Origin of the sequence: Peptoniphilus duerdenii ATCC BAA-1640 (assembly GCF_000146345.1) — a bacterium.
In the GTDB taxonomy this organism is placed as follows: Bacteria; Bacillota; Clostridia; order Tissierellales; family Peptoniphilaceae; genus Peptoniphilus_B; species Peptoniphilus_B duerdenii.
On the sequence record NZ_GL397071.1, the window covers coordinates 414,149 to 471,819 of the forward strand.

The 57,671-nt window shown below is 34.2% G+C and carries 56 protein-coding genes and 2 pseudogenes (1 of these 58 cut by a window edge); 38 read left to right on the plus strand and 20 right to left on the minus strand.

The window, feature by feature from the left end; translation table 11 throughout:
* Positions 1 to 678: 678 nt before the first annotated feature.
* The gene (locus HMPREF9225_RS01850; RefSeq protein ID WP_008901235.1) at positions 679 to 1,665 is read right to left on the minus strand and encodes an MsnO8 family LLM class oxidoreductase; all 987 of its coding nucleotides are present in this window, start codon (positions 1,663 to 1,665) and stop codon (positions 679 to 681) included.
* 199 nt (positions 1,666 to 1,864) lie between these two features.
* Between HMPREF9225_RS01850 and HMPREF9225_RS01855 the strand changes: the two genes are divergently transcribed.
* Genes HMPREF9225_RS01855 through HMPREF9225_RS01875 form a run of 5 tightly spaced genes read left to right on the plus strand, consistent with a single transcriptional unit; the run spans position 1,865 to position 7,353 of the window.
* Entirely contained in the window at positions 1,865 to 2,926 is a 1,062-nt protein-coding gene (locus HMPREF9225_RS01855; RefSeq protein WP_008901236.1) for an ABC transporter substrate-binding protein, read from the plus strand.
* Positions 2,927 to 2,951: 25 nt separating this feature from the next.
* Positions 2,952 to 4,568: an ABC transporter permease gene (locus HMPREF9225_RS01860; RefSeq protein WP_008901237.1), complete on the plus strand. Its 1,617-nt coding sequence runs from the start codon at positions 2,952 to 2,954 to the stop codon at positions 4,566 to 4,568.
* Positions 4,558 to 5,475 (plus strand): ABC transporter ATP-binding protein, encoded by a 918-nt coding sequence (locus HMPREF9225_RS01865; protein WP_008901238.1) that lies wholly within the window; start codon positions 4,558 to 4,560, stop codon positions 5,473 to 5,475. Before HMPREF9225_RS01860 ends, HMPREF9225_RS01865 begins: the two co-directional genes overlap by 11 nt.
* A complete protein-coding gene (locus HMPREF9225_RS01870) occupies positions 5,472 to 6,701 on the plus strand; it encodes a glycosyltransferase family 4 protein (protein WP_008901239.1) in 1,230 nt (409 codons plus the stop codon). The genes HMPREF9225_RS01865 and HMPREF9225_RS01870 overlap by 4 nt, the downstream gene beginning before the upstream one ends.
* Positions 6,682 to 7,353: a CpXC domain-containing protein gene (locus HMPREF9225_RS01875; RefSeq protein WP_008901240.1), complete on the plus strand. Its 672-nt coding sequence runs from the start codon at positions 6,682 to 6,684 to the stop codon at positions 7,351 to 7,353. The genes HMPREF9225_RS01870 and HMPREF9225_RS01875 overlap by 20 nt, the downstream gene beginning before the upstream one ends.
* Positions 7,354 to 7,462: 109 nt before the next feature.
* Here HMPREF9225_RS01875 and HMPREF9225_RS01880 read toward each other — a convergent pair whose 3' ends face one another.
* Genes HMPREF9225_RS01880 through HMPREF9225_RS01895 form a run of 4 tightly spaced genes read right to left on the minus strand, consistent with a single transcriptional unit; the run spans position 7,463 to position 10,221 of the window.
* A complete protein-coding gene (locus HMPREF9225_RS01880) occupies positions 7,463 to 8,776 on the minus strand; it encodes a D-alanyl-D-alanine carboxypeptidase family protein (protein ID WP_008901241.1) in 1,314 nt (437 codons plus the stop codon).
* On the minus strand, positions 8,773 to 9,081 hold the full coding sequence (locus HMPREF9225_RS01885; protein ID WP_023060258.1) for an MTH1187 family thiamine-binding protein: 309 nt from the start codon (positions 9,079 to 9,081) through the stop codon (positions 8,773 to 8,775). Before HMPREF9225_RS01885 ends, HMPREF9225_RS01880 begins: the two co-directional genes overlap by 4 nt.
* Positions 9,082 to 9,083: 2 nt before the next feature.
* Positions 9,084 to 9,668 carry a YoaK family protein gene (locus HMPREF9225_RS09730; RefSeq protein WP_008901243.1) on the minus strand — a complete coding sequence of 195 codons (585 nt, stop codon included), beginning with the start codon at positions 9,666 to 9,668 and terminating at the stop codon, positions 9,084 to 9,086.
* The gene (locus HMPREF9225_RS01895) at positions 9,661 to 10,221 is read right to left on the minus strand and encodes a glycoside hydrolase family 73 protein (protein ID WP_008901244.1); all 561 of its coding nucleotides are present in this window, start codon (positions 10,219 to 10,221) and stop codon (positions 9,661 to 9,663) included. The genes HMPREF9225_RS09730 and HMPREF9225_RS01895 overlap by 8 nt, the downstream gene beginning before the upstream one ends.
* Before the next feature lie 117 nt (positions 10,222 to 10,338).
* On the opposite strand from HMPREF9225_RS01895, the gene HMPREF9225_RS01900 reads away from it, so the two are divergent.
* Together HMPREF9225_RS01900 and tadA are read left to right on the plus strand one after the other, a co-directional pair.
* Positions 10,339 to 11,262 carry a restriction endonuclease gene (locus HMPREF9225_RS01900; protein WP_008901245.1) on the plus strand — a complete coding sequence of 308 codons (924 nt, stop codon included), beginning with the start codon at positions 10,339 to 10,341 and terminating at the stop codon, positions 11,260 to 11,262.
* A complete protein-coding gene (gene tadA / locus HMPREF9225_RS01905) occupies positions 11,249 to 11,725 on the plus strand; it encodes a tRNA adenosine(34) deaminase TadA (RefSeq protein ID WP_245526532.1) in 477 nt (158 codons plus the stop codon). The genes HMPREF9225_RS01900 and tadA overlap by 14 nt, the downstream gene beginning before the upstream one ends.
* A gap of 17 nt (positions 11,726 to 11,742) precedes the next feature.
* Here tadA and HMPREF9225_RS01910 read toward each other — a convergent pair whose 3' ends face one another.
* Positions 11,743 to 12,588, minus strand: coding sequence for a hypothetical protein (locus tag HMPREF9225_RS01910; protein ID WP_008901247.1), 846 nt, complete (start codon positions 12,586 to 12,588; stop codon positions 11,743 to 11,745).
* Between the two features lie 168 nt (positions 12,589 to 12,756).
* On the opposite strand from HMPREF9225_RS01910, the gene HMPREF9225_RS01915 reads away from it, so the two are divergent.
* The 6 genes from HMPREF9225_RS01915 to HMPREF9225_RS01940 all read left to right on the plus strand — a co-directional run bounded on the left by HMPREF9225_RS01915 (position 12,757) and on the right by HMPREF9225_RS01940 (position 18,586).
* Positions 12,757 to 13,920 (plus strand): NAD(P)-dependent malic enzyme, encoded by a 1,164-nt coding sequence (locus HMPREF9225_RS01915; RefSeq protein WP_040551264.1) that lies wholly within the window; start codon positions 12,757 to 12,759, stop codon positions 13,918 to 13,920.
* Positions 13,917 to 15,281: a class II fumarate hydratase gene (gene fumC / locus HMPREF9225_RS01920; protein WP_008901249.1), complete on the plus strand. Its 1,365-nt coding sequence runs from the start codon at positions 13,917 to 13,919 to the stop codon at positions 15,279 to 15,281. The genes HMPREF9225_RS01915 and fumC overlap by 4 nt, the downstream gene beginning before the upstream one ends.
* Positions 15,282 to 15,380: 99 nt before the next feature.
* The gene (locus HMPREF9225_RS01925; protein WP_008901250.1) at positions 15,381 to 15,818 is read left to right on the plus strand and encodes a universal stress protein; all 438 of its coding nucleotides are present in this window, start codon (positions 15,381 to 15,383) and stop codon (positions 15,816 to 15,818) included.
* Between the two features lie 100 nt (positions 15,819 to 15,918).
* Positions 15,919 to 16,860, plus strand: a complete 942-nt coding sequence (locus tag HMPREF9225_RS09735; protein WP_008901251.1) for a copper amine oxidase N-terminal domain-containing protein — start codon at positions 15,919 to 15,921, stop codon at positions 16,858 to 16,860.
* Positions 16,861 to 17,088: 228 nt separating this feature from the next.
* A complete protein-coding gene (locus tag HMPREF9225_RS01935) occupies positions 17,089 to 18,021 on the plus strand; it encodes a DUF3137 domain-containing protein (RefSeq protein WP_008901252.1) in 933 nt (310 codons plus the stop codon).
* Positions 18,022 to 18,031: 10 nt separating this feature from the next.
* Positions 18,032 to 18,586 carry a LemA family protein gene (locus tag HMPREF9225_RS01940; RefSeq protein ID WP_008901253.1) on the plus strand — a complete coding sequence of 185 codons (555 nt, stop codon included), beginning with the start codon at positions 18,032 to 18,034 and terminating at the stop codon, positions 18,584 to 18,586.
* 106 nt (positions 18,587 to 18,692) lie between these two features.
* Here HMPREF9225_RS01940 and HMPREF9225_RS01945 read toward each other — a convergent pair whose 3' ends face one another.
* Entirely contained in the window at positions 18,693 to 19,583 is an 891-nt protein-coding gene (locus HMPREF9225_RS01945) for a DMT family transporter (protein WP_008901254.1), read from the minus strand.
* A 233-nt stretch (positions 19,584 to 19,816) separates the two neighbouring features.
* Between HMPREF9225_RS01945 and HMPREF9225_RS01950 the strand changes: the two genes are divergently transcribed.
* The 8 genes from HMPREF9225_RS01950 (at position 19,817) to HMPREF9225_RS01985 (ending at position 28,190) form a co-directional block, all read left to right on the plus strand.
* On the plus strand, positions 19,817 to 20,818 hold the full coding sequence (locus tag HMPREF9225_RS01950) for a sugar-binding transcriptional regulator (RefSeq protein ID WP_008901255.1): 1,002 nt from the start codon (positions 19,817 to 19,819) through the stop codon (positions 20,816 to 20,818).
* A complete protein-coding gene (gap, locus tag HMPREF9225_RS01955; protein WP_008901256.1) occupies positions 20,819 to 21,835 on the plus strand; it encodes a type I glyceraldehyde-3-phosphate dehydrogenase in 1,017 nt (338 codons plus the stop codon).
* Positions 21,832 to 23,025 carry a phosphoglycerate kinase gene (locus tag HMPREF9225_RS01960; protein WP_040551265.1) on the plus strand — a complete coding sequence of 398 codons (1,194 nt, stop codon included), beginning with the start codon at positions 21,832 to 21,834 and terminating at the stop codon, positions 23,023 to 23,025. The genes gap and HMPREF9225_RS01960 overlap by 4 nt, the downstream gene beginning before the upstream one ends.
* On the plus strand, positions 23,022 to 23,759 hold the full coding sequence (gene tpiA / locus HMPREF9225_RS01965) for a triose-phosphate isomerase (protein WP_008901258.1): 738 nt from the start codon (positions 23,022 to 23,024) through the stop codon (positions 23,757 to 23,759). Before HMPREF9225_RS01960 ends, tpiA begins: the two co-directional genes overlap by 4 nt.
* The gene (gene eno, locus HMPREF9225_RS01970; RefSeq protein ID WP_008901259.1) at positions 23,756 to 25,042 is read left to right on the plus strand and encodes a phosphopyruvate hydratase; all 1,287 of its coding nucleotides are present in this window, start codon (positions 23,756 to 23,758) and stop codon (positions 25,040 to 25,042) included. Before tpiA ends, eno begins: the two co-directional genes overlap by 4 nt.
* The gene (locus tag HMPREF9225_RS01975; protein ID WP_008901260.1) at positions 25,039 to 25,443 is read left to right on the plus strand and encodes a SixA phosphatase family protein; all 405 of its coding nucleotides are present in this window, start codon (positions 25,039 to 25,041) and stop codon (positions 25,441 to 25,443) included. Before eno ends, HMPREF9225_RS01975 begins: the two co-directional genes overlap by 4 nt.
* A 175-nt stretch (positions 25,444 to 25,618) precedes the next feature.
* A complete protein-coding gene (locus HMPREF9225_RS01980) occupies positions 25,619 to 26,503 on the plus strand; it encodes an AAA family ATPase (RefSeq protein WP_050748301.1) in 885 nt (294 codons plus the stop codon).
* Positions 26,496 to 28,190, plus strand: coding sequence for a vWA domain-containing protein (locus HMPREF9225_RS01985; protein WP_008901262.1), 1,695 nt, complete (start codon positions 26,496 to 26,498; stop codon positions 28,188 to 28,190). The genes HMPREF9225_RS01980 and HMPREF9225_RS01985 overlap by 8 nt, the downstream gene beginning before the upstream one ends.
* Positions 28,191 to 28,636: 446 nt before the next feature.
* Here the strand turns inward: HMPREF9225_RS01985 and HMPREF9225_RS01990 are convergent, their stop codons facing one another.
* From HMPREF9225_RS01990 to HMPREF9225_RS10435, 4 genes are all read right to left on the minus strand, one after another.
* The gene (locus HMPREF9225_RS01990; protein ID WP_008901263.1) at positions 28,637 to 31,978 is read right to left on the minus strand and encodes a DEAD/DEAH box helicase; all 3,342 of its coding nucleotides are present in this window, start codon (positions 31,976 to 31,978) and stop codon (positions 28,637 to 28,639) included.
* Positions 31,975 to 32,607: a hypothetical protein gene (locus HMPREF9225_RS10425; protein ID WP_008901264.1), complete on the minus strand. Its 633-nt coding sequence runs from the start codon at positions 32,605 to 32,607 to the stop codon at positions 31,975 to 31,977. The genes HMPREF9225_RS01990 and HMPREF9225_RS10425 overlap by 4 nt, the downstream gene beginning before the upstream one ends.
* A 170-nt stretch (positions 32,608 to 32,777) precedes the next feature.
* Positions 32,778 to 32,996 (minus strand): Eco57I restriction-modification methylase domain-containing protein, encoded by a 219-nt coding sequence (locus HMPREF9225_RS10430; protein ID WP_008901265.1) that lies wholly within the window; start codon positions 32,994 to 32,996, stop codon positions 32,778 to 32,780.
* The gene (locus tag HMPREF9225_RS10435) at positions 32,993 to 33,913 is read right to left on the minus strand and encodes a hypothetical protein (protein ID WP_008901266.1); all 921 of its coding nucleotides are present in this window, start codon (positions 33,911 to 33,913) and stop codon (positions 32,993 to 32,995) included. Before HMPREF9225_RS10435 ends, HMPREF9225_RS10430 begins: the two co-directional genes overlap by 4 nt.
* A 300-nt stretch (positions 33,914 to 34,213) precedes the next feature.
* Here HMPREF9225_RS10435 and HMPREF9225_RS02005 point away from each other — a divergent pair, with 300 nt between their 5' ends.
* Genes HMPREF9225_RS02005 through HMPREF9225_RS02015 form a run of 3 tightly spaced genes read left to right on the plus strand, consistent with a single transcriptional unit; the run spans position 34,214 to position 37,016 of the window.
* Positions 34,214 to 35,032 (plus strand): tRNA 2-thiocytidine biosynthesis TtcA family protein, encoded by an 819-nt coding sequence (locus tag HMPREF9225_RS02005; protein ID WP_023060323.1) that lies wholly within the window; start codon positions 34,214 to 34,216, stop codon positions 35,030 to 35,032.
* Positions 35,022 to 35,786 (plus strand): exodeoxyribonuclease III, encoded by a 765-nt coding sequence (locus tag HMPREF9225_RS02010; protein WP_008901268.1) that lies wholly within the window; start codon positions 35,022 to 35,024, stop codon positions 35,784 to 35,786. Before HMPREF9225_RS02005 ends, HMPREF9225_RS02010 begins: the two co-directional genes overlap by 11 nt.
* A gap of 9 nt (positions 35,787 to 35,795) precedes the next feature.
* A complete protein-coding gene (locus HMPREF9225_RS02015; RefSeq protein WP_008901269.1) occupies positions 35,796 to 37,016 on the plus strand; it encodes an FprA family A-type flavoprotein in 1,221 nt (406 codons plus the stop codon).
* A gap of 83 nt (positions 37,017 to 37,099) precedes the next feature.
* Here the strand turns inward: HMPREF9225_RS02015 and HMPREF9225_RS02020 are convergent, their stop codons facing one another.
* Entirely contained in the window at positions 37,100 to 37,924 is an 825-nt protein-coding gene (locus HMPREF9225_RS02020) for a polysaccharide deacetylase family protein (RefSeq protein ID WP_040551266.1), read from the minus strand.
* Positions 37,925 to 38,016: 92 nt separating this feature from the next.
* Between HMPREF9225_RS02020 and rlmD the strand changes: the two genes are divergently transcribed.
* From rlmD to HMPREF9225_RS02070, 8 genes and pseudogenes are all read left to right on the plus strand, one after another.
* Entirely contained in the window at positions 38,017 to 39,615 is a 1,599-nt protein-coding gene (gene rlmD, locus HMPREF9225_RS02025) for a 23S rRNA (uracil(1939)-C(5))-methyltransferase RlmD (protein ID WP_008901271.1), read from the plus strand.
* A gap of 357 nt (positions 39,616 to 39,972) precedes the next feature.
* Positions 39,973 to 40,922 (plus strand): annotated as a pseudogene (locus HMPREF9225_RS10440) (IS3 family transposase); the annotation flags it as partial.
* A gap of 398 nt (positions 40,923 to 41,320) precedes the next feature.
* Entirely contained in the window at positions 41,321 to 41,800 is a 480-nt protein-coding gene (locus HMPREF9225_RS02045) for a Csac_0668 family 2Fe-2S cluster-binding (seleno)protein (protein WP_000700631.1), read from the plus strand.
* 470 nt (positions 41,801 to 42,270) lie between these two features.
* The gene (locus HMPREF9225_RS10610; protein WP_180754023.1) at positions 42,271 to 42,330 is read left to right on the plus strand and encodes an erythromycin resistance leader peptide; all 60 of its coding nucleotides are present in this window, start codon (positions 42,271 to 42,273) and stop codon (positions 42,328 to 42,330) included.
* A 57-nt stretch (positions 42,331 to 42,387) separates the two neighbouring features.
* Complete coding sequence (gene erm(A) / locus HMPREF9225_RS02050; RefSeq protein ID WP_000810833.1) at positions 42,388 to 43,119, plus strand: 23S rRNA (adenine(2058)-N(6))-methyltransferase Erm(A); 732 nt, start codon at positions 42,388 to 42,390, stop codon at positions 43,117 to 43,119.
* Positions 43,120 to 43,543: 424 nt separating this feature from the next.
* Positions 43,544 to 44,233: a hypothetical protein gene (locus tag HMPREF9225_RS02055; RefSeq protein ID WP_000039974.1), complete on the plus strand. Its 690-nt coding sequence runs from the start codon at positions 43,544 to 43,546 to the stop codon at positions 44,231 to 44,233.
* A 15-nt stretch (positions 44,234 to 44,248) separates the two neighbouring features.
* Positions 44,249 to 44,632: a hypothetical protein gene (locus tag HMPREF9225_RS02060; protein ID WP_001027813.1), complete on the plus strand. Its 384-nt coding sequence runs from the start codon at positions 44,249 to 44,251 to the stop codon at positions 44,630 to 44,632.
* 649 nt (positions 44,633 to 45,281) lie between these two features.
* Positions 45,282 to 45,611 carry a hypothetical protein gene (locus HMPREF9225_RS02070; RefSeq protein WP_000359188.1) on the plus strand — a complete coding sequence of 110 codons (330 nt, stop codon included), beginning with the start codon at positions 45,282 to 45,284 and terminating at the stop codon, positions 45,609 to 45,611.
* 73 nt (positions 45,612 to 45,684) lie between these two features.
* Here HMPREF9225_RS02070 and HMPREF9225_RS10445 read toward each other — a convergent pair.
* Both HMPREF9225_RS10445 and HMPREF9225_RS02075 read right to left on the minus strand, forming a co-directional pair.
* A pseudogene (locus tag HMPREF9225_RS10445) lies at positions 45,685 to 45,921 on the minus strand (hypothetical protein); the annotation flags it as partial.
* Between the two features lie 162 nt (positions 45,922 to 46,083).
* On the minus strand, positions 46,084 to 47,064 hold the full coding sequence (locus tag HMPREF9225_RS02075) for a site-specific integrase (protein WP_000009490.1): 981 nt from the start codon (positions 47,062 to 47,064) through the stop codon (positions 46,084 to 46,086).
* A gap of 595 nt (positions 47,065 to 47,659) precedes the next feature.
* Here HMPREF9225_RS02075 and HMPREF9225_RS02080 point away from each other — a divergent pair.
* Positions 47,660 to 48,814: a hypothetical protein gene (locus tag HMPREF9225_RS02080; protein WP_000687657.1), complete on the plus strand. Its 1,155-nt coding sequence runs from the start codon at positions 47,660 to 47,662 to the stop codon at positions 48,812 to 48,814.
* Positions 48,815 to 49,036: 222 nt separating this feature from the next.
* On the plus strand, positions 49,037 to 49,393 hold the full coding sequence (locus tag HMPREF9225_RS02085; protein WP_000599722.1) for a hypothetical protein: 357 nt from the start codon (positions 49,037 to 49,039) through the stop codon (positions 49,391 to 49,393).
* A 68-nt stretch (positions 49,394 to 49,461) separates the two neighbouring features.
* On the opposite strand, the gene HMPREF9225_RS02090 is transcribed toward HMPREF9225_RS02085, so the two are convergent.
* Positions 49,462 to 50,058, minus strand: a complete 597-nt coding sequence (locus tag HMPREF9225_RS02090) for a hypothetical protein (protein ID WP_000711069.1) — start codon at positions 50,056 to 50,058, stop codon at positions 49,462 to 49,464.
* A 140-nt stretch (positions 50,059 to 50,198) separates the two neighbouring features.
* Between HMPREF9225_RS02090 and HMPREF9225_RS02095 the strand changes: the two genes are divergently transcribed.
* The 4 genes from HMPREF9225_RS02095 to HMPREF9225_RS02110 all read left to right on the plus strand — a co-directional run bounded on the left by HMPREF9225_RS02095 (position 50,199) and on the right by HMPREF9225_RS02110 (position 53,648).
* A complete protein-coding gene (locus HMPREF9225_RS02095; RefSeq protein WP_000282420.1) occupies positions 50,199 to 50,372 on the plus strand; it encodes a hypothetical protein in 174 nt (57 codons plus the stop codon).
* 87 nt (positions 50,373 to 50,459) lie between these two features.
* The gene (locus HMPREF9225_RS02100) at positions 50,460 to 52,133 is read left to right on the plus strand and encodes a recombinase family protein (RefSeq protein ID WP_008901274.1); all 1,674 of its coding nucleotides are present in this window, start codon (positions 50,460 to 50,462) and stop codon (positions 52,131 to 52,133) included.
* A 245-nt stretch (positions 52,134 to 52,378) separates the two neighbouring features.
* Positions 52,379 to 52,582, plus strand: coding sequence for a helix-turn-helix domain-containing protein (locus HMPREF9225_RS02105; RefSeq protein WP_008901275.1), 204 nt, complete (start codon positions 52,379 to 52,381; stop codon positions 52,580 to 52,582).
* Positions 52,583 to 52,625: 43 nt separating this feature from the next.
* A complete protein-coding gene (locus HMPREF9225_RS02110; protein ID WP_008901276.1) occupies positions 52,626 to 53,648 on the plus strand; it encodes a DNA methyltransferase in 1,023 nt (340 codons plus the stop codon).
* 8 nt (positions 53,649 to 53,656) lie between these two features.
* Here the strand turns inward: HMPREF9225_RS02110 and HMPREF9225_RS02115 are convergent, their stop codons facing one another.
* The 5 genes in view from HMPREF9225_RS02115 to HMPREF9225_RS02135 are tightly spaced (at most 21 nt apart) and all read right to left on the minus strand, a layout consistent with a single transcriptional unit that may run on beyond the window.
* On the minus strand, positions 53,657 to 54,583 hold the full coding sequence (locus HMPREF9225_RS02115; RefSeq protein ID WP_008901277.1) for a hypothetical protein: 927 nt from the start codon (positions 54,581 to 54,583) through the stop codon (positions 53,657 to 53,659).
* Positions 54,584 to 54,604: 21 nt separating this feature from the next.
* Positions 54,605 to 54,814 carry a helix-turn-helix domain-containing protein gene (locus HMPREF9225_RS10450; protein WP_040551267.1) on the minus strand — a complete coding sequence of 70 codons (210 nt, stop codon included), beginning with the start codon at positions 54,812 to 54,814 and terminating at the stop codon, positions 54,605 to 54,607.
* A 10-nt stretch (positions 54,815 to 54,824) separates the two neighbouring features.
* Positions 54,825 to 56,642, minus strand: coding sequence for an AAA family ATPase (locus HMPREF9225_RS02125; protein WP_008901279.1), 1,818 nt, complete (start codon positions 56,640 to 56,642; stop codon positions 54,825 to 54,827).
* A 6-nt stretch (positions 56,643 to 56,648) separates the two neighbouring features.
* Positions 56,649 to 57,092 (minus strand): ABC-three component system middle component 2, encoded by a 444-nt coding sequence (locus HMPREF9225_RS02130; RefSeq protein WP_008901280.1) that lies wholly within the window; start codon positions 57,090 to 57,092, stop codon positions 56,649 to 56,651.
* A gap of 3 nt (positions 57,093 to 57,095) precedes the next feature.
* Positions 57,096 to 57,671, minus strand: partial view of an ABC-three component system protein gene (locus HMPREF9225_RS02135; RefSeq protein ID WP_008901281.1) — the 3' portion only. It continues 384 nt past the right edge of the window; the window shows 576 of its 960 coding nt (coding positions 385–960); its start codon lies off the right edge, out of view; the stop codon is at positions 57,096 to 57,098.

Below are 57,671 nucleotides of genomic sequence, written 5' to 3' on the forward strand. Positions count from 1 at the left end.
CATAGGTTGGCAGTAGCAAAGTTTAAAGATTATATTCTCAGGAATTTAAATGGTGTTAAATCCGTACGTGGACTTTTAATTTTGTATAGAATAAAGAAAAATCAGGCGAAGCTGTACGACAAATTTAATTACTATTTATCACCGTAGCGGAACCTTCCAGGTTCCACAGCCGAAGGATCTGACCTCTATTTAACCTAGCCTTTGCAACTATTTTTTACAAAAATCTCCCAACTGCAGTCACCCTGAGCGAACGAAGTGAGTCGAACGGGTATAACATCCGAGGGTCAAATCTTGGCAAGTAAAAATCATCAATGTTTGACCTCACCATGGTTATACCCATTCGACTCCAGAGCCTTCGGCTCTTTCGCTCAGGGTGACTGTATTCCTTAGGTTTTTTTAAGAGATTCATCAAAGACCTAGCCGAAATCTCCTGTTTCGTAGCAGGTCTTGTGCATAGTTCCAAAGAAGACAAGCGAAGTGAAGGCTGATTTGTTGAACTTGACTGCCGACTACGACGGCAAAGCCGTCCTCTCTCAGGTTGACTGTCTTCCTTTGGGTTTTTCATGTAGGTATCCTCCAAAGACATAGACTATGCAAATAAGTCATAACAAAAAAATCTCTAATATATAATCTAAGTGCAAAAAAATGCACGCTCTTGCGTGCATAAATTATTTAATATTATCCGTTTAAAACTATGTCTTCAAAGTATTTGTAATTATCTATAAGGACATCTGTTTCTGGTATATAGGATGCGCCGATTAGTTCGTCTGGCTTGTACTCTTCCTTGATGTGCTTCCAAGTTTTGGCGGCTTCATCAATGTCGCCTTCAATGGTTAGACCTTTTGATGTTCTAAGGATAAATTTTTCCATAGAGGTTAGTTCAGGCTCGTTGTCAGGATCTAGTTTCATAAATTCCTTGCGTTCTTTTCTAATAAATTGTAGGGATATATTTTCTGCGTGTTTCTTCAAGACTTCCGCTTCTTCCTTGGTCTTTGTAATGTTAACGGAAGTTCCAAGCATTACATATGGTTTATCCAGATACTTGGAAGGTTTGAATTCATTTCTATAAATGCCAAGGGCATATCCGATGGTATTCGGTGCGAAGTGTCCGGCAAAAGAATATGGAAGACCGAGTTCTGCTGCTATGTGAGCGGATGTTTCAGATGAGCCGAGTATGGTTAGTGGAATTTTTGATCCAGCTCCTGGGAATGGTGCGACATCTAATTCCCATGCCTCATCAGACATGTACATTTGCATTTCTTTAATTGCATTTTTAAAATCTTCTTTTCTATAAATATTTCTATAAATTAATTTTGCCGTTTGCATATCTGTGCCTGGTGCACGTCCGATACCTATGTCAACCCTGCCAGGATGGAGAATATTAAGGGTCGCATACCTTTCAACTACTTGAAATGGCGTGTGGTTTGGGAGCATTACTCCGCCAGCCCCAACTGTTATTCTCTTTGTATTATTTAAAATGTGGCCAATCATTAAATCTGTGGCAGCGCCCAAAACTGCGGGACTGTTGTGGTGTTCGGCAATCCAGTACCTTGAAAAATCATGATCGTCGGCAAATTGTGCCAAAGAAACTGCTCTACCCACGGCATCCATTTGACTTTCGTCTTTGAATTTTGGTATTAAATTTAAAATTGAAACTTTTGTCATAATAACTCCTTTCAAATTACATTTACCCAATTAAATGATTTAGTAATTATGGTTACATTCAAAAATAAAAAACATCCAATTTCGGTTAATTTTTTATATTTTTCTAAATACTATTTAAGAAAATGCGATAACTTACACAAAAATATTATAAATTTATATATTTGTCAAAATATGTTATACTAGAAAACGGAGGTAGATTATGAAAAAAATATCTAAAATAATGGCAATCATTCTTATGTTTACTGCTGTTTTAACAGCTTGTGGTAAAAAAGATGATGCGCCAGCAAGTAACGCAAAAAACGAAACTAAGACTGAAGCTAAGGCTTTTGAAGGCAAGACTTTAAATGTTGTTGCTACTTCAGACAAGTATGTTGGACTTTTCGACAAGTTCACTGAACAAACTGGTGCTAAGGTTGAATTCCTTTCTATGAGTTCTGGAGAAGTTATTTCTAGAACTAAGGCTGAAGGAAAACCTATGGCTGATTTATGGTTCGGTGGTGGACTTGACGCATTTTTAGCAGCTGATGCTGACGGACTTCTAGAACACTATGTAAGTGACAACTCAAAAGAAGTTGATCCTGCTTACAAGGATGAAAACGGAGCATGGATTGCAAAAGGTCTTACCGTTGCAGGTTTCTTAGTAAACAACAAGATTCTTGAAGAAAAAGGTCTTGATCTCCCTATGACTTGGGACGATCTTGCTAAACCAGAATACAAAGGTCTAGTTATCATGTCAAACCCTGCTGTTTCAGGAACTAACTACGCTGTTGTAAAAGGTCTTCTTGACGCTAAGGGAGAAGAAGCTGGATGGGAATACCTAAAGGCTCTTAACGAAAACATTGAATTCTATTCTAAGAGAGGTAAAGATCCTCAAGAAAAGACTGTTCAAGGTGAATTTGCTATAGGAATCATCCCTGTTGACAATGGCGCTTTTGAAGTTGCAAAAGACAATGGTCTTACTGTTGTGTACCCTGATATGATTCCATGGGTTCCAGAAGGAGTTGCAATTTTTAAAGATTCTGAAAACGTAGATGTTGCGAAGGCTTTCGTTGACTTTATGTTAACTCCAGAAGCTCAAGCTATAATAGCAGAAGTAGATGGAAAAGACAGCGCTCAAATTGTAGTGCCAGGAGTTGAAGGACTTTCACTTGGCCTTCCAAAGGACAAGCTTATCAAAGAAGATCTAACTACTTTTGGTAGCATGAGAGAAGAAGTGCTTAACAAATTCAAAGAAATAGCTAGGGACAAAGCTGAACAATAATTAAAATAATTTTTAGGGGAGTGCTATGAAGAGAATAAATATTGGTAAGATAATCGACTATTTAATAATTGGGAGTTTATTTGCTATGACCATTCTCTTCATACTACTTCCTTTTATTTTTGTTTTCAAAGAGAGTTTCTTCGTCGATGGAAGGCTCTCCCTTGAAAACTTTACATATCTCCTTACGAAGAGAAGAATCCTTATAAAGAACACACTGGTTTTAGGTGTTGTGTCCACCATTCTTTCTTCTGCAGCAAGCCTAATCGTTTCAATCTATCTCTACCTTTCACCGAAGAGAAGGAGGAGCATCCTTCTTGCAATTTTATTTATAACGCTTATAAGTCCGCCATTCGTAACTTCTCTTTCCTATATCAATCTATTTGGCAGGAGGGGATTTATAACCTATGGACTTCTTGGACTTTCACTAAATGTATACGGAATGTGGGGAATCGCAGTTATGCAGACCATCTCCCACCTTTCATTAAACGTGCTACTTATCTACGGATTTCTAAAGACTCTTAGTCCTGATATCATAAATTCTGCGAGAAACCTCGGGGCAAAGACGGACAATATTATAGTGGATATTATCTTTCCAAAGGCAAAGGCTGGTCTAAAGGCGGTCATACTTCTTTCATTCTTTAGAGCCATAGCAGACTTCGGAACGCCTGCCATCATCGGTGGGAAGTTCAATGTCCTCGCGCTGGAATCCTACTTTGCAGTAATTGCTGAAGGAAATCTTGCCAAGGCTTCTGCTATGAATATTTTGATACTTATTCCGTCGATCTTAATCTTCATTTTTTACCAAAACAATCTAAGCGCAATGGCGGAAACTTCTGGATTTGACAGGGTTGAGTTGGAAATAAAGAGAAATGGAATTATCTACTATATTTTTTCTGTTATTTCGCTACTTTTGATCTCTGCCCTTACGGTCCTATATGTAACCATAATATTTTCCGCATTTACCCGCATGAAGGACGGCTCTCTTACATTTACTCTACAAAATTTAATCGATACGAAACCATATATCACCGGTGCGATGATAAGAAGTATAGTATACAGTTTGATCTCTGCGGTAGGCGGCTCAATAATAGGTCTTTTAATAGGATATTATTTACAAATTAGAAAATTAAAAGCTATGAAGGCGGTGGATTTTATCGCCAACCTTCCATATATAATTCCCGGCACCTTTTTTGGTCTTGGATACCTACTATTTTTTAAGAATCCGCCGATAGCCATCACGGGAACAGCGGCGGTGGTAGTGTTAAACGTGGTATTTAAACAGCTTCCATTCTCTGCAAGAGTCGGCAGCAGCCAAATGGAATCCATTGACAGGGAGACCTTGGACTCGGTTAAATCCCTGGGAGGAAATAATATGAACGCCCTCTACGACGTGGTACTACCTCTTAGCAAGGAAGGGCTAAAGGTTTCATTTATCAATGGATTTACCACCACCATGACCACCATCGGCTCCATAATTTTTCTAGTCTATCCTGGAAGAAAGGTCCTAACCCTTGTTATGTTTGATGTAATTCAATCGGGAAAATACAATATTGGATCGGTGATCGCTCTTATAATCATACTTATATGTCTAGCTATAAATGCTCTCGGATACATGTTCTTTGGAGGAAAAAATGTTTCTTGAAATAAAAAATTTAACGAAAAAATACGGCGACTTCTATGCCATAAGAGATATAAATTTCTCCTTGGAAAAGGGAGAGCTCCTATGTTTACTCGGACCTTCCGGCTGTGGGAAGTCTACCATTTTAAAAAGCATCGGAGGATTCATAGAAGTTCACGGAAATATTATTTTAAATGGAAAGGACATCACCCACACTCCGCCGGAAAAACGTGGTGTGGCAACGGTGTTTCAATCATTGGGACTATTTCCTCACATGAATGTCCTTGAAAATATAAAGTACGGCCTTAAATTTAACGGCACTCCGAAAAGTAAGAGAAACGAAATGGCAGAAGAGATGCTTAAGACCCTCGGCCTCGAAGGTTTAGGCAAGAGGATGATTAACGAACTCTCTGGAGGCCAAAGACAGAGGGTTGCCCTTGGAAGATCCATGATAGTTGGACCGGAGCTACTCCTACTTGACGAGCCTCTTTCAAGTCTAGATGCGAAGCTTCAAAAATCTATGAGGCAGGAGATTAGAGACTTTCAAAAGAAGTTCGACATCACCACCATCTTCGTAACCCACAACCAGGAAGAAGCCTTCGAAATTGCAGATAAGATCATTCTTCTAAATGAAGGAGAGATCATGCAGGTTGGTAAGGCGAAGGAGATCTACGAGCATCCGGCAAATGAATTTGTCCTCGACTTTATAGGTAGTTCAAATACTTTCGATGGAGGATACGCAAGACCCGAAGACATCACACTTAACTCTGGAAGCACCAAGGCAAAGATAAAAAATATTATCTTCAAAGGTTCATTTACAGAAGTTATTTTGGATACAAAATTTGGAATTTTAACAGCAATTACAATGAACGCAGAGGATTTAAAGATAGATGATGAGATAAATATTGATATAAAGAAGGAGAAACTATGAAGATTTTAAATGTTTTGGCTCAGCTACCGATGAAGACGGGAAGTGGAGTATATTTTTCAAACTTGGTTGAAGAATTAAATGCCCAAGGCCACGAAAATATTCTGCTCTATGGTGTGCAGGCACCATACTCTGTGGATGTGGAAGGCAAGCACTATCCGGTGGAATTTAAATCTGAGAAGATTCCATTTCCAATCGCTGGGATGAGCGACGTCATGCCCTATAAAAACACCGTATATTCGGAAATGACAGAGGACATGATCGACCTAGAACTTAGAGTATTTAGAGAAGTTTTGGAAAAGATTAGAGATACTGAAGGAGTGGACCTTGTAATAACCCACCATCTCTTCTTCCTATCATCAATGGTTAGAGAAGTGTTTAAGGACACTCCAGTGGTTGCATTCTGTCACGGAACCGACCTTAGACAACTTGAAAGATTTCCAAGATTTTTAGAAAGATGCGAAAGTATCAAGGATCTCGACATAATTTTCACCGTTTCTCCAAATGAATCGGAAAAGATACATGAAATTTTCTCCTACGACAGGGACAAAATAAAGCTTGTCGGCGGTGGATTTAACCAAAACATCTTCAACAGAAATTATGAAAAGTTAGACGACGGCATCCTCAGGGTTTGCTACGCGGGCAAACTTTCAAGGTCCAAGGGTGTTTATGAACTCGCTAGAAGTTTTCCTCTAGTTAAGAAAAATATAGATAATCTAGAGTACCATATCATCGGCGCAACTTCTGATGAAGAAAAGAGAAGACTCTACGATCTTGCACAAAATATGGAAGGTTTCAAGGTCTATGACGCTGAGGATCAGGTGACCATGGCGAAACATTTGAAGAAGTGCGATGTATTTGTCCTACCTTCCTACTACGAAGCATTGGGACTTATTGCAATTGAGGCTATGGCGACAGGACTTTACGCAGTGACATCTGAGATCGAAGGCTTGAGGGCAGAACTTGGTGACAAGGTAAACGAATCTGGACTCATTCTCTACACAGAACTTCCAACCATCTACGATTTGGACAACCCTTGCGAAGAAGAAGTGCCTGCCTATGTGGAAAGGCTAGCGAAAAATATAGAAATCCAACTAAAAAAGGTTGAGAAGAAGGAAGAAATCGGCAAAGAAATCATGGATATAATCGATGGAAAATCCTGGGCAAATCTTGCGAAGAGGATTGAAAAGATGCTTATAGAGGTGGCAAATGACAGAAAAATTAACTGAAAAAGCGATATGCGGACATTGTAAAGAGCCATTTGATGTAGAAATCTACACCAGTATAAACACGAGAGTAGATCCGGAGATGGAGCTGAAGGTACTAAACTACGATGTATTTGAGTACACATGTCCACACTGCGGCGAAAAGGTAAAGGTAATCTACGACATGCTCTACCATATGGAGCAGGAAGGTACGATGATCTACCTAACAGACCCGAGCAATGTAGAGGAAGAAATCAAAACTCTGGACGAATTTTATAATAATGATTTCAAAAAATTTCAAGAGCTTATGAAGATTGACCCTCCGAGGGTGAGAGTGGTGGTGGACTTAGTTGAACTTAGAGAAAAAATATTAATTTTCAAGGGTGGCTACGACGACAGAATCATGGAACTCTATAAATCACTTCTCATTCTTCAGATTAACGAGAGAGAAAATATGGAAATCATAAGAATGTTCTACGATATCTATGAAAATAAACCTATAATCGTGGTAATTGACAAGAATCTCAAGGAGTACCACTACGACTTTAGGGAAGAAGGCTACAGAGAACTTGAAGAACAGTTTGAAGATAAGCTTGAAGGTTTCGAAAGATATGTGGTAAATGAAAGTTTTGCCATTGAATTTATAGAAGATCTGTTAAATAAAAAGAAAAATTAATTTATTAAATTCGCGAGTTTGATATTATAAAATAATCGGAATTTCTTCAAAATGAAAATACAAAAAAATAATCCTTCAATCAAAGTTATTTCTTAGATTGAAGGATTTTTTATGCTGCATCTTTATCGATATTTTTGAAGATTTCTCTGTAAATGGACATAATCTTGTTGATTATTCCCCTTTCGCGAATATCTTCTTTGATTATTAATTTTGATTCTCCAACTTCTTTGCCATCTACTTTGTAGGTGATTGAACCCACCACAGTGTCCTTAGGTAGAGGGGCTGCGATTTCATTGAGATGAATTTCGCTTTCTACCTTTGATTCTGGATGTACTAGAGAAGCTATTTCCGATTCTTGATACACATTGTAGTTTGGTTCTTGAGAATTTTCTGCTTCGATAGTCGTAACAGGAGAAGTAGTGTTTCCGAGAATTCTATTTTCATACTTGGTTAGAGCAATATTTGCGACTCTTTTCGAAACCACATACCTTGACCAATCGGATTTCGATCCGGTGGTGATGGTGATAAGCCTTAGATCCTTGGTGGTCTTGCCATCTCCTGGTTTTAGTTCCGTTGCTATAAGACATCTTCCTGCCGCACCAGTGTATCCCGTTTTAAGTCCTTGGATTTCTGGAATTACTCCTAAGATGGGGTTGGTTGAGTAAGCTGTAAACTCTCTATCTGCTTCAACGATGGAAGGCATCTTTGTATATTCTAATATTTCTGGATGTTCCTTCATTATATATCTAGCAAGGAGAAACATCTCTCTTGTGGTCATCTTATTATAATCTTCTATTGAATAGTCTGTTAGCCCTGTTGGATTTATCATGTGGGCGTTTGTAAGACCTAGGTCTTTACACTTCTTATTCATCATGTCTACGAAAGCTTGGGTAGATCCTGCTACCTTTATTGCAAGGGAGGTGATGGCGTCATTTCCAGATATAACTAGCGCCGCTGTTAGAAGTTCTTTTACAGTCTTCGTATCTCCCTCTTTTATTTTGTAGGATGAACCTGGTAAGACTTCTGCTTCATGGGGAATTGTCACCATGTCGTCTAGTTTTAACTTGCCTGCTTTGATTTGGTCTAGGACAACATATACGGACACGAGTTTAGAAGTTGAAGCCATGGCTACCACTTCATCTATATCGTTAAATTCTAAGATTTCTCCCGTTGCATAGTCTCCGATTAGAAAGGTCTTTGCAAGTTCGTTGGTAGATTTTTTTTCTAGCTCAGCTACTAGAAGTGCTTCTTCGTAGGTTGCCCTATCCACTCCGTGAGAAGTTGGTACGAAGATGTTTTGGTTTCTAATCTCCTGAGGCTCTGAGGCTTCTGTTTCTTTCTGCGAAGCATTCTCCGTTGCAAAAGAGACGCTAGGAGAAAATAAAATGACTAATGCAAGGATTAGACTTGTAAATCTTCTCATTTCTTCCTTTTACTTTCTACTGAGTCTATCTTTTCCATAAAGGATCTTTCTTTGTCGCGTCTGTCATCGATCTTAACAACAGAGTAGACTCTGTTTGCTCCATTTAGAAATACGGATTCTTGCATCCTTTTTATAGCTTCGTACATAGTATCTAAATCGGGAGCTTCTATAACTGTTCCCATTGGGTTAAGTGCAAATGTAATATTTTTCATGTCTGCTATGCTATCTAAAGCACCTGCAACATATTTTGAAACTGATGTGGTTTCTGTTCCTATTGGAACTAGTGTTAGTTCACAAACTACCATAATTACCTCCATATACAAGCCAAGATAAGGTAGATTAATGCTACCAAAATTTGGCTAAAACTTTTTACATAAAAATATAATATACCACCTAGAATAAAAAATCCAATAGATATTAGAAAAAATATGCTCACATGAAGTCTGGAGCTATCCTTGGTTCTTAAGTACTTGCCTATGATGGTGGCGCTATCTGTCAAGTATCCAGTAATATGTGTGCTCCTTATAAGGGCACCTTCGTACTTTAAAAAAAGGGAATTTTGAAATCCAAAAATAAATGTAAGCAGGTACACTGCGTATTCTCCTATTAAGGTAGAAATTATGGCAAGGACCGCCAAACATAGAAAGCCTCGGCGGAAATTCTCCTCATAGGTAATATATGTTCCCACAACAGAGCCTAGAAAAAATAGTCCAAAGATGGCAAGAAGAAAGATGAGCCTCTTACTGTCGCTTATGGAAAGTGCAATGGCTGTGGCATTGCCAGTGTGGTGAGTTACAGGCGTTTTGAAATTCATAACACAGTAGGCGTTTGAAATTCCACTTGCAACCATAAGGAGCATAATTCTTACTTTGAAACCAAGATTTCTATTCATTATCAAGCTCCATCAAATTATATTTTTCAATAATATCGATGACCTTTTTTGCGTAGTTAGGGTCCGTAGCATAGCCGCAGGACTGTATAAGGGTGATCGCCTCTTTGTAGTCCTTGGCATCTCTTACCTTTTCATAACGAGCAGCAGTAGATATAAGCTTGCCGTAATCTTTGAAACTCGCCTTCTTCGAATCATATTTTTTAAAAGGCTCAAGGACGGACTTCTCCACCCCGTTTTCGTACTCCTTCGTCTCCATTTCAACTCCACCGCTTTTGGCTTTTATTCCAAAGTAATTGTTGTATGAAGTAGACAATTCGCTCCTTCCGAAGTTACTCTCCAGCGCCGACTGGGCTAAGGTAACCGACGGGAAGAGACCGTATTTCTTCGCTACACTGATTGCCAAAGGCTTGGTGGATTCTATGTAATTTTCTTTGATTTCAATAGTGTCTGTTCCATTGTTTAGAAGCATGGCAGGAATCATCATAATAAGGATTCCAAGTATGGTAAGTGATACCAATCTTCTAAGGAACATATTGGGTTTTCTCTTTCTCATAAATCCTCCATGTTTATTTTATCAAAAATTTCAAAAAATGCAAAAATTCCCGATGAAATCAATAATGAAAAGGATATCTAAATTTTGATATGCTATAATTAAATTTAAGGAGGGAACATGGGTTTACCAGATCTATCATTCACAGGATTTAAGTTTGAAAAAATAAAGAATCCAGTTAAATACTCGATTCTACATAGAGAATATCCACCTAAGATGACGGAAGAGATGCATACGATAGTAGAAACTCTCCTTTGGTATGTGCCAAACATCGACTCTATTCAGTCACCTAAGAATGATATGGCGCTGTCTCTTGACTTCGATGAGTTTGCCTTCGAACTGGTGAAGAAGAATATGAAGCTTGGTCACGAAGACGTGGCAGTGCTTGATTATATTCCAAAATCTGTAGTCGATTTTTATAAAAATGAAGTGGATCCAAACTTTCAAAAGATAATTATCACGAAGTACAAGGACGAATCCACCACCAACAGTCTCCTTAGGCACATTAGAAACGCGATTGCCCATGGCTATTTCACCTTGGTTGAGGGGATGCTAATAGGTTTTGATTTTAAAACTACGAAGTACACAGACGAAGAATGTACCGCTATTTTTAAAATATATCCGAAGAATCTTTTAAAATCCCTTAGAATTTTAAACGAAGAAGTTACTGAGGAAGAGCTTGCGAAGAAGGCTCTACTGAGATGCGACTATGTGGTGGAAGACTTTAACGATTCCTATGACCACACTGAGATGGGATTCGATTTCTATGCCAAAAAAGGAAGACGCAGGTTTGCAGTAGAGGTGAAGAAGTACAAAGATGTGGAAGTTCTATCTCAAAAAGAAATAGACAGATTGGTAAGGGAGTTTTCAAATATTTACAAAACCATAATCCCAGTTCTATTTATAAATACATCCCTTATGACAGATGAATCGAAGGAGAAACTTCAAAGAGAAAAGATAATTATTCTAGATGTAAAAAATATAAAGAAGATGATGAGAGGAATAGACGTACTAAAAGAGGTGGTAGACCTTGGAAAGAAGTAGTTTAGATACGAGTAAGTACATGAAATTCGCCCTACACCTGGCGAAGAAATCCTATAGGAGGGGAGAGATTCCTGTGGGAGCGGTGGTAGTTTTACATGGCAAGGTGGTAGGCTATGGATATAATTTAAAAGAAACATTAAACGACGCCACAGAGCATGCAGAACTTCGCGCTTTAAAGATGGCTGCGAAAACTCTTGGCACCTACCATTTGGAAGGGACGAAGATGTATACAACCCTTGAACCCTGTGCCATGTGTGCAGGAGCGATGATACTCTTCCGTATAGATAAACTAATAATCGGGGCGAAGAGTCCTCGCATGGGAGCTGCTGGATCAAACCTAAACATCTTAGATAGAGAAGGCTTTAACCACAAGGTAAAGGTGGAATATTCCATCTACGGAGATGAATGCAGCAAACTTATCAGTAAATTTTTTAAAAATGTAAGAAGAAATAAAAACCTATGATGCAGTGCACCATAGGTTTAATTATTTTTTGAATGTATTCTCTTATATTCTTTGTAAGCGGCATCTCGATTCTTCTTGGTAAGTTCCTTGGAGATTGTGTTTAAATCTGTGGTGTTTGTGATTTCCTTTTCCATGTCCCTCTCTGAAATTACAACATTTGAAACTTCTTCGTAGTTTAGAAGACTGTCGGATTTGATGCCGATCTTAACGAGAGCCTCCCTAGGATTCTTTTCATATATAGAAGGTGTGAAATCAAATTTTGAAAATCTGTAGTAGACATAGAAATTGTAGATTCCGCTTTCCTTTATAAATCCCACCACGCTGTAGCTAAGGGCAGAATAGTCGCAGTCACCCTCCAAGTACTTGTACTTTTCAAAGGAAGAATTTAGTTTTGACTTTGCAAGAGTAAGTTCAATCTTTGCTCTACTGGTAAGACTTATGGATCTAAAAAGTGACTCCAGATTTTTCGCGCTTATTCTGTCGAACTCATAGAAGAGTTCTTCAAAAACATTTCTGGATAGGGCGAAGGAATCTCCGTCATCTTCGCAGATTAAGATCTCATCTAGCTGCGGATTTAGGTACATGATGATGGTGGAAATCTCAAAGATTGCCGCATCGTGTTCGTTGATGTATTCCTTTGATCCAAAGATCTTCATAGTTTTATCTACAAGTTTTAAATTTATATCGTCGTAGCCAAGACTTTCCACTAGGCTGTGGAGTTTATCCTCTGTACTTTCGTAGGTGTAGAAGGAATAGACCCTCTCAGTCATGGAAAGCTTCGCTTCTTTTAAGTAGTTTCCCTTGCATCCAACGAGGAAAAGAAGAAGTATTAAAATCGTAAAATATTTAAATTTTATTTTCAATGTATCACCAATTAAATTTAATAATATAAGTTTATTGGTTTTTTTATATTAAGTCAAGCAAATCAAGATTTCACCTAATTTATATCGACACTTAAAATTTTTAAAAAGAATATATATAAGAAACATTTGCATAAAAACTATGCTATAATGTTAGCTGAGGTGATAATAATGGATAACAAAGAAAAAGCTATGAAATGCCACAGAGAATGGAGAGGAAAATTAGAAATTAAATCTAGAGCAGCTACAGAAACTGCAGAAGATTTAGCACTTGCTTATACACCAGGAGTTGCAGAAGCTTGCTTAGCTATAAAGGACAACCCTGAAGAAGCATACAACCTAACTAGAAAATGGAATTTTGTAGCAGTAGTTACAGATGGAACAGCAGTACTAGGATTAGGAGACATAGGCGGCCAAGCAGGTATGCCAGTTATGGAAGGTAAATCAATCCTATTTAAAAACTTTGGAGATGTAGACGCTTTCCCAATCTGTTTAAACACAAAAGACACAGAAGAAATCATAAAAACAGTTAAGTACTTAGAACCAACATTTGGTGGAATCAACCTAGAAGATATTGCAGCACCAAAATGTTTTGAAATTGAAAATAGACTTTCAGAAGAATTAGATATACCAGTTTTCCACGATGACCAACACGGAACAGCAATCGTAGTTCTAGCAGGAGTTTTAAATGCTCTTAAACTTGTAGGCAAGAAGATGGAAGACGTTAGAATAGTAATGTCTGGTGCAGGAGCAGCAGGTATGGCAATCAGAAACCTACTTGTACTTGAAGGTGCAAAGGACGTTATCTTCGTAGGAAGAAAGGGAATCATCGGAGCTGACTACTACGAAGACGAATACAGAAAGAACATCTTAAAAGAATGTAACCCACATAAAATCGAAGGTGGAATGGCAGAAGCACTAAACGGAGCAGACATCTTCATCGGAGTATCAGGACCTGGAATCGTAACTGAAGAAATGGTAAGAAACATGAACAAGGATGCAATAGTACTAGCTATGGCAAACCCAGTTCCAGAAATCTATCCAGACGAAGCTAAACGTGCAGGAGCTAGAGTAGTTGGAACAGGAAGATCAGACTTCCCTAACCAAGTAAACAACGTATCAGTATTCCCAGGACTATTCAGAGGAGCACTTGATGTAAGAGCAAAGAAAATCACTGATAACATGAAACTTGCAGCAGCTCGTGCAATTGCAGATGCAGTTGAAACTCTAGACGAAGACAATATACTTCCACACGCATTTGATCTAAGCGTTTCTAAGAAAGTTGCAGAAGCAGTAGCAGAAGCAGCTAGAAAAGATGGAGTAGCTAGAATATGAAGTACAAAATAGAACATGATACCTTTGGGGAACTTCAAGTACCAATAGACAAGTACTGGGGAGCACAAACTCAAAGATCTCACCAAAATTTTGTAATCGGCGACGAAAAAATGCCAAAGGAAATAATAAAGGCATTTGGAATTCTTAAATACTCTGCAGCAGTAGCAAATAACGCCCTTGGACTTCTACCAGACAACAAAAAAGAAATTATAACAGAAGTTTGCGACGAAATATTAGAAGGAAAACTAGAAGAACATTTCCCACTTGTAGTATGGCAAACAGGTTCAGGAACCCAATCCAACATGAACGTAAATGAAGTTGTAGCCAACAGAGGAAACGAAATCGCAAAAGAACACCTTCTACATCCAAACGACGACGTAAACAAATCACAAAGTTCAAACGACACATACCCAACAGCACTTCATATCGCATCATTAATAGCGGTTGAAGACAAGGTAATCCCTGCAGTAGACACACTTATAGAAACATTTAAAAAATTAGAAGAAGAATACAAGGACATAGTCAAGACAGGAAGAACTCACCTACAAGACGCAGTGCCTATAACCCTTGGACAAGAAATAAGCGGATGGAGAAAATCCTTAGAAAGATCTAGAGATTTTATAGCTACAGCAAAAGAATCACTTAGAGAAATCGCCCTTGGAGGAACAGCAGTAGGAACAGGACTTAACACCCACAAGGACTATGCAGTTAAAGTAGCAGAAGAAATCTCTAAAAAATCTGGACACAAATTCGTAACCGCAGAAAATAAATTCCACGCCCTAACCAGTAGGGACGAAATCGTATTTGTACACGGAGCTATGAAAGCTCTTGCGGCAGACCTATTAAAAATAGCAAACGACGTAAGACTACTAGCATCAGGACCAAGATGCGGAATTGGAGAATTAATAATACCAGCAAACGAACCAGGCTCATCAATCATGCCAGGAAAAGTAAACCCAACCCAAGCAGAAGCACTAACCATGGTAGCAGTACAAGTAATGGGTAACGATGCAGCCATAGGATTTGCAGCATCACAAGGAAATTTTGAACTAAATGTATTCCTTCCACTAATAGCATATAACTTCCTACAATCAGCAAGACTACTATCAGATGCAATGATATCATTCAACAAGAATTGCGCAGTAGGAATAAAACCAAACATGGAAAAGATAGAAGAAAATCTAAACAAATCACTAATGCTAGTAACGGCACTTAACCCACATATCGGTTATGAAAAAGCAGCGGAAATTGCAAAGCTTGCCCACAAAGAAGGAACCACATTAAAAGAAGCAACATTAAAACTTGGATATTTAACAGAAAAAGAATTCGACGAAATAGTAGACCCAAGAAAGATGGTATAAAAAATAGAGAAGTGTTTCAGTTGAGACACTTCTTTTTATATAACCACATCATTGAATTAAAGTTAAAAAATTGGGTACAAATGTACTAGGAGGTAGAGTATGAAAATATTAGTACCAGTAGACGGCTCAAAGAGTTCAAATAAATCAGTAGAAGTGGCAAAAGATATAGGCGAGAAACTAGGAGCAGAACTTTTAATCCTAACAGTAATATCCGAAACATCCATCTTCGAACAATATCCAACCAACTTTCCATATTCCTTGGAAATAGACAAGGCAAATGTGGAAAGAGCAGAATATGTACTTAAAGAAGCGGAAGAAACCTTAAAAGACTATCCATACAAAGTAGAACTCTTCCACACAATGGGAAATGCCGCAGAACAGATAGTAAGCGTGGCAGAAGAAAGAGGATGCAGCTTAATAATCGTAGGCAATAGAGGCTTGGGAGCATTCTCAAGAACACTACTAGGCTCCGTATCAAACAAAGTAATCAACACATCTAAAATATCTGTCCTTGTAGTAAAATCAGACATAAAATAATTTAGCGTAGGTGACTACGCTTTTTTATTGTTTTGATTTATTTCAATACTATATTGACACGGAAGACATAAAATAATAAGATAAACTTAGAGGTGATAAAATGAAAAAAATAAGCAAAATCATGGTAATTCTAAGTGTCTTTGCATTAGTACTAAGCTTAAATACATACGCAAATCAAAAGACATATCTTGTAGTAAATGGAGAATACATAAAGACAGATGCAGATCCATTTATCGAAAGTGGAAGAACACTCGTACCAGTCAGATTTATCTCAGAAAACTTAGACAGCATAGTTGATTGGTTCAAAGAAGAAAAGAAAGTAGTCATCACTACTAAAAAAGAAGGCACAGAAATAAAAAAGGTTGAACTTATAATCGGTTCAGACATTGCAAAACTTTACGACAAAGACGAAAATGTAAAAGAAGAAAAACTAGACGCAGCAGCAAAAATCGTAAATGGAAGAACCTTTATACCAGTTAGATTTATAAGTGAATCACTAGGCACAGAAGTAGGTTGGGACAAGGAAAACAGAGTAGTCCTAATAGGCGACACGTCAAAATATGATGCCAAAAAATTCAAAGAAGACGTAATTGACAAGGAAGTTCCAGTAAAGAAAGAAGAAAAGAAGGAACAAAAGAAAGAACAAAAGAAAGACACAAAAGCAGGAGACATCAAATTCGAAGGAAAATATTTAAATGCTTGTAATGGATTAACTCTTAATATAGAAAAACTTACAGAACCATTCCCAGATGCACCTGATATAAAATACGTTGGAGCTGTAGGAGAGTTAAATCTAGAAACTTCAGTAATGGAAAATATCGGATTGGTCTTCTTTAAATTTAGCAAAGATGGAAAAACTGTAACAGCATCCACATATGACGAGTCTGATAAAGAGGTAACTTATCCAGTAAAAATCGAAAAAAAGAGATTTTCATTTGTAAACTGTTATTGGTACAAACTATATGAAGGCGACAAATACGAAATAATAGATGGAAAGTTTTGCATGAATGGAAAAGAAGTACCAATAGAACCAGGTAAATAAAAGCGAAATAAATTTAAAAAGCCAAATAATTTCTGGTTTTTAATTAAACATATGCATATAAAAACACCGGAGTGATATTCTCCGGTGTTTTTTATATTAAATATAATTATTAAATTTATAAGCCTTTATTTAATTGATATATAATTTCAAAAAAATATATATTCTAAAAAAGTTTTTTGATAAAATAATATTGAAATTATTTATTAAAATTAAAGGAGGTCCTTTTAAATGAAATCCAGGGAGAGATTTTCGGATTCATCTATCATAGAAGAGATTAAAAGAATCGAAAATTTGCCGGAGACCAAGAAGAGGCTTGACGATGTGAAAAGAGATCTACAAGATCGGGTGAGCAAACCTTATATACTTGGATTTATCCTTCTTGCAGCGGGGCTTTTTATATACTATCTTTTTGAAATATATGGACTAATAGTCTGCTTTTTCCTCTATAAATACTGGTACCAATATTCACAGACGAATAAATCTTATATTGGAAATACATATGCAAATAATTTTTTAGAGCCGGTGTTAAAAGAGATCTTACCAGGTACAGAGATAGATTATTTTGGAACCATGGATCTATATATTCTTAAAAACTTAGTTAGAAATTCAGAATTTTATGAATCCAATTGTCACATAATTTTTGGTGACGAATACAAGACTGAGTTCTGCAATTTAAAAGCAAATCATTATAGAAGAGACAAAAAAGGAAGAGAAATAAACGAGACTGACTTCATGGGACAAGTATTTTTTGCTCCTATAGAAACGGGAATAAATGGTCATATTAGAGTGGCACCGATTAGTAAAGGTGGTTCCCACAGACCTTATGGAGAAATTAGAGATGGCGAAGAGAGAATGGAAACTGAGTCCATCGAATTCAACGATTTATACACTATTTTTTCTACAGATGATTTAAATGCCAAGTTTATTTTGGATACAAAGATTATTGAACTTTTAAATGATATTGGGAAAAGAATGAATGTTTCCATCTACATGAACGAAGAATATGTATCCATAGCTTTTCAGTCGAATAGTCTTCTATTTTCCTTGCCATATACTCCAGGTGGAGTAAATGAAATTTCCCTTTCAGGAGAGTATGAAAAGATAAGAAAAAAACTCTCGGATTTTTATGCACTTATGGATGTTATAGTAGAAAAATTTTAGAGGAGGATTTATGAAATACTTATACACGATAGCTATTGTAGCGGTTTTAGTATGCATATCAAATTTTATTTCCGCTTCAAACAGACTCAAAAAATATCTAGTAAAGATAGATGAGTCCAAGAGGAATTTGGATATTGCACTGGCAAAGCGGTATGACACCATCTCCGAAATGATTAAGGTGGCAAAATCTTTTGCCAAACATGAGACAGATGCATTTACAAACATTGTAAAACTTAGACAGGAAGGCACTATTTCATCATCAAACGATGCAATTAAGAATCAAAACGATGCGATTAAAGAAATCTTTGCCCTTGCAGAAGCCTATCCAGAGCTCAAATCTTCTGCAGAGTTTCTACGATTGCAAGATGAAATCGACGATGAAAATGAAAAATTGGCGGCGGCAAAGAGAATCGTAAATGGAAATATCAGCATACTAAATCAAGAGATTGTGTCATTTCCAACCTCTTTAGTTGCAAAGGCTAATAGTATTAAAAAGATGGAGTTCTTAACAGAGGAAGATCTCGACAGAAAGAAGTCGATAGAAAATTTCGATTATACTGTATAGTTTTAAAATAAATCTAATATAAAAAGCAGGTTTTGATCTAAGCGACATATTTCTCAATATGCAAATATTGAGGAATTGCTTTAAGTTTAGATCTCTCCTGCTTTTTTTAGATTCTTAATCTTTTTAAAAATTCAAGTTTTGTTTCAGATATTATAATGGAAGCAAAGATCATCATAAACCCGAACAATGAATACAAGCTGATGCCTTCTATCCCCAAACAATATGGAATTAAAATTCCAAATACAGATTCCAAAGATAAAATCAGAGCACAGCTCGATTCGTCCACGATGGATTGACCTATGTTTTGTAGAAGTAATGCTATAGTTGTACACATTAACGATAAGTATATTAACTCTAAGGCTGCTCTTTTTTCGAAAACAATAGGGAAATTATCTTCGAACAACAGACTCATTACCACTGCCAAAACCGCAGCTACTAAGAATTGAATAATAGTCATAAGTATAGGGTCACGGCCTTCGGAGAATTTAGTAACGGCAACTATATGGGACGCAAACAAAACTCCGCTTAGCAAAGCGAGTCCATCTCCTAGAATAGCATTATTTCCAACCGATTTGGAACTTTCTCCAAAAACTGATACAAAATAAATCCCTATAATACAGAATACTGCTGCGATGACATGGAATCTATTAGGCTTATGTTTAATGACAAGCCAAGATATAAATGGAACTATAACACAATATGATGCAGATAAAAACGCTGATCTACCAGGGTCTGTATATCCAACTCCAATGGTTTGAACAGAATATGCCAAGAATAAAACTATCCCTATAATCGTTCCAGATTTTAAATCTTCTCTCGTCATATTTTTTATTTTCTTATAAAAAATTATAGAAAGAATTATGCATGCTATTGAAAATCTAAATGCGAGTAACATGTTTGGTTTAAATACTGCCTGAGCACTTTTAACTACTGTGAGGGAAGAGCCCCATAGTATAGCTACAATTAACAAATAAAATCTGCCTAAGTTCTTTTTCATCGCTACCTCCTACTTGGTTTCGATTTATTATACACAAGTAAAATTAAGATTCCAATTGGTTTAATAACTTTTTAAAAGAAAAACATTAAATACAAAAATTTTCAAATAAAAAATGGAAAAAGTAAAAACTATATAAATGTTTAGGAATATATTGAGACGATTTTTAACTTATGTTAAAATTATAGTTAGCGGGAACAAAATTATATGGGTTCAAATTATTCCCAGAGGTGAACATGGAACTACATTATTTTTTAGATTTTGTATATGAAGCAAAGGATATTTTCTTAAAAAAATACAGCTTGCTCTCTTACATTTCAGAAAAGTCTACCGTCGGTAGAAGAAACATAACTAAAGATTTAAATTTGTCTGAGAGATTCGTAAGGGACACTGTAAATTTTTTAAGAGATAAAGGTCTTTGCGAAGTCACCAGTAGAGGTATCTCGATTTCAAAATTGGGTATTAAATATGTAGAAGATTTTGAAGATTTGTACTTAAGTCTTACCTCTAAATCTTCTGACGAAGACCTGGTGGATTCTGTGAAGAAAGTGGCGGGAATCTCAGACATCTACATTTCAAACTCCAGCGGCAAGGATGAACTTGCAAAGTTTGCTTCTAAGATTATAAGAGATTATATAGAAGATGATTTTCACATCGGAGTTACGGGAGGAGAGACTGTTTCAAAAGTCATTGACAGTATTGAAACGGACAAAAAGAATTTGAAGATCGTTCCTGCAAGAGGTTCCATAGGAATTAAATCTGAGTTTCAAGCAAACACCGTTGCGATTAAGTTTGCTCAGAAGACAGGATCGGAATCCTACATAGTGCCTGTTCCAGACTTTGCAAATAGAGATTTACTATCCTCAATCAAGGACTCCGCGGAATACAAGGAGCTTCTGGATAAGTTTAAATCGATAGACCTACTTATATTTGGAATTGGCAGGGCGGATGTAATGGCGAAGAGGCGAGGACTTGATGATATAGTCACGAAGAAAATTCTGCGTGACGGTGCAGTTGGAGAAGCCTTTGGCAATTATTTTTCTGCCACAGGAGGTATAGTCTATAAAAAGAAAAGCTTAGGACTATCCCTTTCTGATTACAAAAACATTGGTTCAGTTATAGCCGTTGCAAGTGGCGCGGAAAAAGCCGAGGCAACCATGGCTATTTGTAGTTTAAGAAAAGATCTAACTCTTATAATTGATAGGGAGTTGGCAAAGGAAATTATTAGGAGGAATTAAATGACAAAAGTAGCTATTATGGGATTTGGAAGAATTGGTAGAGATTTTCTAAGAGCATGGGCTCTTAAAGAAGAAAAAGATTTTGAAATTACTCATATCGCAGTTAGAAACTGTGAAACTACCGTAGCTCAAAGAGCTCACCTATTTAAATACGACACAATCTATAGAAAGTACCCTGGCAAATGTGAACTCGACGGAAATATTTTAAACGTTGACGGACACAAAATCGAATTTATCGAATCTAAGACTCCAGCAGAAATGGAATGGGGCAAACTTGGTGTAGATATAGTTGTAGATTCAAGTGGAGCATTTACTTCTCGTGAAAAAGCTGAAGGAAATATCGAAGCAGGAGCGAAGAAGGTAATCCTTACTTCTCCTGGTAAGAACGAAGATATAACCATAGTAATGGGAGTTAACTGCGAACTATACGATAAAGATAAACACAATATTATTTCAAACGCATCATGTACAACTAACTGTCTAGCACCAGTTGCAAAGGTAATTCTAGACAAATTTGGAATCAAGAGAGGACTTATGACTACAGTTCACGCCTATACAAATGACCAAATGATTCACGATGCAATCCACAAAAAAGATATGAGACGTGCAAGAATGGGAGCTGAAAATATCATCCCTACTACCACTGGTGCAGCTAAAGCAGTTGGAAAAGTTATTCCAGAATTAAACGGAATCATGACAGGTATCGCAATCAGAGTACCAGTACCAACAGGTTCTCTAGTAGATGCAACCTTTGAAATTGAAAAAGAAGCAACCGTAGAAGAAATAAATAACGCAATAAAAGAAGCGTCTGAAACAAATATGAAGGGAATCCTTGACTACCAAGAAGAAGACCTAGTTTCTTCAGACATAATCCAAGATCCACACTCTTCAATCTTTGATGCAAAACTAACCCACGTAATGGGCAACATGGTTAAAGTTATTTCTTGGTACGATAACGAATGGGGTTACACATTAAGAGTGCTTGACCTTACAGAAATGGTGGCGAAATCACTATAATGAAAAAGACATTAAGAGATATAGATGTAGCTGGAAAAAAGGTGCTTGTAAGAGTTGATTTCAACGTACCAATGGACGGAGATTTAATCACAGACACCACAAGAATCGAAGCATCTCTTCCAACTATTAACTACCTGCTTGAAAATGGCGCATCCGTTGTGCTTATGAGTCACTTGGGAAGACCGAAGGGAGAGTACAAAGAGGAATTTTCTCTCGCTCCCGTTGCGAAAAAGCTAAGCGAACTTCTAAAGAAGGATGTAAAATTTGTAGCAAGCAAGGTAGTCATAGACGACGAAGTTAAATCCGAAATTAAAAAATTAAAGACCGGCGAAGTTGCCCTTCTTGAAAATACAAGATTTGTAAAAGGAGAAGAAAAGCTAGACTATGATTTTGCAAAGGATCTAGCATCCCTTGCAGACATATATGTAAATGACGCCTTCGGTACATCTCACAGAGCACACGCTTCAAACGTGGGAGTTGCCAAGTACCTTCCATCAGCTATGGGATTCTTACTTGAAAAAGAAGTGGAATACCTAGAAGGTGCGGTACAAAATCCGGACAGACCATTCGTAGCTATCCTAGGCGGCAAAAAAGTTTCAGACAAGATTAATGTAATAGACAACTTGCTTGAAAAGGTAGACACTCTAATCGTGGTGGGAGGAATGGCTTATACATTCTTTAAATCCATGGGACTTGAAATTGGAGACTCAATCGTTGAAGATGACAAGCTAGATCTTGCTCGTGAACTTATGGCAAAGGCAGTTACAAACCATGTGGACTTTGTCCTTCCTGATGATGTAGTCATGGCTAAGGAACTAAAAGCCGGAGTAGAAACCAAGACTGTCGATAGAGACAAGATGGAAGAAGGATACATGGGTCTCGATATCGGACCTAAGACTATTGCAAATATAAAAGAAAAACTTGAACCTGCAAGGTGCGTAGTTTGGAATGGACCTTGCGGAGTATTTGAAATTCCAGAATTTGCAAATGGAACCTTCGAAGTTGCAAAAACTCTAGCTAATCTTGAAGGAGCAACCACTATCATCGGCGGCGGAGATTCTGTAGCTGCCATAGAAGCGGCAGGTTTAAAAGACAAGATGACCCACATCTCCACTGGAGGAGGAGCGAGCCTTGAACTACTAGAAGGCAAAGTTCTTCCTGGAATAGATTGTATCGAGGATGCGGAATGAGAAAACCACTTATCGCTGGAAATTGGAAGATGAATAAATCTGCTCTACTTGCAGAAGAATTTGCCAATGAAATATTGGAAATTAACCTGGACGATCAAGTAGAAGCGCTGATCTGTCCTCCATTTACAGCAATAGATAGATTTAAAAAAACTATTTGCGACAAAGTAAAACTTGGAGCTCAAAATCTTTCTGAAAGAGAAGAAGGAGCGGTGACTGGAGAAATATCTGCAGAGATGCTCGTAGATCTCGGCTGTGACTATGTAATCGTAGGTCACTCAGAAAGAAGGGACTACTTCAAAGAAAGTTCTGAAATCGTAAGGCTAAAGGCAGAAAAGGCAATCGAATGTGGACTTGTGCCTATAGTCTGCGTGGGAGAATCTTTGGAAGTAAGAGAAGAGGGTCGCCAAAATGAATTTGTAAATAAAATGCTAAGAGACTCCACAGAAAATTTAAAGGGAGAGTTCGTCGTGGCATACGAACCTATTTGGGCAATTGGAACGGGTAAGACCTGCAGCCCAGAAGATGCAGAAGCAATGTGCAAAAACATCCGAGAAACTTTAAAAGAAATGGGTCACGCGGCAGATGATATCAGAATATTGTACGGAGGATCAGTTAAACCTTCGAACATTTCTGGACTTATGAGTATGGAAAATATTGACGGAAGCCTGGTGGGAGGAGCATCCTTAAAGGTGGAAGATTTTGTAAAATTAGTTAATTATAAAGGAGAAATATGAGTTTTATATCCAATGTATACGCTAGAGAAGTGCTAGACTCTAGAGGAAATCCAACAGTTGAAGTAGAAGTACTTACAGAAGCAGGCGGATTTGGTCGTGCAATCGTGCCAAGTGGAGCATCAACAGGAGCACACGAAGCAGTAGAATTAAGGGACAACGACAAATCTAGATACCTAGGCAAGGGCGTTTTAAAAGCTGTTGAAAATGTAAATAAACTATCTGAAAAACTATCTTACTTCGATGTAAGGGACCAAGTATCAATAGACAGATTCCTTATAAAAGAAGACGGTTCAGAAAATAAAAAGAATCTAGGAGCAAATGCAATCCTTGGAATCTCCATCGCAGTTAGCCGTGCAGCGGCAGATGAATTAAACATTCCTTACTACCAATACCTTGGCGGAACCAATGGCAAGGTGCTACCAGTTCCAATGATGAACATTCTAAACGGCGGTGAACACGCTGATAACAACGTGGATATCCAAGAATTTATGATTCTTCCAGTAGGAGCACCAACATTTAAAGAAGCACTTAGAATGGGATCAGAAGTCTACCACAGTCTTAAAAATGTATTGAAAGAAAAGGGACTTGGCACAGGAGTAGGAGATGAAGGTGGATTCGCACCAGATTTAAAATCCAACGAAGAAGCCCTAAATGTAATAGTAGAATCCATCGAAAGAGCAGGCTACGTACCAGGAGAAGATGTAGTACTAGCAATGGACGTAGCAGCGACAGAATTCTACAACGCAGAAGAAAAAACATACTACCTAAATGCAGAAGACAAAGAGTTCACATCAGAGGAACTCGTATACTTCTACGAAGATTTAGTATCTAAATATCCAATAGTATCCATAGAAGACGGACTAGCAGAAGACGATTGGGAAGGATGGAAATTCCTAACAGAAAGACTTGGTAAGAGAATAATGTTAGTTGGAGACGACCTATTCGTAACCAACACCAAAAGACTTGAAAGAGGAATAAAAGAAAAAGTAAGCAACTCAATCCTAATCAAGTTAAACCAAATCGGAACCGTAACAGAAACCATGGATGCAATCGAACTTGCAAAAAGACACAACATGACTGCGATAATCTCACACAGATCAGGAGAAACAGAAGACACAACCATAGCAGATTTAGCGGTGGCAACCAATGCAGGATTTATAAAGACCGGAGCACCAGCAAGATCTGAACGTATTGCAAAATACAACGAACTTCTAAGAATCGAGGATATGCTATTTGACTCTGCAATCTATGCAGGCAAAGAAGCATTTTACAATCTCAGATGAGAATATACTTTATAAGACACGGAATCGCAGAAGCATTTGCAAGTGATGACAAGAGAAGAGGACTGACCTTCGAAGGCAGGATGAAGCTAGAAGATACATTCTCAAAATTTGCAAAAGAGTTCAAAAAAGAAGGAATCACTGACTATAGAATATTCTGCTCCACCTACCAAAGATCAATGGAAACGGCAGAAATATTGTCAGAATACTTGGGAGAACCATACTCAATAAAACAGTACCTAGGAGGATGCACCACCAAGGAACTCATGTACAGACTAGAACTTAGCAGAAAAAAATGCTACATTCTAATCTCCCACGAGCCATATATCAGTAACTGGATTTTTGAACTAACAGGAGAAGACGTAATCGTATCTAGAGGCTCCATCCATAAAATCGATATTTAAAATAAAAATTTAAGACAATGGGCTGATAAAAGTCCCAATAGAAAAAAGACGAGGAAACTAAACATCCTCGTCTTTTTCTGATACAATGTATCTATAAAACAAAGTAGTAATACATCAGGCATTGATGTCTTTAAAAACCTATATAGTAAATGAAATAAAAAAGTCGAGAGATAAGATGAAAAAATTATATGAAAAAATAGATGAATTTAAAAATAAATATCCCATTGAAAAGGAATTTGAAAACAGAATTCCAGAACCAAAGTTTTTATACATGGGAGATGCAATCTTAGAAGAGGCAATTGCTGCCATACTTGCAGGCAAAAACATACTCTTAGTTGGCGATAAGTCCACCGGGAAAAATGTCCTAGCAGAACATTTGGCATATCTTTTTGCCCGCCCAATGTGGAATATTTCCTTTCACGTAAGTGTCGACGCATCAAGTCTAATTGGTGATGACACCTTAAAATCAGGAAACGTAATTTTTAGAGAAGGACCAATTTCTCTTGCAAGTAACCATGGCGGCTTTGCTGTCCTTGATGAAATAAATATGGCAAAAAATGAAGCAATGGCAGTGCTCCATTCAGTTCTTGACTATAGAAGAAGGATTGATATACCTGGATACAAACTAATAAACGTTCATCCTGCCACACGCTTCATAGCAACTATGAACTATGGCTACGAAGGCACTCGCGATCTTAATGAAGCACTTTTATCAAGATTTGCTATTATTAAAATGCCAAGGATTTCAGATAGTGACCTTAAACACTTAATAAAAACTCACCACCCAGAACTTAAGGAAACTTATATAAATGACATTGCAAACTTTTTTAAAGACCTAAAAGATAAGGCTTTGGCCCATGAAATTTCTGACTCAGCTCCAGATCTTAGGGGTATTTTTGACGGGCTGGATTTAATAAGGGAAGGCCTTGAATTTAAGGAAGCTATGAGACTTTGCCTGGTAAATAAGATTTTCGATGACTATGAGGCTGACCTCATTGAAGACTTATTAAAAGCACGTTTCCCAGAAAATATTTACCAAAAAGACATTTCAAATGAATAAAAATCAAGATAAAATTTATGAAAATCGAATATTTAACCTTCAATGGGCAGGAGCCACGAGTTATGACTTTGATAATTTTATCATAGGCGAAAATATCGATGGCAATCCTGATTTTTATCTAAACCTAATTATTGGCATTGCTGTAAAATACTTGGGACATAGAGAAATTGAAAATCTCATTAACTCTTGGACCGATAACCCAAGGCGTGAGAAGTATGACCTTGGTCTAATCTATATGCTTGAAGACTTTGCGTATAATAAAGAATTATGTAAAAGACCAGTTTTGGAGTCTTTGAGAAAATCTTTTGCAGAAAAATTTCTCGCCGACAAGTACGACCTCCAAAGGAGGAGCCTTGCCATAAGGCAAAATCAAATGTATAGGCTTGAAATGCTCAGGATGAAAGAAATCTTAGGAGTAAGTCCTGGGAGAATTTCTAAAAAAGACTTAGAACTCTATAAAAATCTAAGATTACCAGAAGATACAGACAGGACTAATTTAGAAGAAAGAGTCCTTGATCTTTTTAAAACCTATCTTGGCTACAAGGAAAATGACATTCTTAATAGAATTCCATTCATAAAATTTTCTTTTTTTGAAAGTGCAGGCAGGGTAAGCCTTGAAAGGTCAATTATGCCGTCAAGTTTTGCAGGCAAAAATCAAAAATCTCACGGTTTAAGAGCATTTATCTTGAATTTTAAAATAAAAAAAAGAAGAGAAAGCCTAGACTACATAGAAAAAACCTTTGGCAGATCGCTATTTGATGAAAAAATAAGACTGGGAATAGAAAGAGACCTGTGCACCGGTGGGCACAAAAAATCTAGACTTTTTTATACGAGAGGAATCACAGAAAATGATAAGTACCTCGACCAAGATTTAAATAAAAAAGCTATTGAAAGACACCTCTTGAAATTTAAGGCAAACCAGGCATCCTACATGAGAGCCATCAGTCTTTTGTCCAAGGAAATAAAACTAAAAATTAATCTAACTTCTTCATTTGATGAAGATATAAGTGCAAGGGGAAAACTCGCATCTCGCCTTGCATACAAGGCAGAAATATCGGACAGGGCAAAGATTTTTAAAAAGAAAAATCTTGTAACCGACCCTTCCATGAAGGTGGACCTTTTAATCGACGGATCTGCATCTCTGCTTGATAAGGAATCAGAAGTAGCCATCGAAGCCTATATCCTTTCTAAGTCTTTAGAAAACAACTCTATCTTAGTTAGAGTAATTTCCTTTCAGACAGTAGGAGATTTTACAATTTTAACCATTTTGAAAGACTATGATGAGAAGGCTGAAATCAAGAAAATCTTTCGTTTCAAAACCATGGGATGGAATAGAGACGGGCTCGTCTTTCGTGCATATAGGGCGATACTTAATAAAGATATAGGAAATACCTTAAGCTTAATTTTAACAGATGCCAACCCTCAAGATTTAAAGCCACTAATTACCAAAGGCTTTAGGTTTAACAAGCCCTACCAAGACGAAGTTGGAGTTGAAGATGCCAAGAAAAATATAAATGACCTTAGGAAAAAAGGACTAAAAATTGCAGCAATAATAAGTGGCAGACATACTGACAACGCTAAAGAAATCTACAGGTCGGATTTTATAAAAATAGATAAGGCAAGCTCAATAGCAAGGGTCTGCGGCAAATTTATCAAAAAACAAATACTATCCATAGAGAAAAGCTGAATTCTTCTTCAATCGAATTCAGCTTTTAATTTTAAAAAAATCTTACTTTCTTCTTGAAAATTCTAATTCATTCCTGTAGCGGAAGCAATCTGCTTCCATCAACCCTTATACTAAACTATTTTCCCTCAGCCGAGCAGTCGAGTTCTACAAATCAGCCTTCGCTCCGCTTAGCTTCTTTGGAACTCTTTGCATAAGACCTGCGACGAAATCAAAGATTTCGGCTATGGCTTTAACCCGTACGACAAACTTTATTTCAATTCATCCATGTAGCGGAACCTTCCAGGTTCCACAGCCGAAAGCTACAATGAACTTCCCAACTACAGTCACCCTGAGCGAACGCAGTGAGTCGAATGGGTATAACCTCCGAGGGTAAAGTCCTTACGAATGATTATAAAAAATAAAAACACCAACCTAATTTTAAATAATAGGTTGGTGCAGAATAAAATTTAATTATTATTGTCTTCTTCAAACTCTGGATATACTTTAACTAAATCTTTCTCGAATCTATCTTTTTGAATACTATCCAAAGAGTCTAGCAACCTTAGATTATGCTTTTGAATATTTACATCGTCACTAAATCCAAGTATAAAATTGCTGGCTATTTTATAAATTATCTCTGTTGGAGCAAGACCATATACTTGTTTTCCAAATATATGATTTAATCTTTCGTCTCTTTCGGGATAAATTTTCTTTATTTCCTCACTTCGATACAATCTTTTTACTATTTCAGTTATATATAAGCCGGATTTCATATATGGATCAATAAAAGTAAAACAAGGATTATCGAAACAACCAGGATTTTCTTTTTCTAAGAGATCTAACATCTCATTTACAACCTTTTTAGGAGTAAATATTTGATTTGTTTTTTGTGGTGGAATATAGTCGAAAATATCCCTTTTTACATTCTCATCAAAATAGTTGGAAAGATTATTTTTCTTATTCAAGAATTCTTTTACAGAATCATCGAACACCCTCTCATCAAATAGATTTCCTTCATAATGTTTTATTTCTCCAGTCTTATCATCTTCGTAGTCAAAACCATCCCTAAGCTCTTTAAACTCATCAATGGTTATACTGGTCACATCTAAGAATACATCATCAGGAATTATTTTATCAAAATTTGCTAAAGTAGTATTATCATCTCCATATGCCATCAAAAATGATGGAATAGTTCTTGAAAAACCTCTAAGCCTATCTCTAATGTCATCTTCTAGGCTTCTTTTTTTCTTTTCAGCTATATCATTTTCTATAATATCAGCAGTAGATTTCGTAGAAAATCCTATCAGATCAAAATCGACAAGAGCCTCTTTAACCTTCCATTCAAACTCTTCATACTGTTTTTTACTAATCTCATTATACTTTATTTCAATCTTTGTAGACTCTTGAGAAGAAGTAGAAGCGTCTAGCTCTTTTTGTTTTTCGATCTCTAGTTTATTCTTATTTATCTCATAAGCTCCATATTCTTTTTTTACGATAGCTCCAACTTTGTCCTCTATGTTCTTTTTGATTTTTTTCTCTGTAGATCTGGACAAATTATTTTCGTAAGAAGACTTTGCGGCATTTACCACAGGTTCAACTATAGAGCTGCTGAAAGTATTTACAACATCAGTTAGTTCGATTTTTGCTGGTGGTTTCGTAGATACTAAATCTCCTGAAGCTTGGTCTATATTATTCTCGATTTCATCATAAACCTTAGGGCCGAAAATTTTTTGTTCAACACCGACTATCTTTTCATCGGTTATACGAACTTCACCATTTTCATCAAGGTCAAGATCGTCAGCAGTAGAATCATCAATAGGAAGTTGCCTGTCTCTAGGCTTTTTATAAGAATTTAATTTTCCTAACGTTTCTCTTACAACTTCTGGCGCCCTAAAAATATTAGAAATATTTGCAAAGAGGAAGTTTGACATAAAACCACGGTTTACAACTTCAACAGCTTTAATCTTTCTTGGAATACTTAATACCTTTTCAGCATCGAGCTTAATCATAACTCCATTTTCATCCTCGCCATAAACAGGGAAGAAATTTAAAAGTTCTTTAACATGTTTTTTTCTAGTGTCATCATCTCTCCCACCGGCAGAAGTAGTAGGAGAAAGATCATTGGCAAATTTTTCAAAAATATCTAGAGTTCTAGCGGGATCAAAGTCAAAAATATAAGCGTTTTTCTTTCTTAGGAAATTAACACCATGAGTAAATAAACATGGATTTTGAGCTCTGAACGCAGCTTGCATATAAAGAGAAGGAGATTTCATATTAGCTAGCATTAATACAGCAGTCCACTCTGGAACAGTTATACCAGTAGTAAGCTGACCAACGGATAAAGTAATAGTTTTTTCGTAAGTGTCAATAGCTTCTTTTACCCTAGCAAGAGATTCTTCAGTTATAACTTCATCATCAGTCTTACCATCACCAGCAGCAAGAACAACCTTGTATTCTCTAAAAATTGGATTCATTTCCAGCTTTCTCTTGAGAGCCTTTGCAGAATCAACTCTGTTTAAAATCCAAAAAGAATGCTTAATCTCATTTCTAAGCTCAGGTGTAGAAAAAGGAAATTTAGTTCTATTTTCATCCGTTAGAGCATCCAAGAACTTATCGACATCATCGTTATATATAAATGCTCCTCTCTCATCAGTAGAGAAGAATTCGTTGAGGTCAAAAGCGTACTCAACCATCTCTCCATCAAGATTAATACCATCATCAAGTTTATCTCTAATAATATCAGAAATTTGATAAGTAAAAAGATTTAGTCTTGGAAGAATTTCATAAGGATTTTCATCTAATACATCACCCTTCCAATTAACTTTCATTCTTTGTTCATCGGCATAAGTCCAATTATAGATAGCATCATCTGGAAATTTTTCATTAGCTAAAGCCTTAAAAGGAGTACCAGATAAATGTAGAGTATGAGCCCTACTAATTTGGTTAAAAGCCTGGTCAGACTTGTAAGTGTCCACACCTTCATGAGCCTCATCAATAATGAGGATATCCCAGTCAATATCATGAACCTCTTTAAGTTTAGTCTTGTCGCCACCAAAATAAATAGACCCTTTAAGATCTTGAAGACTGACAAACTCAATGAAGCCTTTTATCTCATTAGCATTAATTCGATCTAGGTACTCTTCTCTACTGAAGACATATTTTTCATCCTTAATAGCATCGACACGACTAATAAAGAAGTAATCGGCATCAGGACCAATGAATTTAATATAATCGTCATACCAAGACTTAGCAATAGCAGGTCTATTAGTTAAGATTAAGATCTTTTTAAAGCCCATCTTCAGACAGAGATCGTAAGCAGTCAAAGTTTTACCGAATCTAGGCTTAGCATTCCATAAAAACTCTGGATTTAAGTTGTTTTTAAAATATTCTATAGTCTTTTGAACAGCATCTTCCTGTTCTTCTCTAAGCTTATAAGAAACAGGCTTAATATTTGACTTAGTGATACCTCTATTTTCCTTAAATTCATCGAACTTATTCTTAGCAATCAAAGGGTCGATCTTAAACCACTCGAGTCCAGCTTCTCTTTTAATATTATTATTCTCTAAATATTTATGAAAATCAGAATCTCTAAAAGTTTCATTTGTACCTTCAAAGATAGCGTTTTTCTGCCATTCAAGATTGTATTTAATACCAGCAGTAGTCACTTGTTCTCTGATCCTAGTATCGGCATCTCTTTCAGTAAAGCCAATCTTAGTCCACCCTTCATGATAAGTGACGCCTGGTGTAGTATAGGCATAACAAATAGGGATTATAGCCTTTGTAGTATCGATTTTTGGCGCAGTCATCATACCATCTCCTGTACTTTTTCTTCAATAAATTCAATCTCTTCATCAGTTAGACCATACTTCTTGTATAATTGCTCATCAATCTCATGAATAGATTTAGACCAGTCGATATCTGAGTTTTTTGTAAAAACTTGCAAAGGTACATATTTCCATTTGCTTGGAGTAATATCTTGCGTAACTTTTAATATTGATAGTAGAGCTCTACAAAACTTAGTTTTTATATATTTTTCTAAATTTAAAGCTTCTGCTTTTGAAACAAAGCTACCTATTGATAAAAATGATTGTGTATGACCTTCATTAGGGTTTGCTAAAATCATATCTGGAAATTGTTCTCCGAATTTACCAGTACCAACGGCTTTTGGTATTAGAAGTCTATAAGAGGAAAAATTATCTGGTTTAATAATATACTCGGAATTTACAAACAAAGAACATCTTTTTTGATTAAGTAAACCATAAATTTTTATAGGATTGTCTACTAAATTAGTGTCTTTGAAAAAAATTATATTTTCTAAATTATCAAAAATATTTGTTCTTAAATCAAAAGATTTGTTTATGATATCTTTATAATTTTTATAATCTTTTTTTATATTTTTTGAAAACTTATAAGGAACACCTTTTAGAATTATGTCCATTATTGATTGATTAGTATTCGATATTATTTTTTCTAGAAAGCTATCAATAATTTTTGAGCCTGTGAAAATACCTGTTTTACCAAAATCCTTTTCGCTGCATCGTATTGTTATTGCAACGCCACCTTTTATATCATTTTCGGGGAAGAACTTTTTAGGATTTTCTTCATATCTTAAGACTTTAAATGCTTATCATTTAAAATTTTTCTATTCCATTTTTTTGGTGTTTGTCCTGCATTAAATAAAAATCTAGAGGGATGAATAAGAAGTGTGGTCTTCGCAACTTTATATGATCCTTCCATGAATAAATGATATAAAGGCTTACGTCTACCATTATTTTCTGTTTCTTCATCAAAAGGCGGATTACCTACAACAAAATCAAATTTTTTCATATTATCTCCTTTAGTGACGCAAAGGTCTGAGACCTATTTGCTCTCCAATCATATATCCTACAGGCTATTGGCTCCTTGTAATCATCTTGTGCAAATTCTAAAAATGAAAGTTGATTATCTTGATTTGCTGGAGCTCCATAGGGAACGCTATCTGTAAGTCCATCCATTTGCCAAACATTCCAAGAAATAATATTGGCAAGTTTATCGAGTATCGATTTCGGCACATCCTCGTCCCATCTTTTTTCAAAATATTCTACAAATGTAAGAAGAATATTTATCCTAGCTAGCAACAAACTATCTCCCTGATACTCATATCCATAAGATGCTTGAACGGCTCTTATAGCCCAGTCTATCCAATCTTCTTGGGTTGAGGTATTTTCATTCACTATTCTTAGTTTTCTATCTAGGATACCAATCCTATTTATAGTGTGTTTAATCAAGTGGCTAGTTGCGGCGTCATATCTAGAAACTAAGTAGGGACCTTCACCGCAAGTTATCTCCAGTCTTGGTGAATCGACATATTCTTGCCAGGTTTTGCCTTCTGGAAATTCTATTTTCTCTCTCGCCGGCTCCCAGGTGGTGTCACTCGTTATATTAAAGACATTTTCTCTACCAAACCACACTTCATCGCAATAATTATTCATGTAATTTACAACCCAAGAAGGTGTGTAGACCTCAGCCCTTTTACGCGTTCTCTCTAGTTGAGTCGATTCACTTTTACTAGTTCTAGGCTCTAGGACAAAACCACGAGAAAAGATATAGTCTTCAATATGAGCCTTATCATCAAAGCTTGGACCGAAATCTTCATAATTATTTGTGGCCCATATTATATTTTTTTTTGTAGATTTATCCTTTAGCAAACGCTTAATCGTTAGCCTGACAGGATAAGAATTAAAATCTATTAATGGTTGTTCCATAATATCCTCAAATCTATTTAAAATGTTAGAAGTAACTTAGTTACTATTATTATAACAGTTTTTGATGCAAATAACGTGTTAAATTAATATAATATAGTTTTGAGATGAGAGATCCTTCTACTCCAAAGGCTAACACCTTTTCCACTCAGAATGAACACATGTGGTTAAGTCCTTGCAAATAAACAATAAAAACCCAAACCCAAAACAAAACAATAATCCAAACTAAAATAATTATTTGTGGTGACGCATTATAGAATAAAAACTACCTATATGATAAAATAAATTTATATGGGAGAAAAAATGGTAAAATCACAATTAGAAATAGAAAGATCACTTATTAAGACTTATAAAAAGAGAATCTGGACCAAATTTATTAGGGCAATAAAGGAATACGAGCTCGTGGAAAAGGGAGACAAAATAGCGGTAGCCATCTCGGGAGGTAAGGATTCGCTAACTCTTGCAAAACTATTCCAAGAGCTAAAAAAACACAAGAAATTTGATTTTGATTTGGAATTTATTGCTATGGATCCGGGCTACAAGAAGGAAAAGTTGGATCAGATGCTTTACAACTGCGAAAAACTTGGAATTCCAGTCAAGGTTCACCAGTCAGATATTTTCGAAGTTTCAGAGAGAATTGCGGGAGAAAATCCTTGTTACATGTGCGCTCGTATGCGTAGGGGAAATCTATATGCCAAGGCTCAGGAGCTTGGTTGCAACAAGCTTGCCCTCGGACATCACTTCGACGATGTCATAGAAACTGTCATGTTAAATATAATCTTTGCAGGAGATTTCAAAACCATGATGCCAAAACTTAAGGCACAAAATTTTGAAAACATGGAGCTTATAAGACCGATGTACCTAATTGAAGAGGAATCTATTATAAGATTTATGAAATCAACTGGGCTTACTGCTATGGATTGCGCCTGCACAGTTACTTCTAAAAAATCTGGCGGTTCCAAGAGAGATTATGTAAAACAACTGATCAAAGAACTTAAGAAAGAAAACGAAGTTGTCGGCATAAATATTATGCGTGCAACGGAGAATGTAAATATGGGTGCGATTTTAGGATTCAAAGATAATTTAGGCAAGCACTCATTTTTGGAGAGATATGATGACTAAGAAATTTGTTTCGTGGAATGTAAACGGAATTAGAGCAGCTTTAAAAAAGGGTTTTATGGAATCTTTTGAAGAGTTAAATCCTGATATAATTGGACTCCAAGAGATAAAACTATCTGAAGGTCAACTTGATTTAGAAATTCCTGGATACCATATGTACTGGAACTACGCAGAGAAGAAGGGCTATTCAGGCACTGCAGTCTTCACAAGAGAAGAACCTCTAAGCGTAAGTTACGGTATTGGAATCGAAGAGCATGACAAGGAAGGCAGGGTTATTACTCTAGAATACCCAGAATACTACTTCATCACCTGCTACACCCCGAATTCACAAAGAGGTCTTGCTAGACTCGATTACAGAATGGAATGGGAAGAGGCTTTTTTAGAATATTTAAATAGATTAGATGAAGTTAAGCCGGTAGTTCTCTGCGGAGATTTAAACGTTGCTCACAATGAAATAGATCTTAAAAACCCAGAATCCAACAGAAAGAACGCTGGATTTTCAGATGAGGAAAGAGATAAATTTACAAAACTATTGGAAGCGGGATATACGGACACATTTAGATACCTATATCCGGACAAAGAAGACGAATACTCCTGGTGGAGTTATTTTAGACAAGCAAGAGATAGAAACATAGGATGGAGAATCGATTACTTTGTAGTTTCAAAAGTTTTAGAAGATAAGATAGTGGAAGCATCCATTCACCAAAATATTATGGGCTCAGACCACTGTCCAGTAAGCGTGGAATTAAATTTATAGGAGGAAAAAATGAAACAATTTAGTCAACAGATAACCGATAAACTTTACTACATCGGTACCAACGACAGAATCACAGAACAATTTGAAAATATGTGGCCACTTCCAGATGGAGTAGCATACAATTCATATATAATCAAAGGTTCAAAAAACATACTACTTGACTCAGTTAAATCTACAACTATTGAGGAATGTATTAGAAAATTAGACGAAGTACTAGAAGGGGAAGAGCTTCACTATATAATCGTACATCATATGGAACCTGACCATTCATCAGGAATCCCAACCCTACTTTTAAAATACCCAAACTGTAAACTAATCGCCAACAAGAGAGCGGTTAAAATGCTTGAAAGTTACTATGGAATAAAAGAAGACGAATTAATAATAGTGGACGATGGCGAAACACTAGAACTTGGAGACACAAAACTAACATTCTACCACACACCAATGGTACACTGGCCAGAATCAATGGTATCCTTCGAAGAAGAAACGGGCACACTATTCTCACAAGATATATTCGGAGCATTCGGAACTCTTGACGGAGCAATCTATGATGACGAAGTAGAATTCGATAGATACTACCTAGAAGAAATGTCTAGATACTATATAAACATCGTAGGTAAATATTCAGGGCAAGCGCTAAAAGCACTTGGAAAACTTGGTGGACTAGACATCAAGATGATCTGCCCAGACCACGGCCCAATCTGGAGAAATAATACAGAAAAAGTAATCCAAATCTACACAGACCTAGCAAACCAAAAGACTGAAGACGGAGTTGCTATCATCTTCGGAAGCATCTACGGCAACACAGAAAGAATGGCACAACTAATTGCAAAGGGAGTAGCGGAAGAAGGACTTACAAATATAAGGATGCACGACGTAGCCAAGACACCACAGTCCTACCTACTAGCAGATTGCTGGAGATACAAGGGAATCATCCTCATCTCATGTTCATATGACAAAGCACTATTCCCACCAATGTCATTCTTAACAAGCGAATTAAAACATCAAAAGATGAAGAACAATATTTGGGGCATAGCAGGCAGCTACTCATGGAACGGCGGAGCCCTTAAAGGACTAAAAGAATTCGTTGAAGGCGAAAAACTAAACGTGCTACCACTAATGCCAGAAGTGATGGGAGCAGGCTCAGAAAAAGACTTTGAAGACTTAATAAATCTTGGAAAGATGATGGCAAAGGCAGTAAAAGAAGGAAAAGTTCCAGAAGCAGAATAAAAATAATGGGAGGCAAGACCTCCCTTTTTTGTTGCACTTATAAATTCAAAGCAAAAAACCAGAGTATTTGCTCTGGTTTTATATTATTTATCTTTAGGCGTGATAAGTTTCACGAAATGTTTAGGATCAGTGCTCTTTTTAATATTGAACCTGTTGATTTTGTAAGGATCTAGATCAAAGATAGAGCTTGCATTTTTCTTCGCACCTAAGAAACCAAGTTTCAGACCACTTTCTTTCACCGCTTTAGATACTATTTCGTCCCCAGCCATACCGCCAGGATAGGCAATAGCCACAGGAAAAACAGAAGAGTGGGAATAGATGAGATTATTATTCCACACGAGATCTTCGTAGATTCTCTTGTAATAATCGTCATCGCTTTCTCCAGGAGACGGAGTTGAAAAAGTAGTCTTGCCCTTATGAGGGCCGTCGAGCCTTAGATCGTGAGAATTGTAAGTGTGGCTTTCAAAATCCACAAGACCGCTGTTTGCCATCTCCTCTACCATGTCCCAAGTCAAGAATTGATCACTAGAATCGACAAAAGCACCGATAAGAAAAATCGTCGCCTTTGCATCATACTTCTTTAAAATTCTATACGCGTTGGTATAATTGTCCCTATAACCATCGTCAAGAGTAATCATGACAGGCTTATCAGGCAGATCCATCTCCTTATTGTAGATTTTGTAGAGATCCTGCGCAGTAATGAAAGTAAAATCATTTTTCTTAAGCTCCGCAATCATCTCCTCAAACTTGTCGGGATCCAAGTAGTATTCATTTTCCATGTTATCTATTCCGTGGTAGGTCAAGATGGGTATATCACCATATGAAACCTTGTGAATAAACACATAACTATATAAAAATAAAAGCCCAGAAAGAAGAGCTAAAAATACAATAATAATAAACTTTTTCATAATATCACCAAGTAAATTATATACATAAAAACTCGAAGATTCAACATTCAAAACATAAGCCTCGATGTGATAGAATAAGAACAGGAGTGAATATGAATAAAGAAATAATAGCAAAGATAACAGAAGTAGATTTCCCAAATAGATCTACAGTAGAAATAGAAGGTAAAAAATTTAAATTTAAAGGCGGACTACTAGGGCAAGAAGTAAAACTCTACAAAAAAAACAGAAGAAAATTAATATATAAAAACGTAGAGAAACTATCGCCACTAGAAACAGAAGAAAACTGCAAGTACCAAGGAGTCTGCGGCGGCTGCACATACCAAAACTTCAGTTACGAAGACGAAATCGCCTACAAAGAAGAAATGCTAAAGAAACTGCTAAGAGAAAACGACATCGACGCAGAAGAATTCTACCTAATCAAAAGTCCAAAGTACAAAGAATACAGAAACAAAATGGAATACACCTTTGGCGACGAAGAAAAAGACGGACCATTGGCGCTAGGACTGCACAAAAAAGGATACTTCCACGAAGTTGTAGACATGGATAAATGTTTAATCGTCCATCCAGACTTTGACAAAGTGAGAATAAAAACTAGAGAATACTTCCAAGGAACCTCATTTTACAATAGAAAAACCCATGAAGGAGTCCTAAGACATTTAAGCCTAAGGCGAACCATATCGGGAGAAATGCTCATCAACCTAGTCACATCGTCCCAAGAAGAAATAGACATAGAAAACTATGTAAAAGCGATGCTAGAACTAGATTTAGAAAGCGAAATCAAAGGAATCCTCCACACCATAAACGACAGGATGTCCGATGCAGTAGTAAAAGACGAGCTCCACATACTATATGGAAGAGACTACGTAGTAGAAAAATTAATGGACATGGAATTTAAAATAGGACCATTCTCATTCTTCCAAACCAACACCTATTCAGCAGAAGTCCTGTATACAGAAGCAGAAAAAATCTTAAAAGACAAAGGCGACTACCTCTTGGACCTATTTTGCGGCACAGGAACCATCACATCCATCCTCGGCAAAAATAGAAAAGAAGCCCTAGGAGTAGAAATCGTAGAAGAAGCAGTGGACTCAGCAAGAGAAAACGTAGAACTAAACGGACTAAAAAATATAAAATTCATCCCAGGAGACGTCTACGAAGTAGTAAAAGAATTGGAAAATATGTACGATATCATCGTCGTAGACCCACCAAGAGCAGGAATAGGGAAAAAGGCAATCGAAAAAATCACAGAATTTGGAGTAGAAAATATCCTCTACATCTCCTGTAACCCGGTGACATTTGTAGAAGATATCAAAACATTTAGAGAATGCGGATATAAAGAAAAGTCAGTCCACGGCGTCGACCAATTCCCAAGGACAAACCACGTGGAGACGGTAGCTCTGTTGTACAAACTAAATACAGAACATCATTTAGATATAGAAATAGGGGAAGATGAATTATCTGAAATTGACTTTTCAAAAGACGCAACTTATGGAGAAATTAAAAAGTATGTGTTAGATAAATACGGACTAAAAGTTTCAAGCCTATATATTGCACAAATAAAAAGGAAACATGGTCTAATAGAGAGAGAAAATTATAATTTTAGTAAGAAAGAAAATCAAAGAGTGCCAAATTGCCCAGAAGAAAAAGAAAAAGCAATCGAAGATGCTTTAGAGCATTTTGGAATGATTTAAATAATATCTAAGATTGAAAATTTTAAAATTAAGACTTAAAAACTTTAAGATTAAAAAGATATGTACTTCTTATATAACCTAAGAAGATTAATTGAAAATCAGGGGAACGATGATGGTAAAATAAAAAATTTTAACAACTAAAGAAGAATTAGGCATTAATGCCAAAGAGGTTTTTATGAAGTTAAAAATACTGAAAAAGACTTGTTAGAATTGAAAATTTTAGATCATTGTGCAGGGTTTCGTGTCATAATAGTGATAGAGGCAAATAGTTATGTAAATATAAAGAGTTCAAGACTTCTACCAAAGTTTAAAACTCAAAAAATAAATAGTTGGTGTGCTGCTTAGAGTAACCATTTTGATAATGTGGATGCGAAACAAAAAGAGATAATCAGACTTCGTAAAAAATTGAAACAGGTTGAAATGGAGAATGATATTTTAAAGCTAGCTGCACTACTGTTAGGCAAAAAATAGACCTCATTATCTCGAACCGAGATAAATATAGCATTAGTGCAATGTGTAGACTACTTGGGGTCACAAGAAGTTTAGTCTATTATCATTTGAACAAAGAAAAAGATGTGAAATTAGATGAAGATGAAAAACTAATAGAAGAAATAAAAGAAATATTCAGAAGAAGTAGAAACAACTATGGAACACGCAAAATAAAAAAAGAACTAGGGAAAATTGGATATAAAATATCGAGAAGAAAAATAGGCCGAATAATGAAGAAAAATGGCCTAGTCTCAAACTATACAGTAGCACAATATAAAGTAATAAGATCCAAATGCAACGAAGAAGACATCCCTAACCTTTTAAATAGATAATTTGACAATAGAGACTATTTAGAAGCAATAGTAAGAGACCTAACATATGTAAGAGTAGGAAAAAAATGGAATTATATATGTTTAATAATAGACTTAAACAGCCGTGAAATAATAGGATACTCATCAGGTAAAAACAAAGATGCAAATCTAGTAGCAGAAGCATTTTACTCAATAAGGCAGCCACTAAATCGTATAAAAATATTTCACACAGACAGAGAAAGAGAATTTAAAAATATAAAAATAGAAGAAATATTAAAGGTATTTGGGATAAAAAGATCGCTAAGTAAAAAAGGAAGCCCATATGATAACGCAGTAAGCGAAGCAGTCAATAAAGTAATGAAGACAGAATTCATATATCAGGAGAACTTTACTAATTTCCAAGAACTTAATCTAAAATTAGCAGAATACGTATATTGGTATAATAACCTAAGAATTCATGGATCTTTAGGATATAAAACACCAGTAGAATATAGAAAAGCAGAATAAAAAGCTCTGGAAGTTTCATAAATTAAATAAAATATATGAACAGACTGTCAAGGGCAAATTTCAATGAAATTTGGGCGAAGCCTTTACCCTTGATTGTCTGAGAATATATTTTATAATCTAAAGAAACTTTCAAGCTTGATAATGTTCGGTTATAAATTGTCTAAAAAAGGGTTGCCATTCCATGTATTTGGGTTCATTAGAAGAATGCCGAGCAATGGGTAACATGACGCTGATGTGTTTATACACAAAAAAGCTACACGTGCGTTGGCTGACAACAGGGAGCTAAGTAAATTAACACCAGCTAAAATGTTTGACGCTATTAATAAATGACAAGTATATGAAATTGGTTTTACCTAGTTTAAAAAAGAAATTATAATGAAAATATGGAGGCTAAGAATATGAAGATTAATAATGAATGTTGTTGTGGATGCAAAACAGAAAAGCCGGATCAAATTAAAGACAATTGTCCTGTATGTAATAATGAAGGGATTTCCGTTAGTAAAGTAACTGTTGAACATCTAGTGGTAGATGATTATCGTAATGCTGTTAACGGAGATCAATATAAGATTTGCATGAACGAGGACTGCGACGTTGTTTACTATAACTTAGATAATGAAATAAAATTCTTGAAAGACCAAGTTAGAGTTCCTATCTGGTTTAAGAAAGATGCAGATCCTAAGTATGCTTGTTATTGTAGCGAAGTCACAGAAAATCAGGTAATTGAAGCAGTTGTAAAGCATGGCGCGAAATCCGTAAAAGAAGTAAATGCCATCACTGGGGCAATGAAAAATTCTAATTGTAAAGAAAACAATCCGTTGGGAGTTTGTTGTCATAAGATTATTCAGGAAGCTATCGATAAAGGCTTGAAAATGAAATAATTACAGTCGATATGTTCCTACAAACGAGAGCCAATCTTTGATATGTTTCCATCTACGAGCGTGGATATGTTCCCCATAACCTTAGGGGTTGAGAATGCAGTTTTGATAGCTATCAAGGCAACTCGACACACGTTGAAGCAGCAATTCTGATGACGTATTGTGGTTTGGACAAGGAATAATAGGAGTCAACCACAACATGTAGTGGTTTGAGTACGAAAATCGGGTCAAAAACAGGCTAAAAAATACCGTTTTTTGACCCTTTTAAATAGGGCATTTGACAGATGACATTTGATGTTTCGGGATTAAAAATCCATAGGGTGAGGTAGATTAGCACAGAACTTTATTGAATAGAGAAATTAAAAGTGATATAATCAGTTGCATAAGGAGGAGTTAAATATGTGTACATGTATTGCAGTAGTAGATATTACTTTATCTCATTTATAATGAAAAAAATTAAAGGAGGTAAAGGTATGGGTATGTTTTCTATATTTGTTATTGAGAGATTTCATTATCAACTAAACCAAAAATAATTGGTTATAATGAGCTCTTAAGATTAGTTCATTATAACCGGCAAGGAGAAGGTTATAATGAAACAGAAAAACCCGAAAAATACGCAAAATTTCATTACATCTAAAAAGCATGTAAAGGAAATATTAAAATATACGAATATCAATAAACAAGATAAAATAATAGAAATTGGGTCAGGAAAAGGACATTTTACCAAGGAACTTGTGGAAATGAGTCAACGGGTGAATGCTATAGAGATTGATGAAGGTTTATGTCATGCCACGAAAAAAGCAGTTGAACCTTTTCAGAATATAAAAGTTATTCATGAGGATATTTTGAAGTTTAGCTTTCCTAAAAATACAGACTATAAAATATTTGGTAATATTCCCTACAATATTAGTACTGATATTGTAAAAAAGATTGCTTTTGATAGTCAAGCGAAATATAGCTACCTTATTGTAGAGAGGGGATTTGCTAAAAGGTTGCAAAATACCCAACGAGCTTTAGGTTTGCTGTTAATGGTGGAAATGGATATAAAAATTCTTAAAAAAGTGCCACGAGCATATTTTCACCCTAAGCCTAATGTAGATTCTGTATTGATTGTACTTGAAAGGCATAAACCATTTATTTTAAAGAAGGACTACAAAAAGTATAGATTTTTCGTTTATAAATGGGTAAACAGGGAATATCATGTTCTTTTTACTAAAAATCAATTAAGACAGGTGCTGAAGCATGCGAATGTTACTGATCTTGATAAATTATCCAATGAACAATTTTTGTCTGTTTTCAATAGTTACAAATTATTTCAATAAATTAAAAATAATTAAGCGTTCTCTAACTTTAAGAGAACGCTTAATCTTATTACATTGAAAAATGCATTCTATTATTTTCAATTATTATGATATAACATAACTATCATTTTACTTATTTGCATATTTGCACGAAAATATAGTTATCGACGACTATTCTGATAATAGCAACTAATATAGTCAATGATAACTCAAAATTTATTGATATAGTAGGTATATGTGCAACTAATTAATGAAGAAATAATATTTAAAGGAATTTGAAATGTAGCAAATAGATGTATTAGAATATCTGATATTCTAATACATCTATTTGTATATAAATCAAGATTAAATATCGAGAATATGGTGGCGAAGTTTAGGTCAACTAAAGACCAATAAACTTCGTCATTTTTTTATGCTTAAAAATAGAAAGAAAGGATTGGGAACAATGTCAAAATTATTTATGTATGGTACATCCTTGGAAGGAATAGAGCAATTGATGGTTATGGTTCCAAATTTCCAGCCAAGAGGAAATGGAATAATCATCAATAATTATTTTAATTGCCAAGGGGGTGATGGAGATTGCAAGATTGGTGTGATTAATGTTGATGATGATTGTAAGGAGTGTGGACACATTGGTTCAAACTTCAAAATCAATGTGGATAGATGTAGATATAAGGATCTAGTCAGAGAGTGCTTTGGAAAGATAAATAATTATTATTTAAAGGAAAGATTAGAAAGTCTAGCAAATAATTTCAAGGGGGAAATCTTTTTAAATCATAACCACAAAGAAAGATTCTATAATTTTCTTCGAAACCAAGATCTAGATATTCATGATATATCCCCAAGATTTATTGCTATCCTATTTTTACTTACTGCCGATGAAAATCTATGGAAGGTTTCTGAAAATCATATTTTAAATGTTAAGTTTGGCTTAAAACAAATATGTCTTCGGGATATAGATACCAATGGCTATGCCTTATACCAAACTGCAAAGACCCTATCAACTGGAAAGGAGTGTATAAGAATCAATGAGCTAGCAGATAGGGAATTAATAGATGACTATATATTTAAATCAATAATTAACTCTGCCTTAATCAATAGATACGGGACAGAGTTATTTTTAATTAATAAATAGAATGGAGGAAAAAGATTGAATATAACTATTAAAAAATCAAGGGATGATGATAAAAGAAAAACCATATGGATTCCAATGGAGGAAGATAAACTACAAGAGGTATGCAATGAATTAGGAATAGAAATGAGTACAAGGTCAAACTGTTATATAGAAGGCAGTAGGGATGAAAGATTTTCAAATATACTGGCTGATAAAAATGTAAATATAGATGAACTAAACTATTTAATGAAAAGATTTGATGGGTTCAGTCCAAGGGAAATAGAAAAGTTTTGTGCTGCGACCTTTACAGAAGAACCTAATACAATGGCAGATTTAGTAAGCCTAAGTTTCAACTTGCATTGCTATAGCCTTATAAATAACTTCAGCGATTTTGATAAGCTAGGCAAGGATCTATATTAAACTGAGAAAATGGCAGTAGCAACTAAAGAATTAGATGAACTAGATGGAGAAGAATATGCAATGGAAGTAATAAAAAACAATAAAAGTGCTAGAGTAACTCCTTATTTCGTCTTTTGACTCATCAAGTATTTTTAATATTCTTGGTGCCTATTTTTGTATTAAATGTAATAAATGAAAAGTTTATATGTATACAGAAAGACTATATGGTAATATATTCAATTAACGAGAAAAAGAATATTAGAAAGATATTTTATATTATTTTGGGGACTGAATTAATATTTTATATTTTGGGACAAATTTTTTTTCAAGGAATTAATTATTTTATAACAGGTGAAGTGTATTTAATTAGTATTAAGTTTAATGTATTAACAATTTTAGAAATTCTATCTGCAAGTTATATAGTTCTATCTATTTTATTACTATTAAAAAAGGATTTGTTTACTTATATAAACTATTACATTTTATTAATGGTACTTTTAGTAGTTAATAGTGGATATATTACATTTCCGATGACTATAAAAGTTTTAAGTTTACTACAACATGATTATATAAAACTACTACTATCAAGAACATTTTTGTTTTTGTTAACCTTCTTTATTTTTAAAATGTCTCTTAAAAGATATAGTAGTAAATTTTATGGTGGATAATAATGGATAAATTGGCATATATTGGAGTTATAAATCATGATGAAAATGTTGAATATCCATTAAATTTTTCCAGTGATGGTATTTATGAAGTTGTTTGTAAATTTAATGGTGGATGTGAAATAAAAATCAAATCAAGTAATTATATAGATGCTCATGAAATTCATAAAGATTATTATAAATTTCACATTAATGTTTTTCTGCCAATTATTGGACTAATAGGTTTAGTATATGGGGTAAAGGAAAAGGATAAGTTGTTTATGGCATTAAATATCCTTTTGATTTTATTACTTCCTATAACAATGTTCGTAGGTCATCTAGTAGGATCTCCTTAAGTAATATAATAAGCTTAGAGTAAAATTTTGTAAATAATCTTAAAAAGATATAAGTTTATCTGCTTATAGCATTTTATCTCTCCACTTCCTTCCCATAAGTGATTTTCATAGTTTTTCCTATACTGAAAAAGGTCAGAAAATTCTTCTTTATTCAAAGAATGCTCTTGCATAAGGGTATTCTTTTTTATTGCAACTTATCGAGTCTGATTAATATTTCTTTTATGTTTGGTAATATTTTATAGATTTCTAAAATTTCATTAGTAGCTATTTTATAAATAGAAAGTTCGATATAATACTTCTCTGTAAATTGGTTTTATTCAGTTTTTTTACATTTTTATACTTCATGATGTAAGATCTTTATTTCAGTTTCAATTTTTTAAAATTTATTCAGTGGATGTTGTATATCATAAGAAAATAACTAGCTTTAAATCAATTTCTCCAAACCTAGATTTTATATCTACATCTATTTATTTTAGTACAGATAAGATTGAGCGATTACATCAATACGATTATGTCCTAAGTATTTGCTGGTTATTAACATAGCTTTTCGATCTAATATTTCTCCAGCTCTATCATTTCTCATGATGTATCTTTCTCCTCCTTCTGAAATTAAACCACCAGGTATTTCATCTATTGGTCTTGCATAATGATTATAAATTCTCTTGGCGTATACTGCTCTGTAGTGGTGGTTGTCATAATGAGAAGGTAATTTTGGTGCTATTTTAAGCTCTCCAGCTTCTTTAAAAATATTTATTATTTCATCTGTTTCTTCTTTATCTTTGCCCATGATTAAAGCTAAGCGTTTTTTTCCACCTTTTCCTTGTCTAACTTTTACATAATATTTTCCGTTGATTTCTTTTAAATCAACCCCTCTTACAGCTTCCATTTCTTTTTTTCTTAATCCTGTAGAGCTTGTTATTTTAGAAAATTTTCTTTCTAGCTCTTCTGATATGTGTTTATCTCTTTTAGCTTCATATCGACTTCTTTTAATTGATTTTCTTGTCCTTGGAGCTGTCGCTATAAAGTTTGTAGATGATGTTCTTAAAACCTTTGCTATAGCTGATTTAGATGTGCTAATTGAGTAAGCAGATAAGTCTTGATTTGTTAAGTTTTTCAGATATTCATTTACGTGTTCTGTTTTAACTTGTTGCATTTTCTTTATTTCAGGATAATTTTCTTTCAAAAATTCTGCAAATTTATAACATTGTTTTTTGTATGTCTTATAAGTTGTAACGCTATAAATTTTATTTATTGTTGTAGTTGATAAATCATTTTTATCGTCATTTCTTGATGTACTCATACCATCATTTAACATTCTTGTTAATCTATCATAAATCTGATTTTTTAAAATGTTTTTTTGCTTTCTTTTATCCCATTTTTTAGTTTTTTTCTTTTCTTCATCTATTATTCCAAATTCTTTGTTAAAAGCTTTGTTTGTGATATTAAAAGACATAGAATGCTCCTTTCAAATATATAACTATCTTTTTAAAATTAAAGCTCTTAAAAACGATTCTAGAGCCTTATTTGTTACTCTAATTGTTAAGACTAAGCTTTTTATACTACCGAGTCCGTAGAAGCTTCTAAGTTGTCCAATCTAAGACAAAACACATTTTTTAAAGAGCTTGGCTTGCTCTAAAGTACACATTTTTAGATTGATAGCTTGGCTTGCTATTTAATGCTTTTGTAAGTGAATTCCTACACTATACATTTTTTTACATACTTAAAATTTTTGCTCTATAAATCTTTTTTATTTTTTTCTTACTTCATATTTTGCGACTTCCTCTCTTTGTTTCCTCATTTTTGATCACTTATCTTTTTTATTTTCTCCATACCATCAATCTTCTATTTATAATTTGTCAGAAAAGGTTCTTAATAACAAAAGAGTTTAAAAACTTATCCTTGGTAAATACCCTAAATCTGTTTATACGTCCATAAATGGACCGTATAAACAGATTTTATTTATTGGAAATCCTGTGTAGAAAATAAAAATATTAAATTTTCTGACATATAAGAGATAGATTAAAAACTTTCTTTTATATGGGGGAATTATGAAAATAGAAAAAAACATCTTAGTAAGATATGAGAAATTTCAACGCATTGGCTTTGATAGAGTGAAATTTAAGAATGTAAGAGTTACCGAGTATGAGATTAATCACTTAATAAGCTTATATCAGAACTCATATGGAATAACGAAATTTAGTTATTATAGAAAAGAACTGAAATCCATTCGAATTGAAAGGGGAGGAATTGGGCGATTGGAGATAAGAAGAGAGAATTGTTGCAACATAGATTGTGGCTTATATGCAAGAATAGATTTTTCGCCAACGGACATTCTAGGACAAAATATAGAAAATTTTTCTTTAGAAGAATTAAAAGATGTGGTTGTGGAAATTAAAAATATATTATACGAAGATTATAAAATTGAGATAGACATATCAAATGTCATTTTTAACTATTGTGAAATTAACTACAATTATTTAACGACAGGTAATACTAAAGATTTTGAAGACCCATTACGTACTCTGGTTAGATTTATCCCGTATATGAAAATTTGCATAGATATTGAAAACCATAAAGAGAAAGACGGCTATGAATCCAAAACAATAACAGCACAAAATCAACGACATAAAATTACATTTTATGATAAATTAAAAGAAACAAAAAAGAAGCATAAAAATAAAGAAATCGTCATCGTTGATGAAAATGGAGAGATACTAAATGGGAGTATTTATAGATATGAGCATACAATAAAAAAAACAGATAAGTTTAAAGATTTTTTTGAAGAAACAAATCTTTTTAATTTAAATGAAGAAGTGTTTCGTCAAAAATTATTCTTATATTTAGAAAAAAATCTTTTTAAGCCATATGAAAAGCAAAAATTAATGTGTAGAGACCTTCTTGTGAAAGCCGTTAAAAAATATAGGGAAAAGGATCGAAGAGGAAAAGAGTGGGGAAGCTTAATGATTAGCGATATCCTAATTCAAGAAAGGCAATTAGGTTATCAAATACTTTTTGATTCAGATGATTTGTTAGAAATTGTTAGTGAAGTTTTTTTAAAAGATAAAAACAAAGGGCGCATTTTAGGATATATAAAAAGACTGTTATGCAAGGAGCCGTATCTTTATTATTCTAAAAATAAAAAAGAGAAAGTTGAAAATTTAGTTTATAGTATAAAAAGTCAATTTCATGACCTCATTAAATGAGGATAGAAGTGATATGTATTGTGAAAAAGGATAGATATTCGATTGGTGTAAGTAGTAGAATTTAAAGAAAGTATTACTCTCTTTAGTTAGTGTAAAAGATAAGTAGCAATCTCTTATAATAATAGGAAGAATTTTCAATGACGACAAGTTTGTTATTGGATATTAATTCTGACATATAAAGACTGTAAGAAGTAACTATATATATTAGGAAAGGAAATTATTATGATATTAGAAAAAGAAGAATTGTTGGATAAGGTTTTTAAAAGTGTAGTCATGAATATTATGTCGGTAGAAAAATCTATTTTAAGTGAAGAAGTGTGGCTAGATGTTGGAGGACACTATTATTGTGTAGATGGCGTCAGAGATATTTTACTAGAAAGAGAAGGTGAGTCACTTCAGTACTTTTTAAGCGATATGATAGTAACCATAAGATGCTATGCAGAAGTTTATGGAAGTTTTGATATAGAGCTTGATTTAGAGAGTATAGGCTTTAAAAACTTCATAAAGTTGTCCCATTTGTTTAATGAAAAATTCTTTAATAACTGGCATAGCTTTGTGTATGAGATCCAAAGAGAGTGACTAAAAAATTATAATTAAATCTAGTAAAAATAAAAGCTTGAGATTGTCTAACCTCAAGCTTTTATTTTTTAATTCACAGCTAAATCATCCACTATTAAATCCTCATAGTCAACTGTAATTTCATCATAATTTTTCCTTGCAGAGACTAGTATTGCCGATACGAAAACAAAGTCATTTATTTCGAGCGAAACATCATTTACACGCATGTTTTTAGAGTATTGAAGTGTAATTACTTGCTCTCTATAGTCTCGCACTTGAATCGTAATCCAATTATTGAACTCTTTGATGCTTAAGATAGAACCGCTAAGAAAAACTCGTGAAAATGGGTTTTTAAAAGAAAAACCTATATTTTCTATTTCAAAGGCTTCTGATAACAAAGTGTTCTCTAAGACTATTTTTTCACCAAGAAAATACTGTTCTTTTCTACCTTCATATAAATAGGGAATGACAGGGCTTTTCACAAAACCTGTAATATAAACAGTTTGATTCATTTTAAAATCATGAATATCTATAGATTCAAAGTATACTTTCATATAATTTGGCTCTCTTTTCCCATTAATAAAGATTGTTAAGTATGGATTTCTTTCCTTAAAACCTCCTTTTCCTACAATCCTTCCGCGGCAATAAAACTCGTTTAATAGTGGAATTTTCCTATCTTTTTTCATTTTTTACTCCTTTCTTCAATTAACTATTGAATATATGCATTAAAAGATTTTCAATAAAAAAGTCTGTGTGGAGAAAAACACGAATCAATACTTTTTTCTGACATATACAAGGTGAAATCAAAATTAGGAGGCAATTTACCTTGTATAATAAAAATAGCGTAAAAGATTGTTCTTATGAATTAGATGGGTTGGCACGTCTCTTACAAGAATTAATAGAAAAGTATGCAGATCAGTTAGATTTTGAAAAATTGGAAGTACCGCCAAGATGTTCAGAAAAAAATAAAAATGAGGATAATATTAATTCATCGGATTAGGTTATTGTATTGACTTTTATATTATGATTTATGTAAAATATAGGTATAACTATAACGTGAAAATATGTCCAAACTAAAGGTGGAAAAATGAAAAATAAAAAGGCGTATGTATATACAAGAGTGTCAACATCTATGCAAATTGACGGTTACTCACTTGATGCTCAGGAAGAAAGAATAAAACAGTATGCAAAAGCTTATGGTATAGAAATAATAGAAACCTATAAAGATGCTGGAAAATCAGGAACATCTATTTCAGGTAGAAATGAATTCATAGCTATGCTTAATGATATAGAAGCTGAAAAAGATAAAGTTGATTATGTAATGGTTTTTAAATTATCTAGATTTGGAAGAAATGCAGCGGATGTATTGCAGTCATTGCAAGTCATGGAAAATCATAATGTAAATCTGATTTGTGTTGATGATAGTTTAGATAGTTCTAAAGATTCTGGAAAGCTTGTTATAACAATTCTATCGGCAGTAGCAGAAATGGAACGTGAAAATATACTTTCTCAAACTATGGAAGGAAGGAAACAAAAGGCAAGAGAAGGAAAATGGAATGGTGGTTTTGCTCCAATTGGCTATTCATTAGATAATGGAGAATTAGTTGTTAATGAAGATGAAGCTAAAGCAGTAAGGATGATTTTTGATTTATATGCTAATTCAGATATGGGAGCCAATGGAGTATCTAAGTATTTAGTTTCTTTAGGTATTAATAAACCTATAAGACAAAATGGCAAGAATCCATATTTTTCAGCTAGTTTAATAAGACAAATATTGGATAATCCTGTATATAATGGGAAAATTGCATATGGAAGAAGAAAAACAATTAAAGATAAAACTACTGGTAAAATTAAATTAGAAAAATCTGATCATTATATTATAGCTCAAGGAAATCATGAAGCTTTAATTGATGATGAGTTGTGGAATACAGTACAGGAAAAAAGAAAATCTCAAGCTAAAAAGTATGAGAAGATAAATAGAGGAAAAGATGAGAGAGTTCATATCTTATCAAATCTAATAAAATGCCCATATTGTGGTGCTGGTTTGTATGGAAACAAAAGCCGTAAACGTAATAAAAACAAAGAAGGAGAGCATTACAAAGATTATTACTATTACGGTTGTAAACATAGACAAATGATGAATGGACATAAATGTACTTTTAATAAACAAATTAGAGCTGAATTAATTGAAAAAGAAGTTGAAACAATAATTACTCAAGTAGTTAGTAATCCTACTTTTGCCAAAAAAATTGAAGAAAAAATCAATATTCAAATAGACACAAAAGAAATTGATGAAGTTATTAATAAGCACTTAGCGAAGATTAGGCAATTAACAGGTACAAAAGCATCACTAATTAATCAAATAGATTCTTTAAATTTTGAAGATAAACATTATGATAGAAAATACACCGATTTAAATCTTAGACTTGATGCTATATATGACCAGTTAGAATATGCAGAAATGCAGTTAAATGATAGCAGAAAAAGGAAAGAGGCAATTCTTGAAGAAAAAATAACCTCGGATAATATTTATAAGATTCTTGTAAATTTTAATAGCCTTTATACAGTTCTTTCAGATATCGACAAGAAGAGATTACTTAACGAAATGATAGAAGAAATTCAAATTTATGACGAAAAAACAGAAAAGGACACTTGGATAAAATCGGTTGTTTTCAAGCTTCCGCTTATAGATAATGAGATTGACTTTGGTTTGGACAATAAAGATAATGTCGAGAGTGTAGTATTGATGTCAAGAAAATAAGATAAGAGGTTATAAGACTATTGAAATCAATGGGTTTTAGGGTTTTCAATTAAATTCTAAAAGCCATCATTTTTTGAAATTACCTTTGTGGAAACATATCTATAATTAAAAATATAGAGGTGTGTAGACGATATGTATATAAGATAGTCTTATTGCGTATGAACTAATTATATTTGTTTGCTTGACTCTTAAACTACAATTATCTATAATTAAAATATAAATAAGTGTAGTATTTGGGGGAGATTATGAGTTTTAAATATGATAAATTATGGAAGTTATTGATAGACAAAAATATGAGAAAAAAAGATTTACAGATAGCTATAAATACGACACCGTCAACGATTGCTAAAATGGGGAAAAACAAGAACGTAAACATGAAAATATTAGATGATATTTGCACGTATTTTTGCTGTGATATTGGAGATATTATAGAGCACGAAGATGACTAATTTAATATAATTTTTTATTTAAAAAAACAAGGAGGACCAGTGAATGAAAATAGAATGCCCTAGTACAGTAGGCAGAAAAAAACAATTGAATATAAAAATAGATGAAAATGTAACAGAAAAAAGAAAAAATGGTGCAAACCTATTTTTAGGTAACTCATTGGATTTTTATGACATGTGGGAGCCGCCTACTGTGATTATATCTGATGGTGCATATGGGTTACTTGGATTCGATGGGGACACTTCAGACCATCTTCAATTACCTGAATGGTATGAGCCTCATATAAAAGCCTGGTCCAAAAGGGCTACAAATCAAACAACACTATGGTTTTTTAACAGTGAGATAGGATGGGCATCTGTTCACCCAGTATTAGAAAAATATGGATGGAGATATATTAACGCGAATATATGGAACAAAGGTAAAGGTCATATAGCTGGCAATATAAATACAAAAAAAATTAGAAGATTTCCTGTAGTTACTGAAATGTGCGTCCAGTATGTTTTTGAAACTAAAATAAATAATCAATCTATTCAACAGTGGCTACTAAGTGAATGGGAAAGAACAGGGCTACCCTTAAAAGAAGCGAATAAAGCATGCGGCGTAAAAGATGCCGCTACTAGAAAATACTTTAATCAAGGTCATTTATGGTACTTTCCACCAGTGGAAAGATTTGAAAAATTAGTAGAGTACGCTAATAAATACGGAAACCCAGATAATAAGCCATATTATTCAACTAACGGAGAAAAACCAATATCAAAATTTGAATGGGAAAAAATGCGAGCAAAATTTAATTGTCCTCACGGTTATACAAATGTATGGGATCGTCCTCCTCTAAATGGTACTGAAAGAATAAAAATACCAAGTGGTAGTAAAAGTGCGCATTTAAATCAAAAACCTCTTGATATCATGCAGTTACTAATTGAGGCATCATCAGAATTTAAAGATGTTATATGGGAACCTTTTGGGGGGTTATTTTCAGCTTCATTAGCGGCAACAAATCTTAATAGAATAGCATATGGGGCTGAAATAGACCCAATGTATTATAAAGTAGGGATAGAACGTTTCTAGGTCTACCCCTACTTCACTATTTCTTCATCTTGATTATTGGCAATGATGCCATTTTTAATAAATTCTTCAATTAATTTATTATCATTCTTTGATGACAGCAGTTTTTTCCAATCACATATTTTCATTCCATGAAAATATGTATCATATACCTTGTTTTTAAAATCATCAATATTATGGTTTTTTATTCTATTAAGTTTTGCATAGTTAGTATCCAATCTATAATCATATTTTTGTTGGAGCGATATTAATAGATTCGAATAATCAGTGGTTGGTCTATATTGTTTAGGATTTTCAATGCCCCAATTTAATACAGTTTCCTCTGCTTTTTTTAATTCTTCAGCTGAACCTTGAAAAACATAGCCATTAGTATTGGTCTGTTGTAAGTTTACAGTACGTAATGAAGTGTCACCAGGCTCGATTACAATGTAGTGAGGAGGATTATTGTAATGATCATCCCTAGACTTTGCTATATCAGCCGCACTTATTATTACTGTATCAATAATCTTAGGTTTTCCATATATTAAATATTCAGGGAGCCAAGCAATCATAGCTACGTATATGTTATCATCTGTAAATGCAGTTTGACTATTTTTAAATCTGGCAGTTATTTCTGTTGCTAAAGGGAACCAGGCCTTAACTTCAATTCCTGGTATTGGAGATACGCTTTCGCCAATGAAAACAGCATCTGGAAAACCAGGATCTTGTCTTTGCCATTTTCCCATATTTTTATAAAATTCTTGCTCGTTAAGATAATCTACAATATTAAATTCAATTAAATTTCCTACTAAAGGAGATAATTTAGAAATGATTTTAGACAGATTTACTGCTGCTTCTACAGATGCTGGTTCTGAAACCTCTAAAACATCAAATAGATGATTTACCATATCTGAAATACTAGTTTTTGCTTCATTTATAATTAGATCAGTTTTATTCATATTCAGTCACCTCATTCGGTTTTAATTATTTACAGTTTCTACAATATCTTCTAATTTTACATTTATTGCTTCGCAAATTTTAAGTAGAGAGCTTGTGTTGACATTTTCTCTTTTAGAGAGCTTGTTTAAAGTTGACGAACTAATACCAGCAAGTTCTCTTAATTCACTTTTGCTCATATTTTTATCAATTAACAATTTCCAAAGTTTGTTATAACTTAATACAAGTTTCAAAACATACCTCCTAATCACGGATTCCTTTGAGAAATCCATATCTTCCATTAGTTTCTGATTTTGTAAACTCAATAGTGTTGATATTTGGTTCATCAAAATCTATTTCAGGTAAATCTTTATTATTATCTATCACAATTACCTGTCTTTGTTTTCCAGTTTTAATTAGGTATTTATAAAAAGATGTTCTCATATCTCCAACATTTTTAGAGTTGGTATCTTTTTCTTCTATTATTTCATCTAAACCTAGCAAAGGAGTATCAACAATAAAAAGAGGAATAGAATACATGGCATTTTTTTGCATATATTCCAGTAAGGATAAAGCAACAATTGAATTAAGGTATGCACGATAACCCTTACCTTGACTAGCTTTAGATTCTCCATTAATTACTACATCAAAAGATGTTTTATCAAATCTAGCTGTATTCAAATTCGGAAAGGAACATTTTTCTAATAGATTTTTTATAATCTGACTCATTGTATAAAAGAAATTTCCAGGATATCTATCTAAAGGCTTATATTTTTTGTCATCAATATTATCATCGTCGAATTCAACTAAATCGTCATTACAGTTAGAGGCTATATTAGAAAGTGATTCTTTTTCCGCCAATAAACAAAAGAAGGCTCTATAGTCTCTTATTGTTTCCTCTAAATTTTTTATTGAAGGTTTTAAAATTTCATTAATATGTTTACTATTTTTTTCAATTTCTAATTTATTATAATTAATTCTCTTATTTAGTTCTAAATCTTTTTGATGTAAAAATTCTAATGTTTCATTTAAATCTTTAGACTTTATTTGTATATTTTCAAACTCCAACAAGATATCTTTAAAGTTTTCTATATTTTCATTCATATTAATTTTTGAATCACAAAAAGGACAGTGAGTTTCACTTTTATATTCTTGAATAGAAGGCTGACCTTGAAGAATCAAAGAAAGTCTATTTTCATCGATTCGGTATTGCTCTATTAAATCTTTGAAATTTTTTATACTTACACTGTTTTCTTCTTTTTTTCTTGTTAATGAGCTATTTTCTTGGACAAGCAATTCATTTGCGTTTGTGAGTTTAGATAATTCAGAATTGTTATAGTTAACTTTTTTTAAAGCTTCTTTTAAATTCTGTTCGGCCATATCTTTGGTGATACCTTTAATGCTTTCAGATATCTCTAATTCTTGTTTTGAAATATCTGAAATTTTTTTGCTCACATATAATCGCACCGCTTGATTTTTTAACTTTACCATATCTGGTGATTCTTCTTTTTCCAATGTATCTTGATTTTCACCGGTGAGTAAAAAAAGTAAAGAAGAACGAAAAGGTGTATTAGTAGTGACTGACTTAGGCACTAAAATGGATTCCTCACGAAGTATTTCAGATTCCTTCAGCAAGAACATATGTAAAAATGTTCTAAGAGAGAGAGTTTGCGTTTTAAAGTCTTCATTTTTTATGATTTTTATTGGTAACGCATCTATCCCTAATAGTTTAAGAAAAACATCCGATAGCTTATCTTTTGCTGATGGAGAAACACTATATTCTCCACTGTCTATATTTGGGACAGTGCTTGAAATATTTACTTTTGACTTTTTATGTTCAATATTTCTTTTTAGCGTAAGTTGACCAGGTTTACAATCAATAACCATTTCTACGTAATCTTGACTGTCAAGACCATCTATATTATTAGCTCCGAGTAAATAGTCTATACACTTAATAACTAATGTTTTTCCAGTATTAGAAGGACCGTGTATTAAGTTAAATCCATCAATTAAATCTATTTTTGACTCTTCATTATTTTTATTGACACTTTTAATAGACTTTATATAAAAAGAATTTGTCATATTGATTTACCTCCTCTCCGTTCTAGAAATACCATTGATGTATTTTATAACTTCAACGTCATTATTGTTTTTAAAATATTCTTGAGCATCTATTGCAAGATTAATATATTTGCTAACATAAGCAGAATTTAGATTTTCTACAACTTTCTTACCTGATTCGTTTATGCTATATACAAATCCATTATTTGTACATCTAACAGAACATAACCCCATTGCAACTAAGTATTTTAAAGAATCTTTTCCCAAATTTAAACGAGATGATAGTTCTCCGAGCCTATATGGTTTTTGACCATGTAAGTCATACTTACCAATATTAAATGTTTTTGAATACAGACTTAAATAATCCATAGATGAAATATAGTCTGAATTTTTTTCTTCCCCATCAAGAATAAAAAGTTGAATTAAGATCCTTATTGAGATTTCTTGTATTGAGTTTAATACAGTAGTCATTTTTTAATCCTCTTCATCAATCCATAGGAGTCTATTCTCATTTACTAGCATATGGCAAAAACCTAATTTTCTTTTATTATTGACCATTCCAGGAATAGTAAAAAGCTGAGAACCACTAAGAGTTATAAGTGATGCTTGTTCTAATACCGCAAGTAAACGATTATATCCATTTTGATAGTTTTTTCTGCTAGTGTTAATAACACCATCATAGGTTTCATCCAATAATTTTTTAAATTCATTAGTATTAGACTTTAGAGTATCTCTTGAAAAGGTTTTTAAACAGTCTGCTTCATAAAAATTTACTCTCTGTTCTTGGAAGTTTTCCCTATACTTCTTTTTTAATGTATTAATATTGGAGAGATCAATTTTTGAATCTTCAGCATCATTATACGCATCAATCAATGCATAAAGGTATTTTAGCTTTAGCTCATCTTCTGAAATAATATTGTTAGGTGTCTTAGCAATTGGTAAAGGTAGTTTGGAATCTCCTATTACAAGCATCCCATTTTCAATGTATGGTTTTTTTACAAAATCATCGACATTGGCAGATGGGGTGCTTTTTTTATTGTCTTTTGTTGA

Coding starts and splice junctions, on each gene's coding strand:
- HMPREF9225_RS01850 (WP_008901235.1), bottom strand. CDS start 1,665: ATGACAAAAGTTTCAATTTTAAATTTAATACCAAAATTCAAAGACGAA.
- HMPREF9225_RS01855 (WP_008901236.1), top strand. CDS start 1,865: ATGAAAAAAATATCTAAAATAATGGCAATCATTCTTATGTTTACTGCT.
- HMPREF9225_RS01860 (WP_008901237.1), top strand. CDS start 2,952: ATGAAGAGAATAAATATTGGTAAGATAATCGACTATTTAATAATTGGG.
- HMPREF9225_RS01865 (WP_008901238.1), top strand. CDS start 4,558: ATGTTTCTTGAAATAAAAAATTTAACGAAAAAATACGGCGACTTCTAT.
- HMPREF9225_RS01870 (WP_008901239.1), top strand. CDS start 5,472: ATGAAGATTTTAAATGTTTTGGCTCAGCTACCGATGAAGACGGGAAGT.
- HMPREF9225_RS01875 (WP_008901240.1), top strand. CDS start 6,682: ATGACAGAAAAATTAACTGAAAAAGCGATATGCGGACATTGTAAAGAG.
- HMPREF9225_RS01880 (WP_008901241.1), bottom strand. CDS start 8,776: ATGAGAAGATTTACAAGTCTAATCCTTGCATTAGTCATTTTATTTTCT.
- HMPREF9225_RS01885 (WP_023060258.1), bottom strand. CDS start 9,081: ATGGTAGTTTGTGAACTAACACTAGTTCCAATAGGAACAGAAACCACA.
- HMPREF9225_RS09730 (WP_008901243.1), bottom strand. CDS start 9,668: ATGAATAGAAATCTTGGTTTCAAAGTAAGAATTATGCTCCTTATGGTT.
- HMPREF9225_RS01895 (WP_008901244.1), bottom strand. CDS start 10,221: ATGAGAAAGAGAAAACCCAATATGTTCCTTAGAAGATTGGTATCACTT.
- HMPREF9225_RS01900 (WP_008901245.1), top strand. CDS start 10,339: ATGGGTTTACCAGATCTATCATTCACAGGATTTAAGTTTGAAAAAATA.
- HMPREF9225_RS01915 (WP_040551264.1), top strand. CDS start 12,757: ATGGATAACAAAGAAAAAGCTATGAAATGCCACAGAGAATGGAGAGGA.
- fumC (WP_008901249.1), top strand. CDS start 13,917: ATGAAGTACAAAATAGAACATGATACCTTTGGGGAACTTCAAGTACCA.
- HMPREF9225_RS01925 (WP_008901250.1), top strand. CDS start 15,381: ATGAAAATATTAGTACCAGTAGACGGCTCAAAGAGTTCAAATAAATCA.
- HMPREF9225_RS09735 (WP_008901251.1), top strand. CDS start 15,919: ATGAAAAAAATAAGCAAAATCATGGTAATTCTAAGTGTCTTTGCATTA.
- HMPREF9225_RS01935 (WP_008901252.1), top strand. CDS start 17,089: ATGAAATCCAGGGAGAGATTTTCGGATTCATCTATCATAGAAGAGATT.
- HMPREF9225_RS01940 (WP_008901253.1), top strand. CDS start 18,032: ATGAAATACTTATACACGATAGCTATTGTAGCGGTTTTAGTATGCATA.
- HMPREF9225_RS01945 (WP_008901254.1), bottom strand. CDS start 19,583: ATGAAAAAGAACTTAGGCAGATTTTATTTGTTAATTGTAGCTATACTA.
- HMPREF9225_RS01950 (WP_008901255.1), top strand. CDS start 19,817: ATGGAACTACATTATTTTTTAGATTTTGTATATGAAGCAAAGGATATT.
- gap (WP_008901256.1), top strand. CDS start 20,819: ATGACAAAAGTAGCTATTATGGGATTTGGAAGAATTGGTAGAGATTTT.
- tpiA (WP_008901258.1), top strand. CDS start 23,022: ATGAGAAAACCACTTATCGCTGGAAATTGGAAGATGAATAAATCTGCT.
- eno (WP_008901259.1), top strand. CDS start 23,756: ATGAGTTTTATATCCAATGTATACGCTAGAGAAGTGCTAGACTCTAGA.
- HMPREF9225_RS01975 (WP_008901260.1), top strand. CDS start 25,039: ATGAGAATATACTTTATAAGACACGGAATCGCAGAAGCATTTGCAAGT.
- HMPREF9225_RS01980 (WP_050748301.1), top strand. CDS start 25,619: ATGAAAAAATTATATGAAAAAATAGATGAATTTAAAAATAAATATCCC.
- HMPREF9225_RS01985 (WP_008901262.1), top strand. CDS start 26,496: ATGAATAAAAATCAAGATAAAATTTATGAAAATCGAATATTTAACCTT.
- HMPREF9225_RS01990 (WP_008901263.1), bottom strand. CDS start 31,978: ATGATGACTGCGCCAAAAATCGATACTACAAAGGCTATAATCCCTATT.
- HMPREF9225_RS10425 (WP_008901264.1), bottom strand. CDS start 32,607: ATGGACATAATTCTAAAAGGTGTTCCTTATAAGTTTTCAAAAAATATA.
- HMPREF9225_RS10430 (WP_008901265.1), bottom strand. CDS start 32,996: ATGAAAAAATTTGATTTTGTTGTAGGTAATCCGCCTTTTGATGAAGAA.
- HMPREF9225_RS10435 (WP_008901266.1), bottom strand. CDS start 33,913: ATGGAACAACCATTAATAGATTTTAATTCTTATCCTGTCAGGCTAACG.
- HMPREF9225_RS02005 (WP_023060323.1), top strand. CDS start 34,214: ATGGTAAAATCACAATTAGAAATAGAAAGATCACTTATTAAGACTTAT.
- HMPREF9225_RS02010 (WP_008901268.1), top strand. CDS start 35,022: ATGATGACTAAGAAATTTGTTTCGTGGAATGTAAACGGAATTAGAGCA.
- HMPREF9225_RS02015 (WP_008901269.1), top strand. CDS start 35,796: ATGAAACAATTTAGTCAACAGATAACCGATAAACTTTACTACATCGGT.
- HMPREF9225_RS02020 (WP_040551266.1), bottom strand. CDS start 37,924: ATGAAAAAGTTTATTATTATTGTATTTTTAGCTCTTCTTTCTGGGCTT.
- rlmD (WP_008901271.1), top strand. CDS start 38,017: ATGAATAAAGAAATAATAGCAAAGATAACAGAAGTAGATTTCCCAAAT.
- HMPREF9225_RS02045 (WP_000700631.1), top strand. CDS start 41,321: ATGAAGATTAATAATGAATGTTGTTGTGGATGCAAAACAGAAAAGCCG.
- HMPREF9225_RS02055 (WP_000039974.1), top strand. CDS start 43,544: ATGTCAAAATTATTTATGTATGGTACATCCTTGGAAGGAATAGAGCAA.
- HMPREF9225_RS02070 (WP_000359188.1), top strand. CDS start 45,282: ATGGATAAATTGGCATATATTGGAGTTATAAATCATGATGAAAATGTT.
- HMPREF9225_RS02075 (WP_000009490.1), bottom strand. CDS start 47,064: ATGTCTTTTAATATCACAAACAAAGCTTTTAACAAAGAATTTGGAATA.
- HMPREF9225_RS02080 (WP_000687657.1), top strand. CDS start 47,660: ATGAAAATAGAAAAAAACATCTTAGTAAGATATGAGAAATTTCAACGC.
- HMPREF9225_RS02085 (WP_000599722.1), top strand. CDS start 49,037: ATGATATTAGAAAAAGAAGAATTGTTGGATAAGGTTTTTAAAAGTGTA.
- HMPREF9225_RS02090 (WP_000711069.1), bottom strand. CDS start 50,058: ATGAAAAAAGATAGGAAAATTCCACTATTAAACGAGTTTTATTGCCGC.
- HMPREF9225_RS02100 (WP_008901274.1), top strand. CDS start 50,460: ATGAAAAATAAAAAGGCGTATGTATATACAAGAGTGTCAACATCTATG.
- HMPREF9225_RS02105 (WP_008901275.1), top strand. CDS start 52,379: ATGAGTTTTAAATATGATAAATTATGGAAGTTATTGATAGACAAAAAT.
- HMPREF9225_RS02110 (WP_008901276.1), top strand. CDS start 52,626: ATGAAAATAGAATGCCCTAGTACAGTAGGCAGAAAAAAACAATTGAAT.
- HMPREF9225_RS02115 (WP_008901277.1), bottom strand. CDS start 54,583: ATGAATAAAACTGATCTAATTATAAATGAAGCAAAAACTAGTATTTCA.
- HMPREF9225_RS02125 (WP_008901279.1), bottom strand. CDS start 56,642: ATGACAAATTCTTTTTATATAAAGTCTATTAAAAGTGTCAATAAAAAT.
- HMPREF9225_RS02130 (WP_008901280.1), bottom strand. CDS start 57,092: ATGACTACTGTATTAAACTCAATACAAGAAATCTCAATAAGGATCTTA.